We start from the raw sequence: 57,671 nt of genomic DNA, 5'->3' as shown, positions 1-57,671 counted from the left end.
TTCGCTTTTGGCCCTTGATAACGAATGACAGCGATAAAATCTTTGTTATTTAACGCGCCAGATTTAAAAACCTTTTACAGTCCCTCTTGATCATTAAAGACAAGGAGTGGAGCTTCGATTCGCCAATGCCAAGATTTAACAGACGAAACTTGAATAATAGCTGTACCTAAATCTCCCGACAAAACACGAATACCACCATCAGGCTGAAACGGTTTCCTCCATCCCATTAACACCTTATGGTTACCACTTTTATTGAGAGCAGGCTCACACACCAAACTACCATCAGGATAACGCTTTGATTCAATTGCATAAGCATTAAGATCTTTACCAAAAATTGTAGAGACATCTTCATGTACCAACCCTGCCTCAATGAGCTCGCGAATAACAAATCCCATCCCATCAGCGGCATGAAAGTGATTTATACCAGCCAAACCGTTAGGATAAATCCGTACTAAAAGAGGTACAACTGACGAAATTTCTGCAATATCATGCCATGTTAAGCGTACACCATAACCAGCAGCCATGGAAATTAAATGAATCGCATGATTGGTAGATCCTCCTGTCGCATTTAATCCTACAATAGCATTCACGAAAGAGCGCTCATCAATTATCATACCAATTGATCTGTAATCATCGCTAAGTGCTATCATTTCAAGTGCACGCTTGGTGCCTTCTTTTGTTAACGCATCACACAACGGTGTGTTTGTATTGATGAAAGAGCTTCCCGGAATCTGTAGCCCCATTATTTCCAGTACCATCTGATTGGTATTAGTAATCCCATAAAACGTACATGTTCCAAGTCTATGATAAGAACGGGCTTCTGATTCAAGCAATATTTGTCGATCTATCTTATTTTCCGCGTAAAGCTGAAGTATTTTTACTTTTTCATCATTGCCTTGACCACTTGTCATGGGACCAGTGGGAATAAGAATTCCTGATAAATGACCAAATGTTAGTGCTCCAATCACCAAACCAGGTACGATGTTATCACAGACCCCAAGGTACAGCACTGCATCAAACCTATCGTGTGATAAACCTATAGCTGTCGCCATTGCAATCACTTCACGTGAAAAAAAAGAGAAAGCTCAATCCCCGCATTCCCTTGTGTTATACCATCACACATCGCAGGAACGCCACCTACCACTTGTGCCATACTACCAACCATACGGGCAGCTTCTTTAATTAAGTGAGGAAAAGTCTTAAAAGGTTAATGTGCTGAAAGGATATCGTTATATACCGTGATAATAGCAACATTGCCAACGATATTATGCTTGAAACGCTCTTTGTCTATTTGACCACAAGCTGCAAAACCATAAGCCTGATTGGCACATCCCAAAAAACTTCTCTTGGGACGATTTTCTTGTGCCTTAGCAATACGATCTAAATAAATTTCTCGCGTTAGTAGAGAACGTTCATAAATCCTTCATGTAATCGTAGCAATTGTCTTGGAAAGTGCTATATTTTTACCCCATCATTTACGCTTCCCACCATTAACAAAGAGATTGCGTGTCACTTACATCTGTATCATGCTTTCACTTCACTTAATTTCATTTTCATCTGGAGACCAATAAACCTGAACAAGGTGATGAGCATTGCGTAAAACCGCGCGAACAGGCATTTCCATTTCAGACTCATCTCGACAAACGGCTTCAAAATAATCGCGTTTTTGTAAACCTTCAAAATGGAGAATAATGCAACGAGATTGTATTATCACTGGCAAAGTCAGCGTGAGTCTTGGCTCAAGAGCACTTTTCGCATGAAGCGGTAAAACAAGTGCCTGAGTCCGTAGATCAAGCGCTTGCTTCAGACGATCAGCATCAGGAAAAAAGGAAGCCGTATGTCCATCACTCCCCATTCCTAAAACAATAACATCAAATGGTCTAGGCAAACTATTAATGCGACTAGCAGCCGAAAAAGCAGCAAGTTCAGCAGTAATTGCTTTATGATAAAGTCCTACAAAATGTGCTTTAGCCGCAAAGTTTTGTAACAAATGACGGCGTACCATATGTTCATTTGAACGCTCATGATGAGCAGGTACAAAGTGTTCATCAACTAAAGTGATGATAATATTTTGCCAATCAATATCAGCTTTTGATAAATAATGAAAAAACAATTCTGGTGTTTTACCACCAGAAACTGCTAGGACTGCGCGCTTACGCTCAAGAACAGCCACACTAAGTTCTGCTGCAACATGATCAGCCAATGCTAAAGCTAAGGTAGTAGGGGTTTCAAAATTTAAACGATCAATATTTATTCCGTGCATACTTATTACTCTAAATTAGATTGTTCCATATACGCCCATCACGTTCCATCAAAATTGTCGAAGCAAATGGCCCCCATGAACCAGCTCTATATCCATAAACCGGCTGCTTTATTGCTTGCCATCCCTCAAGAATAAGATCAATCCGATGCCAAGCAGCCTCAACTTCATCACGACGCATAAACAGTGTTTGATCTCCACGAATAACATCCATCAATAGACGTTCATAAGCATCAGAATTACGTTGAGAAAATGCAGATGCAAAACTCATATCCAATGGAATATAACGAAATCGCACACCACCAGGACCTGGATCCTTAATCATCAACCATTGCTTTACACCTTCATCAGGCTGGAGACGAATAATAAGCTGGTTAGAAAAAAAATCATCTGAATTCGCATCAAAAATATTATGAGGGATGGGTTTAAAAACTATAACAATTTCAGATATCCGCGCGGACATGTGCTTACCAATTCGTAAATAAGAAGGTGTATCTGCCCAACGCCAATTATTAATCTTAACCTTAAGTGCCACAAATGTTTCGCTCTCACTAACTTTTTTCCCAAATCATCAAGATAAGATCTTACAGAAATACCATTCAAGACACCAGCAAGATACTGCCCATGTACAGTATATTGCTCTACATTATGAACATCAAGAGGCGTTAAAGAATGCAAAACTTTCAATTTTTCATCACGCACAGCGTTTGCACTGTTGGTAAATGGTACTTCCATAGCAACCAAACAGAGTAATTGCGGCATATGATTTTGTACTATATCACGTAGCGCACCTGCACTTTCACAATATTCTGCACGCCCCTCCAATTATAAAGATTCAGAAACCATTATCTGAACATGATCAATATAATTGGAATTCCATAACGGTTCATAAAGTGTATTAACAAACCGAAATGCCATTAAATTTTGGACTGTTTCCTTGTAAAGATAATTATCAATACGAAAGATTTGGTCTTCATCAAATACTCTTGCAAATATATCATTGAGTTCAACTGCTGTTTTTACATCGCCGCCAATAGGTTTTTCAATGATAATCCGTGTTTGCTGCGTCACCAAACTATTTTACCCTAATCCCATCGCGATATCACCAAAAAGTAGCGAACCAACCGCTAAATAAAAAGCCCGAATATCAACTGGATCTTTTGACAGCACAAGAGCGAGATTTTGCCATACCCAATTTGATGTAATATCAACAGAAACATAGGTTAGACGCGCAAGAAAACGCGTAATTTCAATTTGATTGAGATCTTTTGATTGAACATGTTTTTCTAGAGAAAACGAACAAAACTTTGATACTCTTCGGATTAATGAAGAACGTGAAACCCCAATAATACGCGTTGGCTCACTAAATTGCCCAATGCACTAACAATGATAGAGAGCAGGTATAAGTTTGCGTGATGCTAAATCGCCATTACCACCAAAATAATACAATCAAAGGGAGAGACTGGAGTAATTTTACTCACCATAAACGTTTATCTTCCTATTCAATTATAAAAGCTTAAACAACTTATAGAAACTCCCACCATTAAAGCAGATAGACATTAAACAAGCCATTAATTTTCTTCATTTTAAACGGTGTTCAGTTAAAAATGATCCATCAAGGAAAACCAATGCATTGCCAAAAATACAAGCGGATAACGCAAAACTCTCCCACCTGGAAAGGATGAAATCTTTAAGTCCTGAAAATACTCAAAACGCCGACGTTTTCCAGACAACCATTCAGCATATAATTTTCCTATAAAAGGGGCAAGAATAACTCCATGCCCAGAATAACCACCACAATAAGTTGTACCGGAGAAAAGTTGGCGAACATAAGGCATACGTTCAACCGTGATAGCAACCGTCGCCCCCCAACGATGAGTTAAATTTATAGATTGTAGATGAGGATAAATTTCAAAAATCTGCCGTCGTATACGTTCATCTAAATTTGTGGGGTACTGATTATCATAACTTTCTACTCCACCAAATAATAAACGATTATCAATGCTTTTGCGAAAATAGCGAACCATAAAACGGGAATCATCTACCGATTCGCCCCCCTGAAGAATAGGACTATCTTTTGATAATGGTTCAGTTGCTCCAATATAAGAGCGGATAGAAACAATATTTTTTTCAACAAAACGTTGAAGTCCCTCAAGCTTATACCCATTGGTTGCCAATAAAACATGCTCAGTCTTTATGTTGCTTCGTCCTGTTTTCACCATACAATAGCTACCATTGCGTTCTACAGTAGTTACTTGTGTCCTTTCATAAAGTTTAGCTCCAGCACTTTTTGCTTTCTTTGCCAACCAAACAATCAGCTTTAAGGGATTTATATGTCCAGTATCCGAATCATAAATACCACCATGATAAAAAGAAGAACCAAGCCGCTTAACTGTTTCCTCCCTGTCTATAAAAGTAAGACTGTGATAGCCATAACGCTGCATCGTTTCAACATGCCGTTGATAAGATGCTAATTCGCGTTTTTTATGGGTAACAGAAAGATGCCCTGCCATAAAGTCACACTGGCAATCGGGCATTGCACACCAAGATAGAATATCTCTTTTGGCTTCTTCAGCTAAATCAAACAGCACCTTACTTCGTTCAAAACCATATTTCTTTTCTAGTTCTTCCACCCATTGCCGTTGCCCTGTTCCCAATTGTCCACCATTACGCCCTGAAGCACCATCACCAAAACGCGAAGCTTCAAACAAGACAACATGCACTCCAGCCTTAGCTAAATGATAGGCTGCTGAAAGCCCCGTAAATCCACCTCCGATAATCACCACATCACACTGTATCTGTTCGTCAAAAAAAGGATAAGAGGGACGGTCTTCTAAAGAAGACTCATACCAAGAAATTCCTGGGGAAATCGGATTATAATCAATCATAGTGACAAACCTCAAACATTAAGCAAGAGATATTCGCGCTCCCACGGGCTAATCACTTCCATAAAAGTTTCGAATTCTTGTCGTTTGATTGCAGCATAAGTACTTACAAACACATCTCCTAGAATAGCACGTATTGCCGTATCTTGTTCAAATAAGTTAACCGCTTCAATGAGTCCACGTGGCAATTCAATGCTATCAGCATTCACATTACTTGTTGTTGGTTCATCAGGTTCAAGCTTTTGCTGTAATCCAATAAGGCCGCAAGCTAAAGAGGCTGCGAGAGCTAAATAAGGGTTAGCATCTGACGAAGGGAGTCTGTTCTCAACACGCCGTCCCTGTGGAGCGGAGCGAGGTACACGAAAAGCTGTGGTACGATTGTCATATCCCCATCGCAAATTAACAGGTGCTGAAATATCAGGCATGAGACGCCGGTAAGAGTTTACATAAGGAGCAAGCATTACAAGTCCTCCTGCCATATGTCGTTGCAGTCCACCGATAAAATGGCGAAAACAGATGCTTTCCTCACCACCCTTTTGTGTAAAAATGTTCATACCCGTTTTCTTATCAACAACCGATTGGTGAATATGCATAGCAGAACCCGGCTGCCCTTGAATAGGCTTGGCCATAAAAGTCGCGTACATATTATGCTTAAGCGCTGCTTCACGAATTGTGCGTTTAAACATAAAAACTTGATCAGCCAATTCAATCGGATCGCCATGACGTAAATTGATTTCAAACTGTCCTGCCCCTTCCTCATGAATGAGTGTATCAATTTCTAGCCCCTGCGCTTCTGAAAAATGATAAATATCATCAATCAGATCGTCAAATTCATTCACACCGGCAATCGAATAGCCCTGCCCCCCACCAATTGAACGTCCAGAACGACCAACTGGAGGAACTAAAGGATAATCAGGGTCAGGATTTTTTTGTACTAAATAAAATTCAATTTCTGGTGAAACAACCGCTTCTAGACCCATTTGCGTATAAAAATCAATCACTTTTCGCAAAACATTTCTTGGTGTATAATCCACAACTTGCCCATTTTGATACACAAGATCACAAATAACTTGTGCAGTAGGGGCATCTTCCCATGGCACAATGCTTAACGTGGAAAGATCAGGCTCAAGCCGTAGATCACCATCTGTTTTAGGATATTCAAAACCACGACCATCTTCAGGATAATCTCCTGAAATTGTTGTCATAAAAACAGCTGAAGGTAATGCCAACGATGTTTCCGATATAAATTTTTTAGAAAGCATCATCTTGCCACGTGCTACACCTGCTTGATCAGGCGTAATACATTCAATATCTTCTACATTACGAAAAGCAAGCCACCGCGAAACCTGTTCCCAATTATTTACACCACGTAAATTTTTTAGAAAACCAGAAACAGGTTTAGAGCTCTTCTTTTTCATTTGTTTATCATTTTTCACAGCCATAACACACCAACTAAAAAAACAGTCAAGCCTCACTCTTATGGCATCATCCCATACCTGAATGTTACGAAAAAACTTTATCAACTTAATTTTTAAAGAATGCCGCAACTTCCATCAAGGTAAAGAAGACCTTGCGATCATTATAAGCTGCTTATCATATCAAACATAGTGAAAAAATTGGTACGGTTGGTGGGATTTGAACCTACGACCTCTGGTGCCACAAACCAGCGCTCTAACCAACTGAGCTACAACCGCATAAAAATAAATCTATCATTACTGTTTACTATTTCATAAACACTTATTCTCTGTTTGTGTGACATAAGGAAGATCAAAAGAGTTTGCAAGCCCATTTAAAAAAATCTCGCATCTTTTATCAAAAAAAAGAGTTTTTTACAAAGGAAGAGCACGCTTTGCCCAATGCTCAACACTATGATCACGATAAGCTTTTATATTATCAGCCCCATCTTTCTGTATATACTGCAAAATCTCTTTTAGAATCGTTATAGCAAGATCAGGCCCTTCATAAACCATCCCACTGTATAATTGGATCAAATCTGCACCAGCTTTAACTTTTTCCAAAGCCGTTTGCGCATCCCTTACACCACCAACGCCGATGATTGCGATCTCCTTACCTAATTTTTGACGCATTTTTGCAAGTACAATAGTAGAACGTTCAAAGAGTGGACGCCCAGAAAGTCCCCCCTCCTCACTGCTTAGTGGACTATTTTTAATTCCTTGACGCGAAAGAGTGGTATTGGAAATAATAAGACCATCAAAATCAGAAAGCTTCATTTCTTCAGCGATACCATCCAATTCTTTTTCTGATAAATCGGGTGCAATTTTTAAAAAAATGGGCACCAGAAATCCGTGTTTTTCCTTTCGTTCATTGCGCACTTGCGAAATCGCATTCATCAAAAAATGCAAACTGTCACGAGCCTGTAAAGCGCGTAGGCCTGGCGTGTTAGGCGAGGAAATATTGATCGTGAAATAATTAGCAACATCATAAAAATGGGCAATACCAGCAGTATAATCACTAATCTTATCAACCGTATCTTTATTAGCACCAATATTAATTCCTACAATACCCGTCTTTTTATGCATGTGAAGTCTATCGTAAACAATTTTATGCCCATCATTATTAAAACCCATTCTATTAATAATCGCTTCATCTTCTCTTAAGCGAAAAAGTCGTGGCTTATGGTTTCCTGCTTGGGGCTTTGGCGTAACTGTACCAATTTCAGTAAAACCAAATCCTAAGCGAAAAACAGCATCAACAACCTCTGCATTCTTATCAAAACCTGCAGCAAGACCAATAAAATTTTCAAATTCAAGACCTGCAACAGTCACACACAAACGCTTATCGACAACCTTTTGATAACTGTTCAATCCACTTTTTAACCCAACAATGGCTAAACGATGTGCATATTCTGGATCCAACATAAATAAAGCAGAACGACCAATACAACGAAAGAAACTCATCAATCCTTCTCCAAAATAAAACTGATCCGCAGCACCTCACGTAAATCTTTTAACATAAAAGATTACCAATAAAGACAGCATATCATCTCAATAAAAACGCTCACTCTACTACAAGAAAGTTTATAATATAACTACAAGAAAGTTTATAATATTTTCGCCATTCACGTTTATGTTTATGTGCACTGAGCAGAAAAAGAATCTTTCTCACCCTTTCGCAATTGTTCAAACATTAAAAATTGAAATCATCTGTAAAAAAGAAAAACAAAGATCCTGTAAAATAGATTTATTTCTCAATATGGTGTCATAAAAAAATTTTGTAACGCTTTTATAAATTAAGAACGATTTCTTACTTTTAGTAAGAAAAGGAGATAGAGCCTTTTTGCTAGAAGCTTTCCATCACTTTGAACTCCATGGAGATACTCTTATTTTTAAAGTCAAACAGAACCATGCGTTAAATCTTCTAACATGCCATAATACTCTTTGGAAAAAATTTTAATCTTTGTAATATAGTATAATGCGTACCAAGAAAATAAAAACCGCTCTTTCCTTTTTCATCAAAAGCGGTAGTTAAAACCGTCGTATATCTTTTATGTAAAGGGGAAGACGCAATGCTTAAAGAATTCAAAGAATTTGCCCTAAAAGGGAATATGATTGACCTTGCTATCGGTGTAATTATAGGAGGTGCTTTTGGTAGCTTAGTCAATTCAATTGTCAATGATATTTTTATGCCAGTCATTGGACTTATTACAGGTGGGATCGATTTCTCTAACATGTTTATTCAGCTAGCCGGTGAAAAACAAGCTACATTAAGTGCTGCTAAAGCAGCGGGAGCAACTGTTAGCTACGGAAACTTTATAACTTTACTTATTAATTTTCTCATTATTTCTTGGGTCCTTTTCCTCTTTGTTAAAGGCATGAATAAAGTACGCAGAAAACAAGAAGAAGATGAAAGTTCAAAAAAAATGTCTCTAGAAGAACAGCTTCTATCAGAAATTAGAGATCTTTTGGCCAAGAAAAAATAATTTTATTCGTAACTCTACTCATGGAACACAGGGAAAAACATCTCCACGGTTGTTCCATGATTGGGTTTTGAAAATAACAAGAATTGACCACCACTTTCTTCTACCATTGCCTTGCACATTGGGAGTCCTAAACCAGTTCCAACAAAAGCGCTGTCACCAGATCGTCCATCTTTGCGCGCTACCTGACCATAAGGTTGCAATGCCTGCACGATCTCTTCATCACTCATTCCTATACCGTTATCACTCACTGAAATCTTCACGCGTTCTTTTTTTCCATAAGAAACGTGAACAATAATTTGCCCACCCGAGGGTGTAAAACGAATGGCATTGGAAAGAAGATTCCATATAATTTGCCGAAATGTCTGTTGTGATACACCAATAAATGGCACATGAACTGGAGCAGCAATACGCATTATAATGCCACTATGATTAGCCTGCGTTTCAAGAAAAGCCATACTAGCACGCAAACAAGCTATCACATCAAACGCTTTGGCTATAAGAGGCGTTTTGATCTGGTTATTTAAACCAGAATAATTTGCTTTTGAGCATTCCAGCAACTGATTAACCAGTGATAATATATGTTTTCCAGATGAGATAATATCACGTAAATACCCACGATAACGCTCATTGTCTATCGCACCAAAGCGACCATCCTTCATAATTTCTGCAAAACCGATGAGAGCATTCAAAGGTGTTCGTATTTCATGAACAATTCCAACCATTTTATTCTCTTCTGCTTTTGTATCTACTGGCAGAATTACTCCTGTCATATTATGCACTATAACAGCATAATTGTCTTGCCGTGCCAAAGGCATAATCGTTATAGAAACCGTTATATTTTTATGACTTTTCGTCACCAACTCAACTGTCTCACTACGATTAAAAAACTGATCTTTTCCTTTCACATGGATTAATTTAAAATACTTTTCAATCAAATATCGACTTTGCAAAGTAAATAATGATGGTAATGGCTGTGCCAATAATTCATTGATTTCATAGCCAGTTAATGCCAGAGCAGTACTACTGACCGCTTGAATAAAACCCTGTCCATCCAACCAAAAAATGCCATCAGTTGCTGTATCCAATAATGATAAAATGACTGCTGGTTCTTTTATAAGAATTTGTTTTATAGCATTTTCCGGCAAAGTCTGTGCACTTTGTAACATCTTTATTGTTTCTTTACCAAAATGCTCGCAATCTAGAGATGAATGCAATTCTCCGCGCAATCGTTGTGCAATTTCATGAAAAGCTGAAAGCTCTATCTCCGAAAGACTTGATATTTTTGCATCCGGATTTTCATCTTTTTTCTCTTGTTCTTTTTCTTGCATCTTCAAAACACCAAAGCCATGAAATATCCCTCAAGCTGCTGTTTTTCATCAAAAATTGGCACAGCAGATAATTGAACATCAAGCCACTCTGGATAATCATCAATAGGCTACTGAACGGCCCATTTGCTCCAAGGTAAAGCTACTTAATATTTGATACCGTTCATCATTAAATATACTGGCAAGTTCAACAAAATTAGATCTTAAAGTAGAAGATCATATAGGTCCAACAATTTCAGATAATTCTTGTGAAATATCCAAAAATCAACCACTTTTATCCATTTTCCAAGTAAACCGTTGTGGCAAAAATCCTGGCATAGAATGAAAAAATCCCTTTTTATTCTTCAACTGATCTGCTTTTAATGACATGCACAAAATCAAAAAACCGACTGACTTTATTTCTAAGTGAATAGCATCAACCTATGTAAACACACCTGCTATGTAAAATGGTTTGACTGATATATCATTATCAACTGTCTGTAGCAGAATTTTGACCGTTTCACCAATAAAAGAAAAATGAGAAGAAGCCTCCAATACTGTTGCATGTTCATCAATTATTGCAACGAATATCGTTGCACCATCCAAGCCAGCGATAAAAGAAATATCTTCTTCCCTAGAGGCTTGCAAAAAACGCTTTGCTTACACCAATAACATTAATAGCAACGACAAAAAATTTAGCCGTATGCTTTAAACCATTCAATGCAATAGGGCTTGCATATTGCACACTAGTATCTTGTACTGCTCTACTTGCTCAAAAAAACTGTTCTTGAACCATAGCCGCTACAGAAGAAGAACAAAAAATACGCCGCATTACCATTTGACAAAGGAATATTTCTACAATCAGAGAAAAGAACGAAGGCCATCTGTCCTCGCATGAGAGTTTATTTAATTTCTTCACATTTCAGATAATCTAAAAATGTCAAAGATATCTCTAAGCCTTCTTTGTATCACCCTATGCTACGCACCAGTAGCCTTAATACAAAATACCGCTTCTGTTTTGTCATTCCTCTTTAAACCTTTTTTAATATTTCATAATAAAAAACAAGAACAGGATAGCTCCCACTCTCATAATACAAATCAAGTATTAACCTTTAAAATAACAACCGTCATATATCTCTAAAATCGTCTTGATTATTATTGTACTCATTGAGCAAAATTTCACGTTTCCCAACATGATTAGCTGCTCCAACAATGCCTTTTTCTTCCATGCGCTCAACAAGAGAAGCTGCTTTATTATAACCGATCGCAAGCCGGCGCTGAATATAAGATGTCGAACATTTTCTATCACGCATGACAATCTTTACAGCTCGCATATAAAGTTCTTCACCATCCTCATCAAAATTTTCTGCCGTAGAAATTCCAGAAACTATATCAGCAGACTCCGCATCTTTATTATCATCTTCACTATCGGTTACTGTTGATAAATAATCAGGTTTTCCTTGTACTTTAAGATGTGCAACCACGGATTCAACCTCTTCGTCAGAAACAAAAGGCCCATGAATGCGTACAATGCGCCCACCCCCAGCCATATGAAGCATATCTCCCTGACCTAAAAGTGTTTCAGCTCCTTGCTCTCCCAAAATTGTACGACTATCTATTTTCGATGTTACCTGAAAAGAAATACGAGTAGGAAAATTCGCTTTAATCGTACCAGTGATCACATCAACAGAAGGACGCTGGGTAGCCATAATAAGATGAATACCTGCTGCACGCGCCATTTGCGCTAAACGTTGAATGGCGTTCTCAATTTCTTTACCAGCGACCATCATGAGATCGGCCATTTCATCAACAATCACAACAATATAGGGAAGCTGTGTTAAATCCATCGCTTCTTCATGATAAAGCATTTCTCCACTTTCCTTATCAAAACCCGATTGTACAGTACACATGATTGTTTCGCCTTTTTGTGCTGCGAGCGCAACTCGTGCATTAAAACCATCAATATTACGTACACCTAACTTAGCCATTTTGCGATAACGCTCTTCCATTTCACGAACTGCCCATTTTAAAGCTGTTACAGCTTTCTTTGGATCAGTCACTACAGGCGTTAAAAGATGTGGAATGCCATCATAAACAGAGAGTTCTAACATTTTAGGGTCAACCATGATCAAACGGCACTGTTTTGGGGTCATTCGATAAAGAATCGATAAAATCATTGTATTAATCGCAACGGATTTGCCCGATCCTGTTGTTCCTGCAACTAATAAATGAGGCATTTTCGCTAATTCTGCAATTACAGGTTCACCGTTAATCCCCTTCCCCAAAGCAAGAGCTAATTTAAACTGGCTTTCACGAAAAGAGTTTGATTGGATTAATTCCCGTAAATAAACGGTTTCACGAACCGCATTTGGCAACTCAATCCCTATAACATTACGTCCAGGAATCACAGCAACGCGTGTAGAAATAGCAGACATAGAACGAGCAATATCATCAGAGAGATTAATGACACGCGATGATTTTACTCCAGCTGCAGGTTCAAATTCATACATTGTTACCACTGGTCCTGGATGAACATGGATAATTTCACCCTTAATGCCAAAATCTTCCAAAACACTTTCCAAAAGTCCAGCACCGCGCTCTAGTGTTGCCTGCGAAATCATCGTGTCTTCATGAAAAACGGGTTCTTGTAATAAATTGATCGGAGGAAATTCATAAGTGCCATAGTCAAGAGATTGAATGTTTGACGTAAAAACAGAATCATAACTGCCTAATGGCGTGCTAGTGGATCCCAATACTTTACTTTTTGGTTTCATTGCAGAAAATTCTTCTGAATTCTTTGCAATACCTCCTGTTGTACAACCAGAAATATTGTTGGTATTTTGTTTTTTTACAGGAGCATCAATATTGCTTAATTCATCAGCAGAATCTTCAACAGCTAGTTCAGAACAACACTTTTGATTCCCTTTAACAGTACTATTCTTTGCATACATTAAATCAGAAATTTGCTCAATTCCCCGAATTCCTTCCGCTGGAGTTTCTGTTGTAATTGAATTGTAAAACTGTGGAAAGCGATATTCAAGAACACGATAAAGAGCAATAATTGACTCATCAAAGGCAGAATCCGTATCGGATGTAAGCACATTACTCGTGCAGTCAACTGATGTTAAAGCTCCGCCTGAAATTTTAGTATCAGCCTGTTCTAACATAAAGGATTCACACTCAAAAAATGCATCATCAGAAAGATGAAGAACAGGCTTCATTTTTTGCACTACATTTTCTACTTGTAATTTATGCTCCTCTGTATCCTCCTCAGGCAGTGCACCAACAGCTTGGCGTGATAACTGCTTCAAAACCGTTGAATGACAAACTGACGCTTTATTCTCTATCGACTGAGGATTAATAATTCTTTTTGTTGATGAAAAATTTGTTGTTTTCTTATTACTTTGTGTAACATTTATAGGATTTTTTTGTTCTTTCTTCGTAAAAATTTTAAATTGTTTCGCAAAAATGGGATCTGTTTCTATGCGACGACGCAAAATCTCAACTTCTGGTGTTCGCGTAAAACGCACATTCTGTCCGAGCATGAATGCCTTTTTCCATACTTCCGGATAAGGAAATATCTCAGCAATCTTAGTAGATAATTTCCCTTCTGATACACTTTGTACACTCTCATCAGAAAAAGAAGACGTAGAAATCGATTTTTTTTTCGAATTATGCATGATACCCAACAAGCTTATAATAATAAGAACGATTGCCCCTTCAAAAAGGATACGTAGAAACTTATAGTACGAAGGTTAATAACCTTTTGCTGACCGTCACTTTTTTAAACAAAAATAATACCATCATTCCCTTCAACGAGACTTTCTTGACAAACACTGGATAAATTGCAAAATTCATGATGTCATAGAGCTATAATCCTTTTGTTTTGAAGAAAACTTTACGATAAAAAATTGCCAATTATTCTCTTTCCCGCCTATTTCATAAAAAACCATGAGCACAATAATACAAACGTTAGTATAATAAGTGCTCTTTCAAATTTCTGTGCCTTGTTGTCATAAAACAAATCAATTCCTTTCTTTTATAAAATTATCCTTGTTATTCTTGTTTAAAAAGGTTCAAATAGGAAAAAATTAAATAACACGAAAATAGAAAAAATAGAGAGCGAATCATGTTTAATAAGAGGAAATTTTATATCAATGGTCTATGGGATGACCCAAGCACTCCCCACGATCTACATGTCATTGATCCATCAACAGAAGAGGCTTGTGCTGTCATTAGCCTTGGCAGCAGAAAAGATACCGACAAAGCAATTAACGCTGCTAAAGTAGCTTTTCAAAGTTGGAAAACAACCTTGCCTAGTGAGCGTGTTGGATTCGTTGAAAAAATTCTAGAGATTTATGAAAAACGCTCAGGTGATATGGCAAAAACCATTTCAATGGAAATGGGAGCACCGATTGATATGGCGCTCAATGCGCAGACAGCAACCGGCAGTTCCCATATTCGCAACTTTATTAAAGCTTACAAAGAATTTTCATTTCAAGACGTTTTAATAGAAGGAAATGAGCAGGCGATTCTTCATTATGACCCTATCGGCGTTGTAGGATTAATTACCCCATGGAATTGGCCCATGAATCAAGTAACTCTTAAAGTTATCCCTGCTCTCTTAGCTGGCTGTACTATGGTGTTAAAACCCTCTGAAATTGCTCCTCTTTCTGCTATGCTCTTTGCTGAAATTTTGGATGAGGCCGCACTCCCTGCTGGCGTTTTTAATTTAATCAACGGTGATGGTGCCAACGTTGGCTCGTACCTGTCTGCTCATCCAGATCTGGAGATGATCAGCTTTACCGGATCAACCAGAGCAGGAAAAGATATTTCTAAAAATGCTAGCAGCACTTTAAAACGGGTCTGTTTGGAACTTGGAGGTAAAGGAGCTAACATCATCTTTGCCGATGCTGATACAGACGCTATTCAACGTGGTGTACGACACTGCTTTTATAACAGTGGTCAGAGCTGTAATGCACCAACACGTATGCTTGTAGAACAAGCACTCTATGACAAAGCTATTCAAACAGCCAAAGATATTGCTGAACAAACAAAAGTAGGATCGAGCCATCAAGCAGGAAATCATATTGGCCCCGTAGTTTCAAAACAACAATACAATAAAATTCAAGATCTTATTCAATCTGGAATTGATGAAGGTGCAACTCTTGTCGCAGGTGGAACCGGTTTACCGATAGGATTGGAGCGCGGTTATTATGTACGCCCAACAGTCTTCGCCGATGTGAAACCTCATATGCGTATTTTTCGAGAAGAAATCTTTGGTCCAGTTCTTTCGATTCTTCCCTTTAAAACAGAAGATGAAGCCGTAGCTTTAGCCAATGACACAGAATATGGTCTTACAAATTATATACAATCACAAGATCGTGATAAATGTCGCCGTATCGCTGCGCAAATACGATCTGGTATGGTAGAAGTGAACGGACATGGATTACCCAGTGGTAGTTACTTTGGAGGTGTAAAATTTTCTGGACGTGCTCGTGAAGGTGGTCACTGGGGAATTAAAGAATTTCTTGATACCAAAGCAATTTCGTATTGGTAAAAGGATATTACAGCTTAATAGGAATTGTATGATAACACAGCGAATAACGGATGAAAATGCTCTTGGGCAACGACTCGATCAGTGGCTTGCTAAACAACATCACGATACGCTGTCACGTTCACGCTTGCAAACTCTCATTCGTGAAGGTTATCTTAAAGTTGATGGTCAATTAATAAAGGAGCCAAAAACAAAATTAAGACCCCATCAAATTATCGAATTAACAATGCCTATTCTTCGTGACGCAGAACCGGGAGGTGAGGCCATTGCATTGGACATTCTCTTTGAAGATGATCATGTTATTGTCATCAATAAACCGGCTGGTCTTGTTGTTCATCCCGGAAATGGTAATTGGACCGGAACATTGGTTAATGCCCTTATCTATCACTGTGGTAATAGTTTATCTGGTATCGGTGGTGTTAAGCGCCCCGGCATTGTCCATCGTCTCGATAAAAACACAAGTGGAGTCATGGTTGTTGCCAAAAATGACTTTGCTCATAAAAGCCTCAGTATCCAATTTTCTAACCACGGACGTACCAATGCATTAGATCGGCGCTATCATGCCTTGATTTGGGGATCTCCCAGTCGTAATGTTTGGACGATTGATGCATCCCTTGGCCGTTCTCCTCATAACCGAACAAAACAAACTGTCATCCATAATCAAAATCCGCATGCGCGCCATGCTGTTACACATTTTTCTCTCCTTGAAAAATATGGAACTCATGCAGATACAACTTCCTTGGCTAGTCTTCTGGAATGTCGTTTGGAAACTGGGCGCACACATCAAATTCGTGTTCATATGGCTCATATTGGACACCCTCTCATAGGTGATAGTGTTTATGGAAATGCTTTTAAAACAAAATCAAATACGCTTAGTCCCGTAATTAAAAATGCAATCGATCAATTTAACCGACAAGCACTCCATGCAGTTAGCCTTACTTTTGAACACCCTGCTACAGGCCAAATTATGTCTTTTTCTTCACCACTTCCTCAAGATATGGCTGAACTTATTAAGCATTTTAAAAAATAAGTTGAAACTTTTAACCTTTTCAGGATTTCACAATAAAATATCTCTTTTTGAACAAAATTGAAGATTATGCTAGTATAAAGTTAGAAAGATATTTATAATATCTGGAAATAGAATTTGCCTCATCAGGGAATTCATACAAAAGGAGGGTGCTCTATGGCCCATGTGAATCTGCTATCAGTAACGACAGGTGACGGAGGATTAAATCGTTACCTAGAGGAGGTACGTCGTTTTCCAATGCTTGAGCCAAAAGAAGAATATATGTTGGCTCAACGTTATCGTAAACATAATGATCTAAAAGCTGCACATAAATTGGTAACCAGTCACTTGCGTCTCGTAGCCAAAATTGCAATGGGCTATCGGGGTTATGGATTGCCTATTGGGGAGGTTATTTCAGAAGGCAATATTGGACTTATGCAAGCAGTTAAGCGTTTTGAGCCAGAACGTGGTTTTCGTCTTGCAACCTATGCAATATGGTGGATTAAAGCATCAATCCAAGAATATGTATTGCGATCTTGGAGCTTGGTGAAAATAGGAACAACTGCTAATCAAAAGCGCCTATTTTTCAATCTTCGTAAATTAAAAAGTAGGCTTCAAGCGCTTGACAGTGGTGATCTTAATGCGGAACACGTAAAAGAAATTGCAACAAAGTTGAATGTCACAGAAGATGAGGTTATTCTAATGAATCGCCGACTTGGTGGTGACACTTCACTCAATGCACCTCTTCGCACAAAAGAAGGTGAAAGCGGTGAATGGCAGGATTGGTTGATAGATGACTCCAACAATCAGGAACAGATTTTGATTGAACAAAGTGAATTGGAAAATCGTCGTTCTATGCTCATAAATGCTATGGATAATCTAAATGAACGTGAAAAGCGTATATTCAAAGCACGTCGTTTAAGCGATAAGCCTTTGACATTAGAAGAACTCTCAAGTGAATTTAGTATCAGTCGGGAACGTGTAAGACAAATCGAAATGCGTGCATTTGAAAAAGTACAAAATTATATCAGGGCATCTGTTTTATCCCAAAGTCAAGTGTAGAACCCTCGAAATTGAGTATAATCCTAATTGCTTGTGCCTTCTTAAAGGGGAGCAAGAGTGGTATGTGTTTGCTCTATATTTTTAACTTGAGATACACAGCCCTTTTGATTGAAGGAGGTCTCAGTGTAGTTTTTTTGTCTTCCAATACATTGGTACTTTATTTTTTCTGACCAAGAACTGTTCGCTTATCTGATTGCGTAAGCCATTGTCCAACAACTTCATTAAAAATAGATTTGCCTGTTGGCCCTTTTGCAAAGGTTAATTCGTTTATACGTCCATTTTTATCAATTAACACTAAACGCACCCAATCCAATTCCCGCATCAATTGTAAATTCCGGTCAAGAAATGGTTGGTTGCCGTTCAAAGCAACAAGAAAGAGATTATCGTTAATCTTTGCTGCGATAGTTCTTGTTAAAGCTTGTCCAATGGATTGTTCACTTGCTTTAAAAGTGAATGCTTGAACACTGCTTATAGCTTGACCTGAAAATTTATCAGAAGGAATGAAAACAAGATCCATAACATATGCGGCAGGAAAAGACACATCGGTATTACGACGTAAAATCAACCGTAATGATAACCCTTCATCTGGAATTGTTATATCACCTTGTATAGCCGATTCTTCTACAGCCCCCTTTACACGAGACTCCTTTATAAGTGTCCAGTGAGCACTCCCCGTTGCCACTTTTTCTGCATCATAATTTGTACGCGCTTGATAAAAAACAGCTTCACCTAGTTGTTCAAACGATTGTAAATTGCTAGCAACAACTGTTGAATTTCCTTTTTTGCTAGAAGAATCTGCCGTTTGATCTAAACCAACATCAACTTCTCTCCCATCCTCTAGTAAGCGTTTCGTTAATTTTCGGTTAACCGAAAGTGCCTTTGGTAAAGCATGAGAAACTTGAAGATTTCCCCCTAGCAACTGATGATCATCTAATACAAACATACGACCACCAACGAAGCAAATACCAATAGTTAAGATGACAAAACTAGCAACAACAGCAGCACCTATCACAATACGTCTTTGCATCGACGACCGGTTAGCGCGACGCAAAGCCTGAGAAAAAATATGCGAAACAATGTGAGGATTATCTCCTTTCGAAGAAGAAGCTAAAGGAGAAGTTTTTAATATATTGTCGTCAATATGCTGAGAAACTAAATAAGCTTCCATATTGACAGGCTCTGCATCTGGAATAACTGATACACAAGGCTTATCAAGTACTTTGTCTTCCTTTGAACTTGTAACAGGACCATGCCCTTCTTCTGTTTCTACCTCTGAAAGGGTATTATCTCGCTGCAAGGTAGAATTTTGTGTGTGTTTGTTAGCTTTAACTATATTTGTAGGATTCCATCCAATAACTGAAGAAAATAAATTCTTTTCAATTGCTAAATATTCTTCTTCAACAGTTGCAATCGCACTGTGTAAAATTCTTCTTTGTCCATCTGCTACTGCTTGTGGTACTTTTGCTGTTATAAGCTGATGCTCTAATGTTTCGATAGCCCGCTTATAAATCCGTTTACGCACTTGCAGTGTAATATTACTTTGCGCATTGATTGCCCTTTTTAAGACTCCAACGAAATCTACCATATCCTCTATAATCTTTCTCACACTGAGAAAAGAAATCCCAGCCATAAGGTCAAAAATGCCTTTATTTTAGCCTTCTAAATCGATTGTCATTTGTATTGATACAACTATCGTAATAGTTTAAAATGAATATGAAAAATAAACAATGCTATTTTTCACCTTCCTCTCATTCGCTCTTAACTCTCTCTCTTCGTAGAAAAGCATCGAGAAAAACCAAAAATCTACACAGCAATTTAAAAATAATGATTAATTTGCAAAAGGATCAGTAATAAGGATAGTATCTTCACGCTCAGGGCTAGTGGATAATAAAGCAATCCGTGTACCAATCCGTTCTTCAATATAGCGTATATATTTAATAGCCTGCACCGGTAAATCCTCCCAGCTTGACGCATGTGCTGTCGCGTCCTTCCAACCTTCTAATGTCTTATAAATAGGCTTTACACGGGCTTGGGTACCCATGGAAGAGGGTAAATAATCAATTCTTTTACCATCAAGCTCATAACCAATACAGATTTTAATTTCCTCCAAACCATCTAAAACATCAAGTTTTGTTAGTGCTATCCCCTGAACACCACAAATCGTTACCATCTGACGTACTAAAACTGCATCAAACCAACCACATCGACGTTTTCGACCAGTTACGACGCCAAATTCACACCCACGCATTCCAAGAAATTCGCCAATGTCATTTATTTGCTCTGTCGGAAATGGTCCTTCTCCAACACGCGTTGTATAAGCTTTTGCAATACCTAAAACATAATGAATTGAGCTAGGTCCCATACCTGAACCAGTACATGCCTGCCCAGCAATTGTATTGGATGATGTCACATAAGGATAAGTCCCAAAATCATTATCTAATAAAGCACCTTGTGCACCTTCAAAAAGAACATGCTTTCCCATCCGATAGCTTTCATCTAAAAGGCGCCAAGTACAATCCATAAAGGGTAGAATTTCATCCGCTACTTGCATCAACTCATCATAAAGTACTTCGGAATCAATCTCTGCGACACCCATCCCACGACGTAAAGCATTATGATGTCTCAAAAGTCGTTCGATCTTAGCCATAAGCGTTTCAGCTTCCGCTAAATCCATCACGCGAATAGCACGACGTCCCACTTTATCTTCATAAGCTGGCCCAATACCACGCTTTGTCGTACCAATTTTTAAACCAGATAAACCGCTTTCGCGAATTGCATCAAGATCGCGATGCAAAGAGAGAATTAACGGAGCATTTTCAGCAATACGTAAAATTTCCGGTGTAATTTTCACACCTTGATCACGTAGCTTTTTTAATTCTGTTACAAAATGGTGGGGATCAACAACAACACCATTACCGATAATTGATAACTTCCCACGAACTAAACCAGATGGTAAAAGTGATAATTTATAATTAACCCCATCAACAACCAATGTGTGGCCTGCATTATGCCCTCCCTGATATCTTACCACAATATCTGCACGTTCAGACAACCAATCTACAATTTTACCTTTGCCTTCATCTCCCCATTGTGTACCGACAACTACTACATTGGCCATAACTTTCTCCGTCGTGTTTTGTCAAATAAAACCAGCATTCAAAACAAATGCCTCTTTATAACGAAACCTTAGAGCAAGTGCGACTCTTCATTTCAGCTTTTTCTAATCTTTATAATTAAATTTTCAAATTCATGATAATAAAAGCAAAAATATCAAGATATAAAATATATCTTCATTTTCAATCAGTCATTTCTGCCGCAAAAAGTAAAAAATTTAGAGCTTTTGATTATTGCTTTAGCCAACACCTGAAAAATCATTCATATTCCCTCGTGATCTTTTGTGATCTGTGCGGCATTTGAAGGTTGTTTGTCTGATACAAGAATACGAAAGACCATCATAATTCTCCGTATTCTTTTTTCTAAGAAAACGCGTTATAAGAATTGCCAACAGTTGCTTAAAGTTGGGCCTTTTCAACCTGAAATGCCCATTCAAGCCATTGTGTTAAAATTTCAAGATCGGAAGCCTCAATTGTTATACCTGTCCAAATCCGAAGTCCTGGAGGAGCATCTCGATACGAACTAATATCATAAGCAACCCCTTCCTCGTCAAGACGATTCTCTACTGCTTTTATAAAAGATATTTGCCTTTCAGTATTCAAAGAAGTAATAACCGGATCAACAATATCTAGGCAAACAGATGTATTAGAACGTACTTGAGGATCTTTTGCCAAATATTCTAACCACGGTGTTTTGCGAACAAAAGCATCAAGTACAGCAAAATTTTTCTCAACGCGCGCCATTAATGCCTGCAAACCACCCTGTAACTTTGCCCACTTCAACCCATCAAGAAAATCTTCAACACACAGCAGAGAGGGGGTATTAATTGTTACCCCTCTAAAAATATTTTCGATCAATTTTCCATCTTTTGTCAAACAGAAAATTTGTGGCATGGGCCAAGACGGCACATAACTCTCAAGCCGCTCAACAGCACGGGGACTTAAAATCAACATACCATGGGCAGCCTCTCCTCCAAGAACTTTTTGCCATGAAAAAGTAACAACATCTAATTTTGAAAAATTAAGGTTTTGCGCAAAAGCTGCTGATGTTGCATCACAAATTGTCAACCCTGCTCTCTTATCTGGAATGAAATCGGCATTAGGAATACGCACACCTGAAGTCGTTCCATTCCATGTAAAAACAACATCACGATCAAAATCAATTTGTGTTAAGTCTGGTAATTCACCATAAGGAGCTTCAAAAAGACGTACATCAGAAAGCTTTAATTGCTCAACAACATCTGCAATCCACCCCGATCCAAAACTTTCCCAAGCCGCCATATCAACGCCACGCTCACCTAATAAGGACCACAGAGACATCTCAACAGCACCAGTATCTGAAGCAGGCACAATTCCTATACGATAATCAGAAGGCACTTCAAGAATCTCACGAGTTAAATCAATAACCTCAGCCAGTCTTAATTCTGCTTCTCTAGATCGATGCGAACGCCCAACTAATGCACTTTTAAGAACTTCAATAGTCCAGCCAGGTCGTTTACTACAAGGACCTGAAGAAAAATTAGGATTATTTGGCCGACAACTCGGTTTTTGAAATATTATCATTATTTCTCCCCTTTTAGATGGCTTGCCTTTTTTTAAAGAAAGGCTAATCATTATAAAGGCTGTGCCAGCAACCTCAGACAAAGATCAAAAATGTTTTCCCTTTATTTCATAAGCTTAAAACACGCGGAAATCTTGTAAAAAACATTTCTCTTAAGTCATGCTTCTAGCTCGATTCTTTAAAGAGATTTCCCCGTGTCACCACCACGATAAGACAGTATCCCGATAGCGATACACTAATGTGTCATAATATACCTATCAAGTTTATTTTATAAAAAGGGTAATTATATTGCCAGAGTACGGAAACAAACTTATAAAAAATCAATTATTTTTCTTTTCATGACTGGACAGAGAAAAATTTAATGTTATAACCGCACACATTTCGCGTGTTTTATAAAACGTGCCCAGATAGCTCAGTTGGTAGAGCAGCGGACTGAAAATCCGCGTGTCCGTGGTTCGAATCCGCGTCTGGGCACCATTTTGTGTTTTAATATACTGGAATGTATAGATTTTTCTTTGGATAACTATTTGCAGATCACCTCTTAAACCACTTTCTACGGTTTATACAATTTTACCTAAATTGTTCTTATTTGCTCCTTATTTTTCTTTGGTGTGAATGCTAAGATCTCTTTTTTTCTTCACCTCACTGCTCCACCTAGCTTATAGGGTTGGGAAAATTCTCCTTGAAGCACCTAGTTGCGAATCGTTTTGTTGATACGCTAAAAAGCTGTGCATACCCACATGCCGTTACATATCTCTCTCCATCATCAAATATTATCTAATTACCTTTTTCTTTTTTATGTTACGTAAATGGGTGAGGGTGCTGAGAAAAAAGCGCCTCCATAGTGCTAAGCAACTTGTGTCAAGATCTATTTTATGTCTTGCTCTATTTCCGCTAAAAAATCTTCAATAGCTTTATTGATCTATTCAATTTGTTCATCATCAGGGTCAACTTGCTAAGTCTTGAGACAAAAATTTTCTTATTTACTTACCAATTGCGAATTATAACGCATAAAATCACACCATTCACGCCCTGTGCATGTCATCTGGAATTGCATTCGCGTGATCTATTCAGGTTTGATCTGATTATCGAGAAAAAAGCAAAGGTGAATAGTTGATTGCGAGCATTTGGCTTCAAGTAATTCGTCCTCACCAATGAGCCTAATCAAGGGTTGCATCAACCATTTCCATTGTGGAAATGAGACCTAAATCGTAGTATATAACTTTAGTGGTGCAAGATTTAGTAGATCCTTCCAAAAACATTGCTGAGCAGATGCCAAGATATGTGAACATAGCAACATCCATTAACCTTAATCTCTTGAGTAAAACTGATACCAGAACCAGAAAGACAAGCCTTTGAAGTATATCAGGCTATTCAAAATTTATTTGTGTTGAGAGTTTCTATTGATAATATCGCCAATGTCCTTGATGTACTGGAAGACATTCTAACAATACAAAAAATTATTAACGAAATACTCATGCTTATATCAAAGCTCTTAGCGCCATTTCATCGTGGTTTTTATTGCAAACCATAAAAAATACTATGAGTGATATAACAAAAATATATCAATCATTTTTGTACCCTCCTCTGCTAGTCTTGTAAAAAATTTGTCGCCATCTAGAATTTGCTCCCTATGAAACAGCTGAGAAAATATTTATAAGCGTCGGAAACACACATAACAAGGCTTTGGAAGGTAAACGCATCTCATTCACGAGAATAGAAAAGCTTTGATAAGCTGAAGCTGATATTCAATATCCCTGAACTTTCTTGAAATTCTTCTAAAGAACAGTATAATAGTGAAAAGTACTGATCATTTTGGATGAGATATGCCCTCAAATCGGTAAAGAGACATCGTACAAAGCAATTGAGTAGTTTGAATACCAATATTAGCTGTTAGAATTGCCCTGTACAGCTAAGTATGAGGCAAGTAACCTCACTAATAAATTAAGGATTAAAGCATCTGTTCTTAATAAAACGTAAACAATAAATGTAAAAAATTTGCTGCTATGGCTATCAATTACGTACTGTAAAAATTTGGAGTAGCTGAATATTTTTATAACCTTTATGAACATCTAGAAAATTGTAGAGAATATGAGGAACAAGACGGTAGAAAATACCGCAATATACCTGATGGCATGGACTTTGAGACAAAAGCGTAAGTAAAAATGTAGATTTATAACATAATCGTAACTTTAAATTATTACCAATGATGAACCACTTATGAATGAGATTAATAAAGGAATAAAAAATATCGGAAGCTATAAAATATGTTTAAAAAATTGGAATTTTAAAAATATACAGCATAGAATTTTTTGGTTTTCAGTTTTTATAAATAGAGAGAAACATTTAATTCATTCAAACTATTTTAATATTTTCAACTATGGTGTTTAGAGTAATAATCGCTTTTCTAGAGGCTTTTTAAAATCCTTGACTTTTTTCAGAATTACATCATAACCTAAAACGTCAATACAAAATAGATTTATGTGTTACAATATATTGTTTGCGCAAATATTTGTATAATTTTCTGTACCTGATTATTATGGCGCTTTTTTATTAATTTTTCCAAATTTTTTCAACTAAATGTAGAAAATATTTTTTGGAAATGACTTTTGACTGTTCTTGTTCACTATTATCTTTAAAAGATACGGCTTAACAAACAATCTCCTGAGTCTTTCAAGTTAAATATTTGTTGTATATTCTTGATTATTTGTAAATGAATTCAAACTGGATCTTATTCTTTAAAGATTCTTCGCTTGTTCTAAATGTGAAATACATGAAAATAGATTATTATCATGCGCTTACCATAGACCATACTGTTACCACAATTTAAGCCAAAACTTCATGTTGTTTAAGCCTAACTTTCTCAATCGTAAAACTAGATTAACGCTGTAATCACCGCATAATAGTTTAAGACACATAATAAGGCTAAATGTGCAACGCCAAGATGATTTGCAAATTCTGTTATTGTTAATCCTAATTCATAAAGCAATTCATCTTTTAAAATAGTGCCAAGGTTAAAAGGATTATGCATCACAATAATACCTAAAAAAAATCAATGGTAACTTTGGTAACTAACAGGCTCAAATATTTGTTCAAAAAATGAAAGGTAACACGCCTAATTTATATTAATATGAATCAGTCTATAGCCTTTAGAATCAACGAATAAGCTCATATAAACGATACGATTTAATTGTTACTTGTCTAAGTACAGATACTTGAATCTATTAATTACCACAATATTTCTATTTTTTAGCGTGTGCGAGCTGTATTTCTTTTCAACCCCCTCTTTTGTAGAATAGCTTCAATTTTTGGTACTTAAAACTAACAATTGCTACGCATTCACCGCGTGGTGCACAACACGATATATCATGCAATTATACCAACCGTAAAAAATTAAAAGATAAAATTTAATTATCTGTCTTACAATCCCTATTGTGAAAGCTGCTTAGTTTCAAAGAAGCATGTTTCCCCCTTTCTGCTTCAAAGAAAAGAAAATATCTCAAACCGTATCCTTAATTATAATAACAACCTGCTCACTCAGAATAATCAGTACTTGCTACAATGTTTGAAATTTAATTGGGTGAATTGGATTAAAAATACATTTCGTTTATGTTTTTTCTTACCTAAACGACTAGCCAATTCTGTTTTTGTAATATCAGTTTCATCAAAAACTTCTAGCACTGCTAAATTAATGATATTCTATGCATCTATTGTTAAATCTAAAAGGTCTTTATACTACCGTAGAATGAGTACTAAGAAAGCCACAAATAGGATAACTTTATATAATGCTAGTCCTGAAGATTCAACAGCGTTTCCAATGTCTATCTCTATTTTTTCTTCAAATATTATTACTTTCGGTATATCTGAAAGGTTACTACAATCTTGCCAAGATTTAATTTTTTATGTAGAATCTTCTTATTTAATACTTAATTTTTATTAAATTAAAAACTATAGACATCAAAATATCCTGGTTGTGTCTTTATCTAATTTTATTCACGTTGCTGTGTTTTGCTGCGTCTAGTGACATGCTTTTTCATCACATGTAGTCTATTATTTTCACTAGCATTTTTAAATGTGAGGGATGAGTAAATAAAAGTGACGAAATGGGATTTTCAAACTTTCCTTTGACAGCCTTGAGAATAAGTATCATTTTCAGAGTTTTTTCAAAAAAACTACCGGAGCTATAATACCCTTTCTTGTAAGCTATAGTGGTTAAAAAAAATAAACCACCCAGACTATCAAAAGCCAAACAATGTATTCTTTTGCATTCTACCAATTGAATATGGAGAATATGGAATTGTATAAATATGACCCTAAATTAGCATATACACGTGCCACTTTCTGAAAGACTGATACCATCCTTTTCCAAAAAATATTATTATTACTTGGATGAGCAGGTATAATAACTTTATTTAATAAAGAATTCATATGATCATCACAAAATATATTTGTCGCAAAAACAGTAGGAATAATAGCAACAGATTCTTCTCTTTGAAAAACTACGTGCTCAGACGCTTTTACAACAGACAAAAAACCTAAAATAATAATGCACACAGCAAGGTAGTATCTTATATTCATAGCTTTATTTTTATCCTTATTCTTCTTTAAGAAAAACACGTAATGTTAAAATAATATTATATCATTTTTACATATATATCAAGAATTATATAATACAAAAAGAATAAAAATATTTCAATATTTATTTTATTAAACAAATATATAAAATAATATTCTTGGAATAAATTATATTATGGAGTGTTGGCTATAAAACTACAAAAATATGCCACTGATAAAAATACAATCATTATTTCTAATTGTTAATTTTTAATGTTAAAAAACTACAAATTCGTTGATAGAAAAATTTTAAATTTACGATTTGTGTTCAATAAAATACTTAAAGCTTCTACAGTAAATTTATTACAAATAAAAATCACAAAATATCTATGATAAACAGCAGAGATTATTTTTTACTTTTTTATTATATCTCATATAATACTCTATATAAACTTTATACTACCGATTTTTATACGGCCATTTATGTAGTCGTATAATAGGATTTTTTTATCTTAGTACATACCCTCTCATTTACAGCACAAAAAATAAAACAAAAAAACTCTATAGCATGTTTTCTCTTTTTGTCTTCATGTAAACCGCGATACACCACCTCAATTCAAAATAAGAACTACCCTTCCTTTGGGGTAATGAGAGGAGTAGATTTTTTAACTGTAAGTGCAACAAAAGATGCAATCAGCACTTTCAGGAAATCGCCAATCAAAAAACCTAATGAACTTATTAAAGCTGTTAGCAAAGGAACCTGGGTAATATAAGCCATCCATGGTATTCCAAAAAGGAAAACAATCCCAACTCCACCTACAGTATTTATCACAAACAATGTAATAAAATTCAGCCGACGCCAAAGTAACTCGACCATAAAACCAATAAAAAATGCAGCTACTGGATAACCAATCATATAGCCTCCACCAGCCCCTAAAAAAACACCGATTCCCCCACGCCCACCAGCTAATAGAGGCAAACCAATAGCGACAAGTACAAGAAAAAGGAGAGATGCTAAGGCTCCTCTTTTCGCTCCTAGTATAGACCCCGCTAACATTGGTCCCATTGACTGAGCAGTAATAGGAAGCCCAAGAAAAATAGGAAGGAAAATAGGAGGAAAAAGTCCTAAAATCGCGTAAATAGCAGCAAATAAAGCAATATAACTTAGATCTTTTGTATTCATTGAACTATCCCCTTATTATGAATAACTTTATCATCATTAGATATTTTATCATCAGAATCACAATCATAAGAACGTGCATCTAGTGCTTCAGCAACTTCTGAAGCCATCCTTATTGTTCGTATAATTAATGGCATTGCAAGAGCAGCAATATTTGTATCAAATCCGCGTGCCCTTTGTGCTTCACGCACTTCATTGAATTTTTCACTAACAACCGGAATAAATCTGATTGCCATAGATAACACCATACTAAATTTTGATGGATTTATACCAAAGCGTCGGAATGGTTGAAGCCATGTTTCAATTGCATTCACCATATCTGAAACTTTGGTTGTTAAAGATAAGAGTGATGCCAAAAAAACAAGAGAAAGAAGACGCAATATAACCTCAAAACCTGTAAACCAATTTTTAAAAATAACTTGAAAAACAAATATAAGAACTAAAAATAAGCCCATTGCTTTAAGTTGTTTTAATACATTTTTAAAAGGAATTTTCGCAACTCTATACAATAAAGCTACAAATAACAAAAAGAGCAAAAGGATAGATATCGATGATACCATAAATAGGCCAGTCGCACATACAGCAAGGAATAACAGCTTCCCTCCTGGCCTGAGCTTATGAATAAATGTATCTTGGTGAAAATATAAGCTGATCACGACATTCTTCTTATATATTCTTTGATCGCAACAAAAGGTACATCATCAACAACTATTTCTCCCTTTTCAAAGACTAGCACTCTATCAAACTTTTTAAGAAACTCCAAATCATGTGATACAACAATTGCCGTTTGTGATAATTCTTCTATAACGTGCGTAACACGGCGCTTATTTCGCAAATCAAGCAATGTTGTTGGCTCATCAAAAACAATATAGTCTGGCTTCATTGCTACTATACTGGAGATGGCAACGAGTTGCTTTTGCCCACCACTTAACAAATGAACTGCATGATTTCTGAAATTTTGAAGATCATAGCGCTGTAAAATTTCATCTACACGCTCCTTAATTTCACCTTTACTAAGTTTTAGATTTTTGAGACCAAAAGATAAATCTTCTTCCACTAATGGTAAAACAATTTGATTATCAGGATTTTGAAAAACAAATCCTACTTTACGCTTTACTGCCTTTGCATCGCGCTTTGTATCAAGCCCATCAACGCTTACAAAACCATGAGAAGGCAATTGTAGCCCATTGATAAGACGAACAAATGTACTTTTCCCAGAACCATTCGCACCAATAACAGCGATTCGTCTTTCAGTAAGCTGTACAGTAATATTTCTTAAAACACACAAATCTCCAAAAATTTGCGTTACTTTATCAAACTTTATAATCCCCAAGATTTATTCCAATCAATCTCTTTTATTACCTTTTCTACCGCCATCGCTTAGTTTATAACACAAGAGTAAAAACAAGCACCATACAGGAATAATAATAACTGCTAAACTCATATCAGGCATCTGCACAGGGATATATGTTTCAAGACAAGACGTCCTTACCCCTATCGTATCAAAACATCGAGCCATTAATCCATTTTTCCCAAAACCACTTACAAACATAATGCAAAATAATAAAGCAAGAAAGCAAAGGCAAAGATAGTTAGCGTAAGGATATAAACCAAACGCATAAATAAAAGCCTCTTTTCTATTCTTATGTGCTTTTCGAAATTTCAAATGAACAATAACAATAATAGCCCAAGTAATAACCGCTGCTGCAGTTGCAAGAGCCATGATCCGCATAAAACTGTTATCAGGGATAAGAGCATTAACAACGATAATCATCGCAGTACAAATCGATGAAAAAAGGATAGCAATATAAGGAACACGGGCAGAACTAAGTTTACTAAAAATATGTGGAGCATTTTTTTGTATAGCTAAACTATAAAGCATACGACCATTAGAATAAATACCACTGTTGTAAACCGAAATAGCAGCCATAATGACTATAAAGTTCAAAATATGACCAGCAGCTGGAATTCCTATTGTCTCAAAAATTGTAACAAAAGGACTACCATTGTTCCCGATCATATTCCACGGGCTTATCATCATAATAATACCAATAGAGCCAACATAAAAAATTACAATCCTCCACATAACTTTACGAATAGCGATTGGGATTGTCTTTCGTGGATTTGATATCTCTCCAGCAGCAATACCAATTAATTCTGTTCCTCCAAAAGAAAACATCACCACGCACGTAGCCAAAACAACTCCCGTTGCACCATAGGGGAAAAAACCGTCATGGGACCAAAGATTATGAATGCCTGTTTGATATCCATCTATTCCAGTGATAATAAGAAAAATTCCAAAAATAATCATACTAACAACAGCAGCAACTTTAATTAAAGCTAAGAAAAATTCAAATTCACCGTAAAAACGAACATTCAACAAATTGATCAATGTCACAAGCAAAAGAATGATGAAGGATGACTTCCAATGATCAACCAAAATCCAATGATCTAGATAAAATCCAATAACGGTAAGCTCAGTCATACTGACGAGAATATAAAGGAACCAATAATTCCAACCTGTTATGAAGCCAGCTAAACTCCCCCAATATTTATAGGCAAAGAAACTAAAAGCACCTGATGTTGGCTCTTCTACTGACATCTCACCAAGCATTCGCATGATGAAATAGATAATAAGTCCCCCAAAAAGATATGCCAGAACGGTTGAAGGACCAGCTAATTTGATGGACTCTGTTGACCCATAAAAAAGTCCTGTTCCAATAACCCCGCCTAAAGCAATCATTTGAACGTGACGGTTTTGAAGATTACGCTTCAATTCATTGTGCTTTTCCTCAAAAATCATTCCTCATTACCTTTGTTGAATTCAACATAAATTTTTATCAAGATAAAACAATCATGGTTTTTATGCATCTTTTTCAAAAAAATACAAAACGAACGTAAATTTATTTTCCTGTTATAATGCAACTCCTTATTTTGGTGTGCATTATGTGAATGTTCCGTTAAAATTATAGGAAGAAATATGCTCCGTCCTTTACTCAAATTAATGGCTTTCATTTTCGTTACACTAACAATTATAGTATTCGTCATTGATAGTGCACACTCTGTAAGTGCATCACATTGGATGACAACTCCTTTAAATAAAATGTTAGCAAACCTCCTGCAAACAGATATCTATCGTCTTAATCAGTCTATATGTAATACCATACCAGCTTCCCTATCCTCAATTTGCATTGCTCTTACTTATTTACCAGCATGGTCTATCTTGGGTGCCTTCGCAATAATATGTTGTGTGTTGAATCATAAAAAACAAAAGCATTTTCATAAAATATTATATACAGAAGAATATATTTGATCTTGATAAAACCCCTCTAGAATTTATAGTTCCATACGCAATTAATACACTTTAGCAAATTGGATTTTGTAAGATAGCCGAAAACTATTTTGTTAAGAGGAGCAGATTAAAAGCATCTTATTATGAACACAACTAGCTCATGATCGCTGTAAGTGACTGCGTATCGACCCATTTTTATCAATTAAAAGTAATTAGCGGCTAAATGTAATCTCTCATCCTACCTATAAAAAAGCCTGTATAGGAAAGCCAGAAGGTTTCGAAATAGCTAATTTGCCCATAACCACTAATGAAGTGTTCCAAAAAATTTTCTCTGTTTTTCAGCACCACGGAACCGCATATAGGAAATGCTCTTAATAATATCAGAGCTCCTTATAAGATTGGAATTTCTTGAAAAAATGAAGAAGATTCTGAACGTTATAAAAGCCATGCTCCATGTCTAACAGAATGCATTAAATAAAAGAATGAGCAATAACTAACTTATAATTATGATAAAAAATCCACATCATAGTAGCTTGTGCCCTATTATATCTTGAAAAAACTCAAGAGCTGATTACTAGAAAAAATTTGAAAGATTACCAAAATATCTAATATCTCTATTGATTAAAAGATGGCGAAATAATATCTTAGGGAACACCTTGTTCTTCTAAATCCGAAAATCTCCTCATTAAAATATTAAGTTTTTTAGATATCTCATTCAAACTTTTTCATCGATCAGTTACGATACAAGAAATCTCGTCAATAAGCTTTTCTTGATAAGCTAGCTTCGTTTTTAATTCTATCAGCCTATTTTCATCCGACATGGCTCTTGCTCCATCTTAAATAAAAAACGTATTTAATTCATTAATCCACCATTTTTATTCTAATTTCTATAAGAATGAAAAGTAATTTTTCTACTAATTCTATGATTTTATCTTCACCTCATAAAGGTTGATGATATCTTTTATTTCCTCCCATTGCCTACCTAATAAAATTCTTCACTTCCATAGAAACAGAAGATATTTTTATCTTTATGAGGAAATCCTGACACCATTTTCTACTCCAAAGATGCATTTTTCATACAATCTTCTAAGTTTAAGTGCGATCTCAAATTAGAAAGCATTTTATAGCATCAAGACCAAAAAATACTGTTCCACTCTTGTTCTTTGCGCCACCTCACCTTCTATCTCAATAATTATAGTACTTATAAATTATTGAAAAAAATGCATACTTGCTTTTACGTGAACTTTTGGCTATTACCCTCGAGCTAACTTTTGTCTAATTAATATACAAGCATACGCCGCATTAGCTCAGTTGGTAGAGCACATCATTCGTAATGATGGGGTCGCTGGTTCGAATCCGGCATGCGGCACCATTTTATGTATTCAATATATTGAAATATATAGATTTTTTCTTTAAAGAGCTGTTTTTAGACCACCTTTTAGACCACCTTATACAGTTTATATAATTTTACCTAATTTGTTCTTATTTGCTCCTTATTTTTCTTTGGAGTGAGTGCTAAAATCTCTTTTTTTCTCCACCTCACTGCTCTACCTAATTTATAGGGTTCAGGAAACAACCCTTGAAGCACCCAATTGCGAATCGTTGTTGTGGATACACTAAAAAGCTGTGCACACTCACGTGTCGTTACATATCTATCTCCATCATCAAATATCATCTCATTACCTTTCTATTTTTTATATTAATTAAATGGGCGGGAATGCTTGGAGGAGAGAGCACCCCCATAACTTTAAGCAGCTTTTGCTAATATCTTTTCTGTTTCTTGTTCTATCTCTACTAAAAAGGCTTCGACAGCTTTATTGATATATGCGATCTGTTTTTCATCACGGTGTACGCGTTTTGCTTTGATCCGTAAGGGCGCCGATTGGCCAGTAAAGCGTGGATCATAACTCACAAAATCACACCATTGACGTCCTGTACAAGCCATTTGGAATTGCATTTGTGCGAGATATTCAGGCTTGATCTGGTTATCGAGAAAAAAGCGTATATGCGTTTTTGATCTTGGACATTTGACCTCTATTAATCCATGATCCCCAATCAGACCATCAGGGCTTGCACCGGCCATCTCCATTGTGGGGTGTTGGATAAAACCGCACTTTGTAACATGAGTATCATAAATGAACTCATATTCTTTGATTGCATCCTCTTCATGGTCAATACCCCATCGCATGTCTTCAGTTTCATAATGGGGGCTTATTTCCTCTGTTAAGCGCTCTGTGATGAGTGTGATTTTGTAGTCATCATATTTGCTTGTCGGCAAACCTTTTGCTGTCTTACTGAGTACGTTGTAAATATTAGAAGCAGTGATTTTTCCCAACCGCACTTGAAACCACTCTGCTGTTCTTTGTTCCATCTCACACCGCCGTTTGTTGTTTTTGTTGTCTTGGTGCAGATTCAATATCTTGAATATGTATGCATTCGGCATCTTGTATAAGAAGATCGGTTTGCTCTTGTGGTTGCAAGGATTGTTGTGCGGCAGCCATTTGCATGCATTGCTTTTTCTTCAACCCCTCTAAAGCCATTTGTGCTTTCTCATAAGAGAGATCGATGAGGCTTTGTCCTTTTACAAAAGAGAGTACTTTTGCTTCATCTGTCTGTGTTTGTTCCATGAGTTTTTTGATTTGTACAAGCATTTCATGAGAAATTGGTTGCTCTTGTGTGTTGTTGTTTCCTTCATTAATCCGCACAGCTTCATCTTCTTCATAGATTCCAGAAAATCCGAAGGCATACCGTGCACATTGTATGGTTGCCTTATGGCGCAACATGCGAGCAGGGTATTTCTGCCAAGGATCTGTTTTTTGTTTGCATTCGTTGAGATATTCAGTGACTTCAATGGGGTCTTTAATCTCTTTCAAGCGTATGGCACATTTGATAGCAATGAGATTGCCGTTATTGTCGAGTTGATCTTGAAAGGTCATGCCGTCAAATTTAGGATTTGACTTTATGATCTTGATCCATCCATCAATAGAGACAACAGGGATGATGCCGCCGCCTCGTTTAGGAAGAGCATAAATCTCTTTAGTGAGTGGATTGAGGCCATAAGTATTAGCTACCGAAATAAAAGCAGCAAATTCTTCATCAGAGAAGTTATGGCTGATACAGGTTTTGATGATAGTCTTTCGAAATTCTTGTTCTGAGAAGCCATATTTTTGCGATATAAGGGCTAAAGGAGAATTTGTCATTTTGGTTTCCTTTATTTACGCATCACTCACCCGTGGCGTGAATCACGCTTTTGTTAAAAATGGTTGTTTGTGCTGTTAGAAGTTGGTCTTTTGAGACCGTGCTCACTTATCAGTGAGTTCGTATTTCTTTTCCATAGTTTTTCTCCTTTGTTAATGCATGCTTTGTCTTTTAAGTTCTTGAGACAGCACACCAATTCCTTTTGCTGTGATTTTTGCGCAAGGAATGAATTTTTCTATTCCACTTGCGGTTTGAAGTGTGATGGTTGGACAATCCATAAGTTTCTTTTGGATTTTGTCTTGGTACGGTAGCAAATTTCCACCTACTGATCGTCTGTAAACCCAACCTTTTTGCTGTAAGAATTGAATGAACTGTTTTGGTTGCATCTCGAGTATTTTAGCGGCTTCTGTAAGACCAAAGAGTCCATCATGGCGTTGTAAGCTTTCAAGAGCCATTGCTTTTGGCTTTAAATCTTCAATGATGGTGTCTTTTTGATCTATTTGCCCTTGTAGGTAATTCAAAAAGCCAATCATAGCTTTTGGACTTGAGTAATCGATTTGTGGAACCGCCACCTGCTTTTCTAATTCTTGCCAACGATCAATTATTTTTGCACGTAAAGTAGTGCTATAACCAGAAACAAGAATTAAGCATTCACGCTTGGGGAGATGATAGCAATTTTGAGGCTTGCCTTGTTTGTCTAAATAGGTGCCCTCAAATTTGAGGAGACCCCCTTCAGAGTATAATTCCCCTAACATTTGCTTAATGTCGCGTCTTACATTGTCATGTCTTTTACCGCATAACTCTGCAATCTCACGGCTAGACATAGTTTGAACCGTTTGGTTATTAAAATCGTTTTCTGCTGTTGTCATAAGATTATGCATGATGAACTCCTTTCAAGAAGCTCGTATTTTTTTCAGATGTTCTAATAAAGTCTTGCATCATCACTGCCTTAATTAACCAAAACACAAGGTTTGATATAATGCTGTGTTTTTGCTTCTGTGGTATTTTGTTTTGGCAATTTTCTTTGCTGCGTAAATTGTGAAGTGATGATTATCAATTTCATCTGTTTTTATTTCAGATTTTGGACAAATCTTTTTTCTGTTCCATTCTTCTTTTGTAAAAACAAAATCCACCCCCTCTTTCAGATCAAACTTTTCAACACAATCATTAAACCAAGTGGAAAAATCTTGTTTCAAATGTAAACGCCTATGCATTACATGGGCATTGACCATTGGGATGTAACCGGTTTTATCTTCTCCCTCGTTTTTGGGTGTGATGTATCGTTCAGTATCTTTACTTTTAGCATGACTGTTCATAGATTTGTTCTCGTTAATGATTGATGGAGAAAGGGGGCGCTTTTTCAAACGCCCTTAGAAATTTTAAAGCACATCACAAGGACGCAATCGGTGCTGCTGTTCATAGGTACCAAACATTTCATCTTCATATCGCTGCTGTTTTATATCGTCTAAAAAAAATCCGTATGCTGCACTGTGTTTAATAAAGTCATGAGGTATGATGTCGTCAAAACACTGTTGTTCACGTTCTTTAAGGTAAAAATCGGCAATATCTTCAGAGATATCTTCACAACGGTTCATAGCTGGTTCAATGCGAAAGATTTGGACAGCGTTATCAGCTTCGTCAATAAAGTCGATAATGTCATTTTCTTCGTAAAATGGTCCAGACTGAGCGAGATTTTGTACCTCATTTTCACATATGACTAAGAGAATTTCATCTGAATTTATAAAAATTGGTTTTCCCATAATTTCCCCTCCATTACGCCTCTTAGCAATTAATTCTGTTTAGTTTATAAAAATAAAATACGTTTTTCGTAATTAAATGTCAAGAAAAAAAATACGATAAACATATTTTTTATATTTATAATCCACATAATTATTTATTATCTTAAAGTTTAAATGGGGAATTTATGTTGGACCGTGAAAGAAATGAACAACTATCTGTAATGTTAAATAAATTAACTGAAAGTGAAAAAATAGCTTTTATAGATTTCGTGCTGCGAGCAAAGATTTTAAAAGATCCTCGACAATTTTTTTTTCAGAATCATTTGCCTGAGAATACAAATAAAGAAAATCATCAGAACAAAATCCGGAGACAGGCGAAGAATCCTTAAAAAACTCCATAATTTTAACAAGCTCATCAGCCTTAACGTCTCTCATTTCTTTATTAGGGTCAAGATTGACAATATTAGATATAGCTGGTCTGCGTACTCCAAGATGGGCTGCGAGTTTTGCTTGGCTGCCACGGCCCATTTTATCGAGTTCTCGCTTTATCCAAATTTTTAGCTCTCTTTGTTTAACCATAATTGAGTTATTTATCATTTTTAAAAACCTTACAATATTAAAAAACATAAAAATACGTTTATCGTATTGACTAAATGTTCCTTATATCGTATTTTGATGACTATGATAAAAACTTATACAGAAACAGCAAAACTTATAATTACATATCTTGGTGGATATCATAAGGTTGCGAATATCATTAATCGCAATGTTATTGTGGTTAGAAAATGGGCTTATCCTTTTGAAAAACGAGAAGGTAAGGGTGGGATCATTCCGGCTAAATATCAGGTGAAGCTTTTAAACTATGCTCGTCAACACAACATTGACTTGCGCCCTGAGGATTTCTTTTATCCTGAGCGTTTGCGAGGTTTGATGGAGATAGGGAAGTTACCTCCAAGGACCTCTTTTGTTAACGGTTCCCCTGTTCATGTGAAGACATGCCAACAGCGTAGCATGTCAAAACAACACAATTCACACACTTGAATAAATTGCACTAGAAAGAGTAGACATGGCAAATAATCAGCATCAGATCACTATAAGTAAAGTCCAGCTGATCGACCTTATTAATAAGATTGAACAGAGCGATATGTGTTATAATGCTCATTCGCTTAATGAACCATCTTGTCAAGTAACGTCATATTTTCCATCAACCAGTTTTATTCTCTATACGCTGCACAGTATCTTTGAGAATGATGATAGAAGTTATTTTACATTATATCCGTATGATGATTTTAACCAATGGTTTTTATCTGTGTTTACGCAAGCTTTTACTGCTTGGTTTGACAATTATTTTTCTAGAGATTTGCTATCTTTTGATCGCTTAAGTGAGCTGGTCTTTTTTATGGTTATAGTCAAAAATGAGCTTAATAGCCTAAGGGATCAACTCATCGAAAAAAGAAAAAAAGAAATCAAATTCATAAATCGCGCATTCAACATGTTTACTAAATGAGTTCATCCACTTTTTTAGAAATACCGAAAACATAATTTTCGTAAGAGATCCAATCATGACATGCTCTGTCATAGCGTTCATGTAAATATGTAACAGCCTTAGGGGGGATTATGAGTTCTTCACAAACTATTTTTTGCCTTGATCTAGGTACCAAGACAGGTTGGGCGATCTGTGGCACTTATGGTCACATAACGAGTGGAATAGCCAATTTTCAATCACGCCGTTTTGAAGGTGGGGGAATGCGTTATTTGCGGTTTAAGCAGTGGCTTTCAGAAATCACGATGGCAGCAGGTCAAATTGATGCGGTGTATTTTGAAGAGGTACGCCGTCATGTGGGCACTGATGCTGCTCATATTTATGGTGGCTTGTTAGCGACCTTAACAGCGTGGTGTGAGCATCACACAATTCCTTATGAAGGCATTCCTGTTGGCACAATTAAGAAAGCGACAACAGGGAAGGGGAATGCCTCAAAAGAAGAAATGATTAAGGCGATGTGTGACAAAGGGCACGCACCGCAAGATGATAATGAAGCAGATGCTTTAGCAATTTTATATTTAATGAAAGAAGGGGATGCGCATGTCTAATGCAATGCCATGGATAAGATTCCATTTGTATGACTGGATAAGTGGTACAGATGGAATGACGTTGGAGCAAAGGGGCGCTTATATGACGCTTCTCGTTCGCATGTACGATAAAAAAGCACCAATCAAAGAAGATTTTGAAACGCTTGCACGTGCTTGCAATTGCTCGCAGAAAAAATTTGCAACTCTTGTCGAATACTTAATGAGGAATGATAAACTTGTTGAGACCGATAATGGATTGTGGAATATGCGCGTTGAAGAAGAACTAAAAGATTTTTCTGATAAAAAAGAGCACATATCGCAAGTTCGTAGTGAGGCTGGCAAAAAGGGTGCGCAAACAAAAAACAATACAAAACAACATGTTAACAATTTTGCTGAAGCAAATGATAAGCAAAACGTTTTTTTTGCTGAAGCAAACGCTAAGCAAAATCAAGCTATAAAGAACCAGAATAAGAATATATATAAAAAAACTAAAACTATCGTTTTAGCAAAAAAAGAAATTTGTTCTGAGAATTCAGAAACTATCGATTTGGTTCACGAGCCAACAGAGGTTGATGCTGTTGAGAGCCAACCAGAACAAATCGCAACAGGTGCAGACAACCAACCATCCCTTCACGAGCAAGAGAACGTTCCCAAAAAAGCAAAGCGGGTGAGAGATGACCGTGGCTGTCGATTACCAGCTGATTTCGAACCCGATTACGATTTTGCAATTGCAGAGGGCTTACCTCCAGAGCGGATCAAAGTCGAGATCGCAAAATTTCGAGATTACTGGACTGCCAAATCTGGAAAGGATGCAACCAAGCGTGATTGGCCAGCGACATGGCGTAACTGGGTAAGAAATTCAAAAGATTATCAAAAAAATAAACAAGGTGGAAACAATGGAAATCACTCTCAAAGGCAAAAAAGCATTGGTGAACGCATCGCAGACAGCATCCTTGATATCAGATCTCGAGGCTACTTTGAATCAAATTCACGAGATGATAGCATCGGGCTTTCCCTTGGCTTTGAAGGATGGCCAGCAATTAACGAGACAGAAGGAAATGATTGCCTTAGATGCTTGTGATCAACTTCACGAATTGTTTTCAGTGAAAGCGAGTAAAGAGGACATAGCCAAGGCAATTCGGATGCTTTCGTGTGGTTTGAAAATTTCGCAACAGGCAGATCATGAAGGTATGGCTCTTACCTATGGAATGGTTTTGGAAAGTGTTTCTGCGTGGTCACTGATGAAAACGATTAAACGGATTTTATGCGATGAGGTAGAAGGTTTATCGGATACGTTTTTCCCAAGCACCCGTGAGTTAGTAAGATTATGTCGTGATTTGGAAAACATTCTTTTGACGAAAGCCAATCTTGTCCGCAAGGCTGTCTTGAACACCCGTGAAAAAAGACTGAAAGAAAAGGCATTGAGAGAAAATTCAAGACCACTCACGTTGGTTGAAAAGCAAAAGCTTGAAGAGGTTTTAAATGGGATTGGGGGAGCAGTGAAAAACATTGCAGGTTAGCAAAATAGTGAAAAGTGCTGATTTTTTTGGAATAGATATGCGTTTAAATCGACAAAAATGCACCGTACAGAGCGATTTAAAGTTTTTTTGATAAATTCTACATAAGAAGTTAAAACGCCACTGTACGGTCAAATTTGAGGTAAATAAATCCATATGGTAAAATTAAGGATTTAAGATATGAAAATCTTAAAACACATGTTCTTAACAAAACGTCAACAGCCCATGCAAAAAAAGTTTGTGGCAATAGCTATTGGTCACGTGCCATGGGGGCTTGGTTGTGCTGAGTATTTTTATAACCTTTATGAGCATGAGGATGGTTCTAGAGAATATGAGGAGTTTGAAGGCTGTCAGTACTATGACATGCCAGAGAAAACAGATTTCAGTACCAAAGCGCAGGTGAAAGCGTGGGTTTATGGGGGTGCGGTGCCTAAAAGCGTTTTGAATCTCGAACCTCTCATAGAAGAAATCAACAAAAATATTAAAAAATTATCGGAATATGCTTGACAATGTTGTAGACATGTGAATATATCGAATCAAGTGCTAGAAACACTAAACAACTAGCGGATAGATTGCCGATACAGTTTCTTCTCCGCATTTTAAGGACTTTGACTCATTATGCACTACAAGTGTACAATGATCTTGTCGGGTGTGGTCACACCATACAACACCCTTATGGGGAAAATGTGACGACGGACTAGTTGCCGTGTTTCTAACACCCGGCGCCCTTATAGGGCTGTTAATAGAAACCGTTTTACAACTAGGAGTTAGCCATGAATAATTTAGTAACAATAAATGATGCTGGCATTGCTGTCACAACCTCTTTGAAAATTGCTGAAGGTATAGGAAATAGCCATGCCACTGTTATCAAGCTTGTACGCAATAATTGCAAAGACTTTGAGGAATTTGGAAGGGTTGGATTTGAAATCGCACCCTTTGAAACTACAGGTGGAAAACAAAAGAGAGAGGTTGCTATCCTCAATGAACCACAAGCAACTCTACTCATGACCTATATGCGCAACAATGATATGGTGCGTGCATTTAAAAAAGCACTTGTTAAAGCTTTCTATGATTTAAAAAGCCAATCTGTTAGTTATGAATTATTGTCTTATGAGTATTAAAAAAACCTGCCGGTGTTGGAGAAATCTTAGGAGTGATGATGAGACGTTTGTTGGATGCAAACGGCCTTAAAGAAGAACTTGAACACTATAAAGCCTTAATCGATGAAGCAAAACGGGTTTTAGAAAGCTCTGTTGTGAAAGTTGCTTAGTTTAAAAGTGAGACCTCTAAGCGGGGTAGAGGTCAGACGAGATATTAATTTCAAAGTCCTGTTTGCTCTAAAGGTGCAATATGCGAAATCGGATTGTTATGCCGTGCTTGCCATAGATCATGCTTTTGTTGCAATTTAAGCCAGAATTCCGCATCATTTAAACCGGCCATCTCCAAGCGTAAGGCTAGGTTAATGCTAATTGCTGCATTACAGTTTAAAACACGTGATAAAGTTAAACGTGCAACACCAAGACGATTTGCTGCTTCTGTTACCGTTAATCCTAGTGTATCCAGTAACTCTTCTCTTAAAATGCCACCGGGGTGTGGAGGATTGTACATCATAATAACACCTCAAAAATTAATGATAATCTTGATAATCAACAAGTTCAATATCTGTTCCAATGAAACGAAAGGTAACACGCCAATTGGCATTTACACGCATCGACCAATAGCCTTTTAAATCGCCAGTAAGTGCATGCAGACGATATGATTTAATTGTTACTTGTTCAGGAGTAGATATCGTATCTAAAATTACCAAAATATTTGCTAATTTTTTAGCATGCGCGGATTTTATGCCTTTGCAAGATCCTCTTTCAAAGAATAATTTCAACCCTTTATGCTTAAAACTAACGATTGCCATATATTTCCCCTTTGGTACTTGATACGATACACCATGCGTTTATGTCAATCAATTATTTACTATTTTGTCATGCAAAAACATAAATCTATACGTTAATATATTATTATATCTCTTTGAAAAACAAAGAAATTCGTGCTACAATATCTGTTGTTTAAAATGCAAATCTTATGGATATATAAATATGCTCAATAAAGTGACTCTCATTGGTTATCTTGGTGCTGATCCCGAAAGCAAAACAGTGGCTTCTGGTGCTGAGGTTGTTAATTTTCGTATGGCCACTTCTGAAAGTTATAAAGATAAAAATACCGATCAGAAAATAGAAAAAACCGAATGGCATTCAGTGGTGGTTTTCAATCCACATTTGGCAAAGGTTGCTCTTCAATATCTCAACAAAGGCTCAAAGGTTTATATAGAAGGCAAATTACAAACACGTAAATGGCAAGATAAAAAAGGCATCGATCGTTATACTACAGAAGTGATTTTGCCACAGTTTAAAGGTGAATTGTATTTACTTGATGCAAAGAAAAATCAATCGGCATCCCCTACCCCTTCACCCAGCACGTCTCAAAATTATGCTGTTGCTTCAGGTGCTGCTGATTATAGTACAGCAGTCAATGATGCTATTCCATTCTGATTGAAAAAATATGACAAAGAGAAAAAAACGTGCAAAACGTGGCCGTCCACGGATTAAGGGATGTATGAGAGAGAAAAATGGCCGTATTTCACGTGCAAAAGCACCGCGTGATCCGGTTGATAAATTGGCCATAGAAATACGTGCCAAGCGCTTTGGTTTGACCATAGAAGACGCTAAAAATCCGCTTTCCGGTACTTATATCGGACGGCTTTATTTGCAAGGTGTGATTGAACAAGATCAATATGATGCTGCGCAAAAATATCTCGAAGTGAGAAACAATTACCTATGTGCAAAAGGATTGCCTAATGCAATTTATGATGAAATGCCTACAACTTCTGATGACGGGGCAAGAGAGAAATGGGTACAAATGGCAGAACAACATCTTTTAGCTGTAAAAGGTGTTGTTCAAGAAGCTCAGTGTTTACACCGTCAATATAACCTTCATGCCGCATTACAATATCTTGTTATAGAAGATCAATCACTACCACACCTTGTGCTTTCATTGCGTATTGCTCTTAATGTGCTTTATAAACATTTTACGCAAAACCGGTAGTTTTCAAGCGGCATCTTGGATATTAATGGCAACCTCTTTTCCAAGAGCAATGAGAGTGGACTCTAAGGCATCTAATTTGCTTGAGTGGTTTAAATCCAACAATCGGTCAATTTGTATTGGATGAAGTTTTAAAAGACGTACGAGATCAGCTTTGCGTAAGTTTTTTTCAATCATAGCGTTATGTATTGCAATTTTTAAAGTCACCAATGAAGATACTTCAACAAAAGGATAGGCAATATCACGATGTCCAAAGGGAATAGGTTCACGATCTTGAAAACGCCCCGTAATAACTGTTAAAAGCGCGTTTTTAGCATGTTCCAAAGCTTCTTTTTCGTCGTTACCGTAGGTAATAAATTCCTGAAAATCTTTGGAGACAACAAGAAGAGTATCATTGTCATCTTTGATAAATTTAATTGCATATTTCATTTACATCTCCATATTCAGGCTTATCTTAGGTCAAGATCTTTAAGAATCTTCTGGACTAATCCTGTTCCTAATTCTTTTCGCGTACCATGCATAGGTAAAACAGATTTTTTAGAACCACGCTTTACAAGCAAATGACCACCTTTCCCTGAGGCGAAAGTACAACCATGTTTTATAAGATATCTTTTCAATTCTTGGCTATTCATTATAATAATATAACATCTAAAATGTTTCAATACAACATAAATGTTGTACTAAAGAGAAATAAAGGACATCTTTTAAAATACCAAATTTTGATCAAAAAAATAAAAAAACACAAGATCATGATTTTTCTGTTGACAGTATGTGAAAAATCGTATTTAATGACACCACTGCATTGGTCGTATTGTATCCAAAATTCAAAAATTTCCCCTAAAATTCATTAAAATATCAAGCCTTTAATATGGCTAGAAAGCCCGGTTTTCTTGAGAAAACGGGCTCTTTCTTTTTTCAAATAATAAAAGTTAATAATTGACCAATGATGTCATTAATTCTGTCATTAATTAATTTCCTCAAAAGGAGCGAAGATGAAGGCAATCATCACTAAGCCAATGTGTGTTGTTGGTGACAACAAAAGCACTGTTCGTTTTGAACCATCAACACCCAATAATCCATTTGTAGAGGTTTCCAATCAAGTCTACGCACGTCTCAAGCGCGCCAATGCTGCAAAACCTTTTATTGACGTCAAAACAACAGCAAAGCCTGACAAGGCAGTTGAACACATTAAGCAAATAGAACAAGAAGCCGCACAAACATCATCTGAAACAGCAACAGAAGAAACCTCACTCGAAAAACCAAAAGAATCTAAAGCTTCCAAGTCATCAACATCTACTCCTAAAAAGGTTTAGAAGTTGAAATTAATCATCCACCAAAAATGGTATCTTCAACAGGTGAATGATACTTTTACCAATCTTCAAGCCCCTCGCCTTAATTGGGCTCTACGCAATGCTGTAAACACCGCAGCAAAACAAGTCGAACGCTTTGCCGAAAAGAAGGTTTCTGATGTTACATCCGCCAAATCAAAGCGTATCAAGCAAGGCGTTTATATTAAAGGAAAAGCGACAGCAAAGTTTCTCGAGACAGATATCATTGGTTCTGGAACACCGATACCTCTTAAATTTTTTCAAGCAAAAGAAACAAAACGCGGCGTAACATACAAAATGTTTGGAAAAAAAGAAATCTTACCCCATGCTTTCATTTGCGGCGGTAAATTTCCTAAGCGTGTTACGTTAAAGATGGAGAACAATGTGTTTCAAAGAGCAGATGGAGATCAATTCCCCATTGCAAAACAAGAGGGACCTTCAATTGCTAAAGTTATGTCAAAGCCAGAAATTGCAAGTGCTATCGCACAATATGCCAGTGAACGATTAACCAAAAATATACAGATACAGCTTGCTCGTCAGGAATATGCTGCCAATAAGAAAGGCTAGATCATATTCTTAAGTTGTACCTATGTGCTACATAATGAGATTTTCTTTCTTGACAAGATTCACGGAAAAAGTATATCGTCAAACTAGGTGCCTGAAAACACCTTAAAACAACAAGCGGATTGGTTACCGAAATAATCAGTCTTCCGCACATTAAAGACTTTGACTCATTGTATGTTACACGCATATAATGTATTTGTCGGGTGTGGTTATGCTATACAATACCCTTTGCGGGGAAAGCATAACGACGGGCTTGTTGCCGTGTTTTCAGCACCCGGCACTCTTTGTTGAGTGTCAATGAAAACCTAATCAGCAAGGAGTTCGTTATGAACACTCTTATTAAAATTACGGAACAAACAATTGATCAGAAATCTGTTCAAACCGTCAGTGCACGCGAGTTATATACATTTTTGGAAGTCAATTCTAATTTTAGAGATTGGATAAAAAACCGTATTAAAGAGTATGGTTTCTTAGAAAATAAAGACTTTATAAGTTTCGCTAAAATTTTAGCGAAACCTAATACTTTTCAGGAAAATCAAGACTCTATGAGTTTTACTCAAAAAAGAGTAAAACCTAAAGGTGGTCGTCCAAGTATGGAATACCATCTCACACTTGATATGGCAAAAGAGCTCTCGATGGTTGAACGCAATGAAAAAGGACGTCAAGCTCGTCGTTACTTTATTGAGTGTGAAAAGAAACTAAAAAGCCAATCTGTTAGTTATGAATTATTGTCTTATGAGTGTTTTAAAAAACCTGCCGGTGTTGGAGAAATCTTAGGGGTGATGATGAGACGTTTGTTGGATGCGAACGGTCTTGAAGAAGAACTTGAACACTATAAAGCCTTAATCAAAGAAGCAAAACAGGTTTTAGAAAGGTCTGTAGTGAAAGCTGCTTAATTGAAAATATGATCTCATCTTCTTCACTTTCAGAGTGGAGAGGATGTTAATTTAAAGAAGATTACCAATTATGTATCTCCTATTTCCCAAAAAGTCAATAAAATCAATGCAAAAGGTACTTCCCGGCGGGTTGGATCTGTTGCGGGGCAGGACAGCGCGACCTATCGCTAGCGACAGAATTTTAAAAATGACTGTGCATTGTACACATAAGTCATTGAAAATAACTGATTTTAATGTGCAGACTGTACAATTTTAATGCACAGGCTGTACAGTGTGATCGGACTGTTGCAGCAAATTTGGGAAAGATAGTTAATTTATAGTTTCCATCATATACCAGATCGACGATTAGTCTGATACCTTTTATTGAAAGGAATATAACATACTTTTCCATTTTTATGGTGGAGAGCGGCCGTATTTTATGAGGAATTATTTATATTGTTGAAAATTACTCTGGACGATGCTATCTCTTATGTAGTAACATAGCTACATAAGAGAATTGGAATTGATCATGCCTGTTATTATTACAAGCCGCGATTTTAACCACGAAATTAGCAAAGCAAAACGAGCTGCTTGTAAAGATACAGTCTTTATTACTGATCGAGGCAAGCCTACACATGTTTTAATGTCGATGGAAGCTTATAAGGAAATAACGGAACAAGGTGTCGGTGATATTCTGAAGCGTTTGGCGATGCCCACCCGTTCAGATATTGACCTTGCAGATATTGATTTAGAGACGGAGAGAGTGCCTCTCCTTGATGAGAAACGAGAAGTTTTTTAATGTTTCTCCTTGATACGAATGTTATTTCTGAATTGCGCAAAGTAAGTACTGGACGAGCCAACGAGAATGTTTGTCACTGGCTATCACAGATGCATAGTGCGCATCTTTATCTTTCTGTTATGACAATTTTTGAACTAGAGCATGGTATATTACGTGTAGAGCGAAAGGATAAAATACAAGGGAAATTGTTGCGTCAGTGGCTCGATGGGTATGTCTTACCGTTTTTTGCCAATAAGATTTTGCCTATTGATTTGCCTGTTGTTCGCCAATGTGCAAAGCTTCATGTTCCTGATCCAAAACCCGCAAGTGACATGCTCATTGCTGCTACAGCCTTAGTTCATGGTTTCACAGTAGTGACGCACAATGTAAAAGATTTTGCAAACACGGGTGTTGCTATTATTGATCCATGGCAGTTTCTTTGAAAACATCGATTAAGCCAATATTTTGCGAGTCATTAGAAGAAGAAAAGGGCTCATCTCGTAGCTAAGATTAATAAAATACCGAGCAGAAAGCAATTTTACTAGTTGACAATATAACAAAAGTTTGTCTATTCTCGAATCAGGTGCCTAAGAAACACCGTGATAGTAAGCGGGTTGGTTACGAAACAATCTATCTCCGCACATTAAAGACTTTGACTCGTCATGCGCTTGCTGCGTATAATGATTCTGTCGGGTGTAGTTACACTATACAATACCCTCACGGGGAAGGTGTAACGACGGACTTACTACCGTGTTTCTTAGCACCCGATACTCTTCTGGAGTGTCAATAAGAAACGTCTAAGTAGTAAGGAGTTCAATCATGAACACTTTTATAGAGAACGCAGAAAGTGCCAGAAATGGTGCAGTGGTTCGGACTATGTCTAGCCGCGAGATTGCCGAATTATGCGATAAGCAGCATGCACATGTTATGCGTGATATTCGGCAAATGTTAGGAGAACTATACCCTGAAAGGGGTCAATCCAAATTTGGATCGACCTATTTAGATAAGCAGAGAAAGCCTCAAAACTGCTATAACCTTCCCAAGCGTGAATGTTTAATCCTTGTATCAGGCTACAGCACTACATTGCGAGCCAAGATAGTTGACCGCTGGCAAGAATTGGAAAGACAAATCTCTGCTCCACAGATTGACTACTCCAGTCCTGAAGTAATGCTTGGTGTTTTAACGCATTTAAAAGATGAAAATGAACGTAAAGCAATTTTACTAATTGACAATATAATAAAAGTGTGTCTATTCTTGAATCAGGTGCTTGAAAAACACCTTACAAACTACAAGCGGATTGATTGCCGAAATAATCAATCTTCTGGACATTTAAAGACTTTGACTCATTGTATGCTTGTAGCATATAAATGGCTTGTCGGGTGTGGTTACACTATACAATACTCTTACGGGGAAAGTGTAACGACGGACTTGTAGCCGTGTTTTTCAGCGCCCGGCGCTCTTTTAGAGCGTCAATGAAAAACGTCTAACTACAAGGAGTTCATCATGAACACTCTTATAGAAATTAAAGAAAGCACTGCTAATAGTGCTACCACTCAGACTATGTCTAGTCGTGAGATTGCCGAATTATGTGGCAAACGGCATGACCACGTTATGCGTGACATCAAGAAAATACTTGAAGAATTGTATTTTGAAGGAGGTCTCCCCAAATTTGGGGGCACCTATTTAGATAAGCAGGGCAAGCTCCAAAACTGCTATTACCTTCCCAAGCGTGAATGTTTAATCCTTGTATCAGGTTACAGCACTACATTACGGGCAAAGATAGTTGATCGCTGGCAAGAATTGGAAAAACAAGTATCAGCACCACAGATTGACTACTCGAAACCCGAAGCATTACTTGGTGTCTTGAATCACTTACAAAATCAAATTGAGCAGAAAGATCATGTTATTGCAGAATTAACTCCCAAGGCAAAAGCACTTGAAGGTTTAACCCGCTCTGATGGTCTGTTTGGTCTGACAGAGGCAGCAAAATTTTTGGAAGTGCGGCCAAAAGATTTAATTGATTACTTGCGTGGGAATTATAATTTTTTGTTTGACAAAATTTCAGCAGTATGTCTACTATCGAATCAGGTGCCTAAGAAACACCTTAAACCAATAGCGGATAGATTGCCGACACAATCTCTCCTCCGCACATTAAAGGCTTTGACTCGTTATGCACTACAAGTGTACAATGACCTTGTCGGGTGTGGTTATACTATACAATACCCTTGCGGGGAAAGTGTAACGACGGACTATTGGCCGTGTTTCTTAGCACCCGGCACTCTTCTTGAGTGTCAATAAGAAACCTTTAGCCAATAGGATTTTATCCATGAATACTTTTATGAAAATTACAGAAAGTGCCCGCAATGGTGCAGCAGTTCAGACTATGTCTAGTCGTGAGATTGCGGAATTATGCGGCAAGCAACATAAACATGTCATGCGTGATATTAAGCAAATGCTTGAAGAGCTATTCAATAAAGATACTGAGCCCAAATTTGGGCTGAGTGAATTTACAGGATTATACAAGGATTCAACGGGTCGTATGCTTCCTTGTTACCACCTTCCAAAACGCGAATGTCTGATTCTTGTATCAGGCTATAGCACTACATTGCGAGCTAAGATAGTTGACCGCTGGCAAGAATTGGAAAAACAGATAGCTGCACCACAGATTGACTACTCGAAACCCGAAGCATTACTTGGTGTCTTGAATCACTTACAAAATCAAATTGAGCAGAAAGATCATGTTATTGCAGAATTAACTCCCAAGGCAAAAGCACTTGAAGGTTTAACCCGCTCTGATGGTCTGTTTGGTCTTACAGAAGCAGCCAAGGTACTGGAGGTACGACCAAAAGATCTAACGAATTATTTGCGTGGGAATGATTGGGTTTATCGTCGTGCTCCGGGATCTCCGTTACTGCCTTATCAGGATAAGATCAAGAAAGGCCTCATGGATTGCCCTACGATCACGATTCAAAAATCTGATGGAACAGAAAAGATCCTGCCTTCAACCAAGATTACCGCAAAAGGCTTGGCATGTTTAAGAGAACAAATCCACGGAGGTATACAATGAATACTGATATCGACTCTTTATGTGATCTGTGGTTGGTGTTATTTAAGCTTTGCAATCGTGGTAGTGTTGAAGATGAGGAGTGTACTGCTATAGTCAATACCATGAACGTAGTAGAAAAGGCTCTGGTTTCAAAGATCAAGAAAGATGCGCATATTGTTAAGCTTTTAGTGGTTCTCACAGACTTTGGAGATTCAGAGTTTCCTCGAGGTATGGATTCTTTTTTGAAAGCATATAATCCAAATTTAGAAAGCCTTGTTAAGAAAGTGGCTTAACCTTATCATGAAGCTTATATCTTCCCATCTTCATGGGTGGGAAGAAAGTTAAGATGTACATTTAAATTTATCACTTGCTTTTTTTAGTGTTTCACTCATACGTGTGCGCCAGTCTTTGCCTTGTTTCTTAAAAAAGGCAATGACCTCGGGATCAAGACGTATGGTTATGGCTTGTTTAGGAGATTCAATCGAAGGACGTCCACGCTTACGGCGCTCTTTTGCTATGTACTTGAAAAAAGAATCCGGTAAAACCTCTTTTGCAGGTTTTAAGCGTGCAAGCTCTTCATCTGTAAGTGGTGGTGAATTCACTTCTTCCCAGTCTTCTTTTGTGTAACCACATTCTTTTTTAAAGGTTTTTTTGATAGTCATTGAAAACCTCTCTTTCTTTTTTATTTGCATGACGGAAACTGATAATGGATATAGCTTCAGTGCCAAGTTTTGCAAAGACAACAATTGTTGTACCATCAGCAAAATATCCGATAGCTTTCATACGGTTTGAGTATGTTGCATCAATGAAAGTATGTTCCCAGTCAAAGTAAATAACATCTGCAAAATCAAGCTTATGTTTATCAATGTTCAAAGCTATTAAGTTATTCAGAACAGGCAAATATTTCATGAATAAGAAATCTCGTAAAGGTCTCTCGGTTCGTGCTTTTGCCAAAAAGATGGGTGTGTCTGCAAATGCGGTTGTTTCTCGGATAAAGACAGGCAAATTTGATGCAGCTCTTTTTGAAGATGGTTCTGTCAATGAAGCGCTTGCAACAGCCATCTGGAATGAGAATCCAACAAAACGTCCAGCTCCATTTTTAGCACCTGATGGCCAACATCGTACAAAGATCAAACAAGCCTCTACAGATGGTGCCAATGAATATAAAATTAAACTGGAGAGAATGCAAGTTGCACTCGAAAGCGAAAAGATTGCCCTTGAACGCTTACGTGAAACAACTGTTGATCGAGAAGAAGTAAAGAGAGCAGCTCGTGAGTTTGGTAGAGCGCACCGTGATGCGATGTTGAATTTTGCGCATCGTTTTGGTGCGAGTATTGCCGCACAGGTTGGCTGTGATGCCGCCAGCCTGATAGGTGCCATTGATTATTATATGAGAAAAGCTTTGCTTGAAGCTGTTCATATTCCAGTTCCTTTTCATGATCCTCATTCTCCAGAGTTAGAGAACTTGCAAGAAACGAATAATGGATGAAAATGCAGTCGAAGAATTTTTCGCCAATGCCAATGATGCAAGACAACCGGACCCACCATATACGGTTTCGCAATGGGCGGACAAGAATAGGTACCTTAGCACGGTAGCAAGTGCTGAGCCTGGGCTTTGGAGAACGAAGCGTACCCCCTATTTGCGCGAAATCATGGATAACCTTTCCTCTTACGTGCCTATTGAAACAACCATTGTCATGAAAGGTGCGCAGGTTGGCATGTCAGAGGCAGGATTGAATTTCTGCGGTTATGCCATTCATTATAGTCCGGGACCTGCCCTTTATGTGATGCCGACCGTTGAGACAGCCAAGAAGCTTTCAAAGACGCGGCTTGATCCCATGATTATGGCAAGTCCCGTTTTAAGTGAACGCATAGCCCCTGCCCGTGCGCGTGATAGCGGTAATACAATGTTTTCGAAAGAATTTGCTGGTGGTGCATTGATGCTTACAGGAGCCAACAGTGCTGCTGGATTGCGTTCCATGCCTATTCGTTATCTGATTTTGGATGAGGTCGATGCTTATCCTCTTAGTGTCGATAACGAAGGTGATCCAGTGATGATTGCGGAAAAGCGTACCTCAACCTTTGTGCAACGAAAGATTTTTAAATTGTCCACCCCTACCCACCGTGACACAAGCCGTATTGCCAAGGATTTTGTGCTAGGAGACCAGCGATATTACAATGTCCCTTGTGATGCATGTGGTGTTCTACAGCCCATTGTTTGGTCACAAATTAAGTGGCCAAAAGGCGCCCCCGAAAAAGCTGTATTTGTTTGTGCCCATTGTGGTCATGAACATGCCGAGCACAGAAAAACAGATCTCATGAGTGAGGAAAGAGGTGCGTGCTGGGTGCCTACGAGTGAATCAAGCAGACCGAATTTGCGTTCTTATCATATTTCGGCACTCTATTCACCTTGGCTTACATGGGGGGAATGTGCAAGAGAGTTTTTAAATGCCAAGGATGATCCAGCCCTTCTACAGCCTTTTGTCAATACAGTACTTGGAGAACCATGGGAAGATAAAACGGGTGAAGTTATTGATCCTGAGAGCCTCTATGCAAAACGCGAAGAGTATCCTTTAGCACCAGAACAAGCCGTCGTGTTGACAGCAGGCATTGATGTGCAAAATGACCGCTTGGAACTTGAAGTGGTGGGATGGGGACGCAGTGAAGAAAGCTGGCATATTGATTATCAGGTCATCCTTGGTGATCCCTCTTCTTTTGAAGTATGGGACCAGCTAGATGAATATCTTACAAGACGCTGGCCACACCCAGGTTACAAAGATGGTATCAGGATAACGGCTGCTTGTATTGATACCGGTGGTGGACACACACAGGCGGTTTATAATTATGTGCGCCCGCGTGAGGGACGACGTATCTGGGGGATTAAGGGACAAGCGGGATGGCGTGCAGTATGGCCGCGCCGTCCAAGTAAAAACAACAAAGGACAGATTAATCTCTATATTGTTGGGGTTGATGCAGCAAAAGATATTATCACAGCACGGTTTAAAAAATCCGGTCCTGAAGCATCGGGTGCTGGTGCAACGCATTTTCACAAAAACCTTGATCGGGAATATTTTGACCAACTGACCGCTGAAAGAAAAGTCATCAAATATTTTAAAGGCTTTAAGCGCATTGAATGGCAAAAAAGCGAAAAGGCAAGAAATGAAGCCTTGGACTGTAGGGTTTATGCTTATGCTGCTTTACAAGGTCTTATTTCAGCAGGGATAAATCTTAATCGAGAAGTCGATATCTTAGAAGAGCGTCTGGAAAGACTTAAAATTGAAGGCTCTTTAGAGCAGCCAACACCAAGACATGCCCCCTCTCCTGCTCCAAAAAGATCTCAGATAACACAACCTCAAAGGAAACAATCCAGAACGGTGATGAATCCTTATATGCAAGGGGATTGGAGGTAATTTGTGGATGAAACTTTAGGACAATTTAACAGCAAATTTGCGAGACTTGAAAACTTAAAAAGGCGGCGTGAGCAAATTGAAGAAGCTCTTTATTCGGGAGCGCAATCAGTCCGCCATGGCGATAAGCAAGTAAGCAATCGTTCTGTTGAGGAACTGCGCAGAGCGCTTGAGATGCTGAACACACAAATAGCGGACCTTGAAGGACGCAAGCGTTCACGCGTTTTCTATTTTAATATATCACGAGGCTATTAATGGCTGGCTTTATCAATAAACTCACGGGCTTTTTTACAATTTCTCGTCAACACAATCCCCATTTTGAAGCTGCAAGTAAAAGCCGTCGCATGAGTGGTTTTGACCCCGCAAAAAAACATATCAATAAAGCAATTGAAAAATGCGGCGATACCATTGTTGCCCGTTCAAGATGGCTTTATGACAATGAATCTCTTTATGGGTCTGCAACAGAAGAATGGGTCTCTGCAGCTGTCAGTGATGGGATTAAACCTTATCCTCGTATTGAAGGTTTTCAAGAAGAGAAGAAAAAGCTTTTAGACTTATGGTGGCAATGGGTTGATGAGGCGGACTATGATGAAGATGCCAATTTTTATGGACTTCAAGCAACCATTGCACGAGAAGTCTTTTTAACCGGAGAATGCTTTGTAAGATTACATTATGTTGATCTCTACGGGCGCTCTGGTGTGCCTCTTCAATTGCAAGTTTATCCCACCGAAATGTTGGACCTTTCCTACAATGGACCGGCTGAGATTGAAGGCAATTACATTCGTATGGGGATTGAATTTAATGCCAGTGGTAAGCGTGTTGCTTATCATTTCTGGGAACATCACCCCTATGATGATTGTTCTGCAAGCACAGTCTTTGAGAGTCAAGAGCGCGTGCGTGTCCCTGCTGAAATGGTCATTCATATCAAAGAGCGCCGTATTGCCGGACAATTGCGCGGTTCTCCCAAAATAACGCGCTCTATGACAAAGATCTTTCAACTCGAATCCTATGACGACGCAGAACTTGATCGAAAAAGGACGGCGGCTCTTTTCGCGGCGTTTGTCAAGGACAATTCACCAAACGTCGAAAAATTACCCGATAATCGTGATAAAAACAACGTTGAAGAAGAATACAAAGCACCTGTCATTGCGCCCGGTGCATCTATTTATTTAGGAGAGAATAAAGAGGTTACATTCTCAAATCCTGTTGAGGTTGGTGGCTCTTATGAGGCTTTTCAATTTCGCAATATCTTGAAAATTTGTGCAGCACTTAATATGCCTTATGCCGTTGTGACAGGGGATGTTACGCGGGGGAATTTTTCCAATGTGCGAACCTCCATCATTCAGTTTAGACGGCACGTCAAACAATGGCGTGAACATATCATTGCCTTTCAGTTTAACCGCATTGTTTGGGAGCGTTTTGTTGAAATGACAGTGCTTTCTGGATGTGTCAATTTGCCAGGGTGGGAAGAAAATCCCTTGCCATGGCTTCAATGTGAAAGCTTTGCGCCCCCGCTTGAAATGATTGATCCAAACAAGGATATTTCAGCAGAAAAAGAAGAAATCCGTGCAGGCTTGAAGACACGACGTATGGCACTTGCCGAACGCGGCTTTGATATCGACAGCATTCATGCCGAACTTGAGGAAGAGCACACAGATGCTCGCGCGCGCGGCTTATCTTTTGATACGGATATAACAGCGCCCTCTGGTGACAATCAAACAATTGATACCACAGATTCAGATCATTCTGAGACTTATGAAAGCAATCAAGGCAGCGAGGCACATGCAAATGGCGAATAATCTTGATATGCCGTTTTTGGCATCACGGCTTTTTGGGGTTCCACACATGCTTGCCGCCACAAAGCTTGATATTATTCTCAATGCCCTTGCGCCACGTCTTTTTGAAGGGGAAAAGTTTCCCATAGGAGCCTTTTCGGAAAGGAATGGGGCTACTTTAAGACCCCCTGAAACTTATGTGGTGCAAAACAATATTGCCATAATACCGGTTCATGGCACGCTTGTGCGCCGCAGTGCATGGCTTGGGGCTTTATCGGGATTAACTTCTTATGAAGGTTTGGGGGCTTCTTTTCGTGAAGCCATTGCACAGCCTGATGTTTGCGCTGTTTTACTTGATATTGACAGTGGTGGTGGAGAAGCCGGCGGCGTGTTTGATTTAGTTGAAGAGTTTCAAACACTCTCAAAACAATATGCCAAGCCTATTTGGGCACATGCCAATGAATTTGCCTGTTCTGCAGCTTATGCCATTGCTTGTTCTGCTTCTCAAATCTGGGTTGCACGCACCGGTGTTGTGGGCTCGATTGGGGTTGTTTGCGCCCATCTTGACCAATCCCGTGCGGATGAGAAACACGGGCATAAATGGACTTTTGTTTTTGAAGGCGATCACAAAGTTCATGGCAATCCTCACGAACCATTGAGCGATACGGCACAGATAAAAATGCAAGCCGATTGCGCCCTGCTCTACGAGATGTTTGTCGATTTGGTTGCAAAAAACAGACGCTTAAGTGCTGATGCAATTCGTGACACAAAAGCAGAAACTTTTATAGGCAGCCAAGCTCTCAAGCTTGGATTAGCAGATGCGCAAGGCACACTTGCGCAAGCTTTGGAAGCCTTAACGGATTCCATATCACAAACCCCAACATCAACAACAAAAGAAGGACAAAACACATGGCACGCACACAATACCGCGCCCAAGAAGAGGACGATGAAAAGATTGTCGACACCATCAATGACGAGGAAGAAGACGATAGTGACGTCGACAAAAACGCCGAAATCTTTGACGAAGAAGAAGAAAACGAAGATGAGGATGAAGACAATGAGGATAATGAAAACAAGCGCGAAGACATGAAAGCCGTGCTTGAAAAGGAAAGAAAACGCGCACGCGCACTGACAAATCTTGAAAAGCAAGCAAAGCGCTTAGGCGTTTCTTTTGATGCCGCAAAAGCAATTAAGGACGGCATGAATGTTGAGAAGGCACGCCAATGTGTTTTGGCGGCTGCTAGCTCTCAAAGCGCATCTTTAAAACTATCGCCTTATGCTCCCCATAGTGATGGGGCGAGCAAGGCAAAGATTCATGCAAAATGGGAAGCAGCTTGGAGGGCAGTGAAATGACAAATATTATTTATGACGACGTACGCAATGGCGCTTATCTTGGACCCTACAACCCTGACATGTCAAACGAAGAAGTGGTGTTTGCATCAGGAGCAATTGTTGAGGCTGGCACTGTTATGGGAAAGGTGACAGCAACGGGAAAATACGTTCCCCTTAATCCAGCAGCCTCAGATGGCAGTAAAGTGCCGGCGGGTATTTCTTTTGCGACTGTTGATGTGACAGAGGCAGATCAACGCGCGGTGATTACAGCACGCTTATGCACTGTAAAAGCTTCTGAACTGCTATGGCCAGATGCCATCACGGATGAGCAAAAGAAAGCAGCCATTCAGTCTTTAGAAGACAACAACAAGATAATGTTGCGATAGGAGAATGCACCCATGGATATGAACTTTTTTAAACATGATGCTTTCTCAAGCATCACCATGATGAAAGCCATCGAAAACTATGAGTTTCAACCTGGTCTCATTAGTTCTCTTGATCTTTTTGAGGAAGTGGAAACAAGCACCACAGTGGTTGGTATTGAGAGACGTGACAATACATTGTCATTGATTCAGACAAGTGAACGTGGTGCCCCCTTGGTTGAAGGAGACAGAGATGGTCGTAATCTTCGATTTTTCAAAACAACACGGATTGCCAAAAGTGACACGGTGAAAGCAGAAGAAATCCAAAATCGTCGAGAATTTGGAACAGAGGATCAACTTGAGAGTGCGATGAAATATATCGCTAAAAAACAAAAAAAGCTTATTTCTGAAATTGAATTGACATGGGAAAATATGCAGCTTGGGGCTATTCAAGGTGTTGTTCTCGATGCTGATGGATCAGTGATTGTTGATTGGTATAAGGAATGGGAGATTATACCACCAAAGCCACTTGATTTTAAATTGAACAAAGATGAGACAAATGTTGCTGACCACGTTGATCAAGTCATTATGAAAATGATTGAGGCTTCAAAGGGTGCGTTTACGGATCGTTCACGAATTGTTGGTCTTTGCGGAAATGAATTCTTTTCCAAATTAAAAAACCACAAAACTATTCGTGAAACCTATTTAAATACAGCCTTGGCACAGACATTGAATAGTGCAGGGGGTGTTGCAACACCAAATGCTATTGGATCGGGCAGCTTTGGCAGTTTTGATTTTGCTGGGGTAACTTTTATTAATTACCGAAGCATTCACAATTACAACGTTAGCGCTAAAGCTGGGACAAAACGTGCA

Annotated in this window: 59 protein-coding genes, 3 tRNA genes and 4 pseudogenes (2 of these 66 only partly in view); 34 read left to right on the top strand and 32 right to left on the bottom strand. The window is 37.9% G+C overall.

Features of this window, described 5'->3' with window-relative positions:
* From edd to V4P57_RS01525, 7 genes and pseudogenes are all read right to left on the bottom strand, one after another.
* Positions 1–1,420: pseudogene (gene edd, locus V4P57_RS01555) on the bottom strand (phosphogluconate dehydratase); it reaches 367 nt to the left of the window's first position.
* 117 nt (positions 1,421–1,537) lie between these two features.
* Positions 1,538–2,263: a 6-phosphogluconolactonase gene (gene pgl / locus V4P57_RS01550; RefSeq protein WP_455466453.1), complete on the bottom strand. Its 726-nt coding sequence runs from the start codon at positions 2,261–2,263 to the stop codon at positions 1,538–1,540.
* Between the two features lie 10 nt (positions 2,264–2,273).
* A pseudogene (gene zwf, locus V4P57_RS01545) lies at positions 2,274–3,744 on the bottom strand (glucose-6-phosphate dehydrogenase).
* Between the two features lie 117 nt (positions 3,745–3,861).
* Positions 3,862–5,148, bottom strand: coding sequence for an NAD(P)/FAD-dependent oxidoreductase (locus V4P57_RS01540; protein WP_455466452.1), 1,287 nt, complete (start codon positions 5,146–5,148; stop codon positions 3,862–3,864).
* 11 nt (positions 5,149–5,159) lie between these two features.
* The gene (locus V4P57_RS01535) at positions 5,160–6,587 is read right to left on the bottom strand and encodes a glutamine synthetase family protein (RefSeq protein ID WP_455466451.1); all 1,428 of its coding nucleotides are present in this window, start codon (positions 6,585–6,587) and stop codon (positions 5,160–5,162) included.
* Between the two features lie 175 nt (positions 6,588–6,762).
* Positions 6,763–6,839: transfer RNA gene (locus V4P57_RS01530), tRNA-His, on the bottom strand.
* Positions 6,840–6,974: 135 nt separating this feature from the next.
* Positions 6,975–8,063 carry a quinone-dependent dihydroorotate dehydrogenase gene (locus V4P57_RS01525; protein WP_455466450.1) on the bottom strand — a complete coding sequence of 363 codons (1,089 nt, stop codon included), beginning with the start codon at positions 8,061–8,063 and terminating at the stop codon, positions 6,975–6,977.
* A 608-nt stretch (positions 8,064–8,671) separates the two neighbouring features.
* Here V4P57_RS01525 and mscL point away from each other — a divergent pair.
* Positions 8,672–9,085 carry a large conductance mechanosensitive channel protein MscL gene (mscL, locus tag V4P57_RS01520; RefSeq protein ID WP_455466449.1) on the top strand — a complete coding sequence of 138 codons (414 nt, stop codon included), beginning with the start codon at positions 8,672–8,674 and terminating at the stop codon, positions 9,083–9,085.
* A 14-nt stretch (positions 9,086–9,099) separates the two neighbouring features.
* Here the strand turns inward: mscL and V4P57_RS01515 are convergent, their stop codons facing one another.
* The 3 genes from V4P57_RS01515 to V4P57_RS01505 form a co-directional block, all read right to left on the bottom strand.
* Positions 9,100–10,413: an ATP-binding protein gene (locus V4P57_RS01515; protein WP_455466448.1), complete on the bottom strand. Its 1,314-nt coding sequence runs from the start codon at positions 10,411–10,413 to the stop codon at positions 9,100–9,102.
* 417 nt (positions 10,414–10,830) lie between these two features.
* Positions 10,831–11,037, bottom strand: a complete 207-nt coding sequence (locus tag V4P57_RS01510; RefSeq protein ID WP_455466447.1) for a hypothetical protein — start codon at positions 11,035–11,037, stop codon at positions 10,831–10,833.
* Between the two features lie 479 nt (positions 11,038–11,516).
* On the bottom strand, positions 11,517–14,069 hold the full coding sequence (locus V4P57_RS01505; protein WP_455466446.1) for a DNA translocase FtsK: 2,553 nt from the start codon (positions 14,067–14,069) through the stop codon (positions 11,517–11,519).
* Positions 14,070–14,518: 449 nt separating this feature from the next.
* Here V4P57_RS01505 and V4P57_RS01500 point away from each other — a divergent pair, with 449 nt between their 5' ends.
* The 3 genes from V4P57_RS01500 to rpoH all read left to right on the top strand — a co-directional run bounded on the left by V4P57_RS01500 (position 14,519) and on the right by rpoH (position 18,014).
* Positions 14,519–15,949 (top strand): aldehyde dehydrogenase family protein, encoded by a 1,431-nt coding sequence (locus V4P57_RS01500; RefSeq protein ID WP_455466445.1) that lies wholly within the window; start codon positions 14,519–14,521, stop codon positions 15,947–15,949.
* Positions 15,950–15,977: 28 nt separating this feature from the next.
* Positions 15,978–16,976 (top strand): RluA family pseudouridine synthase, encoded by a 999-nt coding sequence (locus V4P57_RS01495; RefSeq protein ID WP_455466444.1) that lies wholly within the window; start codon positions 15,978–15,980, stop codon positions 16,974–16,976.
* A gap of 153 nt (positions 16,977–17,129) precedes the next feature.
* Positions 17,130–18,014 carry an RNA polymerase sigma factor RpoH gene (gene rpoH / locus V4P57_RS01490; protein ID WP_455466443.1) on the top strand — a complete coding sequence of 295 codons (885 nt, stop codon included), beginning with the start codon at positions 17,130–17,132 and terminating at the stop codon, positions 18,012–18,014.
* Positions 18,015–18,171: 157 nt separating this feature from the next.
* On the opposite strand, the gene V4P57_RS01485 is transcribed toward rpoH, so the two are convergent.
* The 3 genes from V4P57_RS01485 to V4P57_RS01475 form a co-directional block, all read right to left on the bottom strand.
* Positions 18,172–19,599 (bottom strand): hypothetical protein, encoded by a 1,428-nt coding sequence (locus V4P57_RS01485; protein ID WP_455466941.1) that lies wholly within the window; start codon positions 19,597–19,599, stop codon positions 18,172–18,174.
* 243 nt (positions 19,600–19,842) lie between these two features.
* The gene (locus V4P57_RS01480) at positions 19,843–21,132 is read right to left on the bottom strand and encodes an adenylosuccinate synthase (protein ID WP_455466442.1); all 1,290 of its coding nucleotides are present in this window, start codon (positions 21,130–21,132) and stop codon (positions 19,843–19,845) included.
* Between the two features lie 394 nt (positions 21,133–21,526).
* The gene (locus V4P57_RS01475) at positions 21,527–22,690 is read right to left on the bottom strand and encodes a phosphoserine transaminase (protein ID WP_455466441.1); all 1,164 of its coding nucleotides are present in this window, start codon (positions 22,688–22,690) and stop codon (positions 21,527–21,529) included.
* Between the two features lie 399 nt (positions 22,691–23,089).
* On the opposite strand from V4P57_RS01475, the gene V4P57_RS01470 reads away from it, so the two are divergent.
* Positions 23,090–23,165: transfer RNA gene (locus V4P57_RS01470), tRNA-Phe, on the top strand.
* A 160-nt stretch (positions 23,166–23,325) separates the two neighbouring features.
* Here the strand turns inward: V4P57_RS01470 and V4P57_RS01465 are convergent.
* The 6 genes and pseudogenes from V4P57_RS01465 to V4P57_RS01440 form a co-directional block, all read right to left on the bottom strand.
* A pseudogene (locus V4P57_RS01465) lies at positions 23,326–23,465 on the bottom strand (helix-turn-helix transcriptional regulator).
* Between the two features lie 2,098 nt (positions 23,466–25,563).
* On the bottom strand, positions 25,564–25,719 hold the full coding sequence (locus V4P57_RS01460) for a hypothetical protein (protein WP_455466439.1): 156 nt from the start codon (positions 25,717–25,719) through the stop codon (positions 25,564–25,566).
* Between the two features lie 2,151 nt (positions 25,720–27,870).
* Complete coding sequence (locus V4P57_RS01455; RefSeq protein ID WP_455466438.1) at positions 27,871–28,425, bottom strand: biotin transporter BioY; 555 nt, start codon at positions 28,423–28,425, stop codon at positions 27,871–27,873.
* Positions 28,422–29,078 (bottom strand): energy-coupling factor transporter transmembrane component T family protein, encoded by a 657-nt coding sequence (locus V4P57_RS01450; RefSeq protein WP_455466437.1) that lies wholly within the window; start codon positions 29,076–29,078, stop codon positions 28,422–28,424. Before V4P57_RS01450 ends, V4P57_RS01455 begins: the two co-directional genes overlap by 4 nt.
* Positions 29,075–29,755, bottom strand: a complete 681-nt coding sequence (locus V4P57_RS01445; protein WP_455466436.1) for an energy-coupling factor ABC transporter ATP-binding protein — start codon at positions 29,753–29,755, stop codon at positions 29,075–29,077. Before V4P57_RS01445 ends, V4P57_RS01450 begins: the two co-directional genes overlap by 4 nt.
* A 12-nt stretch (positions 29,756–29,767) precedes the next feature.
* Positions 29,768–31,225: an amino acid permease gene (locus V4P57_RS01440; RefSeq protein ID WP_455466435.1), complete on the bottom strand. Its 1,458-nt coding sequence runs from the start codon at positions 31,223–31,225 to the stop codon at positions 29,768–29,770.
* Between the two features lie 177 nt (positions 31,226–31,402).
* Here V4P57_RS01440 and V4P57_RS01435 point away from each other — a divergent pair, with 177 nt between their 5' ends.
* Together V4P57_RS01435 and V4P57_RS01430 are read left to right on the top strand one after the other, a co-directional pair.
* On the top strand, positions 31,403–31,735 hold the full coding sequence (locus tag V4P57_RS01435) for a hypothetical protein (RefSeq protein WP_455466434.1): 333 nt from the start codon (positions 31,403–31,405) through the stop codon (positions 31,733–31,735).
* A gap of 1,275 nt (positions 31,736–33,010) precedes the next feature.
* Positions 33,011–33,086 (top strand) — tRNA-Thr (locus V4P57_RS01430).
* Between the two features lie 99 nt (positions 33,087–33,185).
* Here the strand turns inward: V4P57_RS01430 and V4P57_RS01425 are convergent.
* The 7 genes from V4P57_RS01425 to V4P57_RS01395 form a co-directional block, all read right to left on the bottom strand.
* On the bottom strand, positions 33,186–33,389 hold the full coding sequence (locus V4P57_RS01425) for a helix-turn-helix transcriptional regulator (RefSeq protein WP_455466433.1): 204 nt from the start codon (positions 33,387–33,389) through the stop codon (positions 33,186–33,188).
* Between the two features lie 72 nt (positions 33,390–33,461).
* Positions 33,462–34,085, bottom strand: coding sequence for a lambda exonuclease family protein (locus V4P57_RS01420; RefSeq protein ID WP_455466432.1), 624 nt, complete (start codon positions 34,083–34,085; stop codon positions 33,462–33,464).
* Between the two features lies 1 nt (position 34,086).
* The gene (bet, locus tag V4P57_RS01415) at positions 34,087–34,914 is read right to left on the bottom strand and encodes a phage recombination protein Bet (protein WP_455466431.1); all 828 of its coding nucleotides are present in this window, start codon (positions 34,912–34,914) and stop codon (positions 34,087–34,089) included.
* A gap of 150 nt (positions 34,915–35,064) precedes the next feature.
* The gene (locus V4P57_RS01410) at positions 35,065–35,793 is read right to left on the bottom strand and encodes a Rha family transcriptional regulator (protein ID WP_455466430.1); all 729 of its coding nucleotides are present in this window, start codon (positions 35,791–35,793) and stop codon (positions 35,065–35,067) included.
* Between the two features lie 72 nt (positions 35,794–35,865).
* Entirely contained in the window at positions 35,866–36,228 is a 363-nt protein-coding gene (locus V4P57_RS01405; protein WP_455466429.1) for an antA/AntB antirepressor family protein, read from the bottom strand.
* 63 nt (positions 36,229–36,291) lie between these two features.
* Complete coding sequence (locus V4P57_RS01400; RefSeq protein ID WP_455466428.1) at positions 36,292–36,672, bottom strand: hypothetical protein; 381 nt, start codon at positions 36,670–36,672, stop codon at positions 36,292–36,294.
* A gap of 237 nt (positions 36,673–36,909) precedes the next feature.
* The gene (locus V4P57_RS01395; RefSeq protein ID WP_455466427.1) at positions 36,910–37,248 is read right to left on the bottom strand and encodes an XRE family transcriptional regulator; all 339 of its coding nucleotides are present in this window, start codon (positions 37,246–37,248) and stop codon (positions 36,910–36,912) included.
* A gap of 84 nt (positions 37,249–37,332) precedes the next feature.
* On the opposite strand from V4P57_RS01395, the gene V4P57_RS01390 reads away from it, so the two are divergent.
* The 7 genes and pseudogenes from V4P57_RS01390 (at position 37,333) to V4P57_RS01360 (ending at position 41,508) form a co-directional block, all read left to right on the top strand.
* The gene (locus V4P57_RS01390; protein WP_455466426.1) at positions 37,333–37,692 is read left to right on the top strand and encodes a hypothetical protein; all 360 of its coding nucleotides are present in this window, start codon (positions 37,333–37,335) and stop codon (positions 37,690–37,692) included.
* Between the two features lie 25 nt (positions 37,693–37,717).
* The gene (locus V4P57_RS01385; protein WP_455466425.1) at positions 37,718–38,158 is read left to right on the top strand and encodes a hypothetical protein; all 441 of its coding nucleotides are present in this window, start codon (positions 37,718–37,720) and stop codon (positions 38,156–38,158) included.
* 110 nt (positions 38,159–38,268) lie between these two features.
* Complete coding sequence (locus V4P57_RS01380) at positions 38,269–38,742, top strand: crossover junction endodeoxyribonuclease RuvC (RefSeq protein WP_455466424.1); 474 nt, start codon at positions 38,269–38,271, stop codon at positions 38,740–38,742.
* Positions 38,735–39,802: a YdaU family protein gene (locus V4P57_RS01375; RefSeq protein ID WP_455466423.1), complete on the top strand. Its 1,068-nt coding sequence runs from the start codon at positions 38,735–38,737 to the stop codon at positions 39,800–39,802. Before V4P57_RS01380 ends, V4P57_RS01375 begins: the two co-directional genes overlap by 8 nt.
* Positions 39,780–40,241, top strand: a complete 462-nt coding sequence (locus V4P57_RS01370; RefSeq protein WP_455466422.1) for a hypothetical protein — start codon at positions 39,780–39,782, stop codon at positions 40,239–40,241. The genes V4P57_RS01375 and V4P57_RS01370 overlap by 23 nt, the downstream gene beginning before the upstream one ends.
* Before the next feature lie 177 nt (positions 40,242–40,418).
* Positions 40,419–40,745: a hypothetical protein gene (locus tag V4P57_RS01365; RefSeq protein WP_455466421.1), complete on the top strand. Its 327-nt coding sequence runs from the start codon at positions 40,419–40,421 to the stop codon at positions 40,743–40,745.
* A 266-nt stretch (positions 40,746–41,011) separates the two neighbouring features.
* A pseudogene (locus tag V4P57_RS01360) lies at positions 41,012–41,508 on the top strand (Rha family transcriptional regulator).
* Positions 41,509–41,558: 50 nt separating this feature from the next.
* Here V4P57_RS01360 and V4P57_RS01355 read toward each other — a convergent pair.
* Together V4P57_RS01355 and V4P57_RS01350 are read right to left on the bottom strand one after the other, a co-directional pair.
* Positions 41,559–41,849: a HigA family addiction module antitoxin gene (locus tag V4P57_RS01355; protein ID WP_455466420.1), complete on the bottom strand. Its 291-nt coding sequence runs from the start codon at positions 41,847–41,849 to the stop codon at positions 41,559–41,561.
* Between the two features lie 16 nt (positions 41,850–41,865).
* Positions 41,866–42,147 carry a type II toxin-antitoxin system RelE/ParE family toxin gene (locus V4P57_RS01350; protein WP_455466419.1) on the bottom strand — a complete coding sequence of 94 codons (282 nt, stop codon included), beginning with the start codon at positions 42,145–42,147 and terminating at the stop codon, positions 41,866–41,868.
* A gap of 181 nt (positions 42,148–42,328) precedes the next feature.
* Here V4P57_RS01350 and ssb point away from each other — a divergent pair, with 181 nt between their 5' ends.
* Together ssb and V4P57_RS01340 are read left to right on the top strand one after the other, a co-directional pair.
* On the top strand, positions 42,329–42,781 hold the full coding sequence (gene ssb / locus V4P57_RS01345; RefSeq protein WP_455466418.1) for a single-stranded DNA-binding protein: 453 nt from the start codon (positions 42,329–42,331) through the stop codon (positions 42,779–42,781).
* A 10-nt stretch (positions 42,782–42,791) separates the two neighbouring features.
* Complete coding sequence (locus tag V4P57_RS01340) at positions 42,792–43,334, top strand: hypothetical protein (protein WP_455466417.1); 543 nt, start codon at positions 42,792–42,794, stop codon at positions 43,332–43,334.
* 3 nt (positions 43,335–43,337) lie between these two features.
* On the opposite strand, the gene V4P57_RS01335 is transcribed toward V4P57_RS01340, so the two are convergent.
* Together V4P57_RS01335 and V4P57_RS01330 are read right to left on the bottom strand one after the other, a co-directional pair.
* Positions 43,338–43,760 (bottom strand): type II toxin-antitoxin system HicB family antitoxin, encoded by a 423-nt coding sequence (locus tag V4P57_RS01335; protein WP_455466416.1) that lies wholly within the window; start codon positions 43,758–43,760, stop codon positions 43,338–43,340.
* A 20-nt stretch (positions 43,761–43,780) separates the two neighbouring features.
* The gene (locus V4P57_RS01330) at positions 43,781–43,963 is read right to left on the bottom strand and encodes a type II toxin-antitoxin system HicA family toxin (protein WP_455466415.1); all 183 of its coding nucleotides are present in this window, start codon (positions 43,961–43,963) and stop codon (positions 43,781–43,783) included.
* 360 nt (positions 43,964–44,323) lie between these two features.
* On the opposite strand from V4P57_RS01330, the gene V4P57_RS01325 reads away from it, so the two are divergent.
* The 10 genes from V4P57_RS01325 (at position 44,324) to V4P57_RS01280 (ending at position 50,215) form a co-directional block, all read left to right on the top strand.
* Positions 44,324–44,644: a hypothetical protein gene (locus tag V4P57_RS01325; protein WP_455466414.1), complete on the top strand. Its 321-nt coding sequence runs from the start codon at positions 44,324–44,326 to the stop codon at positions 44,642–44,644.
* A 3-nt stretch (positions 44,645–44,647) separates the two neighbouring features.
* Entirely contained in the window at positions 44,648–45,226 is a 579-nt protein-coding gene (locus V4P57_RS01320) for a hypothetical protein (protein WP_455466413.1), read from the top strand.
* A 323-nt stretch (positions 45,227–45,549) separates the two neighbouring features.
* Entirely contained in the window at positions 45,550–46,119 is a 570-nt protein-coding gene (locus V4P57_RS01315) for an antA/AntB antirepressor family protein (protein ID WP_455466412.1), read from the top strand.
* 508 nt (positions 46,120–46,627) lie between these two features.
* Positions 46,628–46,897, top strand: a complete 270-nt coding sequence (locus V4P57_RS01310; RefSeq protein ID WP_455466411.1) for a type II toxin-antitoxin system prevent-host-death family antitoxin — start codon at positions 46,628–46,630, stop codon at positions 46,895–46,897.
* Positions 46,897–47,319, top strand: a complete 423-nt coding sequence (locus V4P57_RS01305; protein WP_455466410.1) for a PIN domain-containing protein — start codon at positions 46,897–46,899, stop codon at positions 47,317–47,319. Before V4P57_RS01310 ends, V4P57_RS01305 begins: the two co-directional genes overlap by 1 nt.
* 140 nt (positions 47,320–47,459) lie before the next feature.
* Positions 47,460–47,666, top strand: coding sequence for a hypothetical protein (locus tag V4P57_RS01300; RefSeq protein ID WP_455466409.1), 207 nt, complete (start codon positions 47,460–47,462; stop codon positions 47,664–47,666).
* A 29-nt stretch (positions 47,667–47,695) separates the two neighbouring features.
* The gene (locus V4P57_RS01295; RefSeq protein WP_455466408.1) at positions 47,696–48,310 is read left to right on the top strand and encodes a Rha family transcriptional regulator; all 615 of its coding nucleotides are present in this window, start codon (positions 47,696–47,698) and stop codon (positions 48,308–48,310) included.
* 69 nt (positions 48,311–48,379) lie between these two features.
* Entirely contained in the window at positions 48,380–49,174 is a 795-nt protein-coding gene (locus V4P57_RS01290; RefSeq protein WP_455466407.1) for a Rha family transcriptional regulator, read from the top strand.
* 28 nt (positions 49,175–49,202) lie between these two features.
* Positions 49,203–49,943: a phage antirepressor KilAC domain-containing protein gene (locus tag V4P57_RS01285; RefSeq protein ID WP_455466406.1), complete on the top strand. Its 741-nt coding sequence runs from the start codon at positions 49,203–49,205 to the stop codon at positions 49,941–49,943.
* Positions 49,940–50,215 (top strand): hypothetical protein, encoded by a 276-nt coding sequence (locus V4P57_RS01280; protein WP_455466405.1) that lies wholly within the window; start codon positions 49,940–49,942, stop codon positions 50,213–50,215. Before V4P57_RS01285 ends, V4P57_RS01280 begins: the two co-directional genes overlap by 4 nt.
* A 48-nt stretch (positions 50,216–50,263) precedes the next feature.
* Here the strand turns inward: V4P57_RS01280 and V4P57_RS01275 are convergent, their stop codons facing one another.
* Positions 50,264–50,584 (bottom strand): BrnA antitoxin family protein, encoded by a 321-nt coding sequence (locus tag V4P57_RS01275; protein ID WP_455466404.1) that lies wholly within the window; start codon positions 50,582–50,584, stop codon positions 50,264–50,266.
* Complete coding sequence (locus V4P57_RS01270; RefSeq protein ID WP_455466403.1) at positions 50,562–50,831, bottom strand: BrnT family toxin; 270 nt, start codon at positions 50,829–50,831, stop codon at positions 50,562–50,564. The genes V4P57_RS01275 and V4P57_RS01270 overlap by 23 nt, the downstream gene beginning before the upstream one ends.
* Here V4P57_RS01270 and V4P57_RS01265 point away from each other — a divergent pair.
* The 8 genes in view from V4P57_RS01265 to V4P57_RS01230 are tightly spaced (at most 12 nt apart) and all read left to right on the top strand, a layout consistent with a single transcriptional unit that may run on beyond the window.
* Positions 50,830–51,411, top strand: a complete 582-nt coding sequence (locus V4P57_RS01265) for a hypothetical protein (protein WP_455466402.1) — start codon at positions 50,830–50,832, stop codon at positions 51,409–51,411. The genes V4P57_RS01270 and V4P57_RS01265 overlap by 2 nt on opposite strands.
* The gene (locus V4P57_RS01260) at positions 51,404–53,332 is read left to right on the top strand and encodes a phage terminase large subunit family protein (protein WP_455466401.1); all 1,929 of its coding nucleotides are present in this window, start codon (positions 51,404–51,406) and stop codon (positions 53,330–53,332) included. Before V4P57_RS01265 ends, V4P57_RS01260 begins: the two co-directional genes overlap by 8 nt.
* Before the next feature lie 3 nt (positions 53,333–53,335).
* Positions 53,336–53,584, top strand: a complete 249-nt coding sequence (locus V4P57_RS01255; protein ID WP_455466400.1) for a phage head-tail joining protein — start codon at positions 53,336–53,338, stop codon at positions 53,582–53,584.
* Positions 53,584–55,128 (top strand): phage portal protein, encoded by a 1,545-nt coding sequence (locus V4P57_RS01250; protein ID WP_455466399.1) that lies wholly within the window; start codon positions 53,584–53,586, stop codon positions 55,126–55,128. Before V4P57_RS01255 ends, V4P57_RS01250 begins: the two co-directional genes overlap by 1 nt.
* The gene (locus V4P57_RS01245; RefSeq protein WP_455466398.1) at positions 55,118–56,194 is read left to right on the top strand and encodes a S49 family peptidase; all 1,077 of its coding nucleotides are present in this window, start codon (positions 55,118–55,120) and stop codon (positions 56,192–56,194) included. Before V4P57_RS01250 ends, V4P57_RS01245 begins: the two co-directional genes overlap by 11 nt.
* A complete protein-coding gene (locus V4P57_RS01240) occupies positions 56,191–56,457 on the top strand; it encodes a hypothetical protein (RefSeq protein ID WP_455466397.1) in 267 nt (88 codons plus the stop codon). The genes V4P57_RS01245 and V4P57_RS01240 overlap by 4 nt, the downstream gene beginning before the upstream one ends.
* Complete coding sequence (locus V4P57_RS01235) at positions 56,454–56,822, top strand: head decoration protein (protein WP_455466396.1); 369 nt, start codon at positions 56,454–56,456, stop codon at positions 56,820–56,822. Before V4P57_RS01240 ends, V4P57_RS01235 begins: the two co-directional genes overlap by 4 nt.
* A 12-nt stretch (positions 56,823–56,834) precedes the next feature.
* Positions 56,835–57,671 carry the 5' portion of a major capsid protein gene (locus V4P57_RS01230; RefSeq protein WP_455466395.1) on the top strand. 240 nt of this gene lie beyond the right edge of the window, so 837 of the gene's 1,077 nt are visible here — the first part of the coding sequence; its start codon is at positions 56,835–56,837; the stop codon falls past the right edge of the window.

Source organism: Bartonella sp. B39, assembly GCF_053795145.1.
The sequence above is the reverse complement of the archived record's forward strand: the minus strand, read 5'-3'. Positions and strand labels throughout refer to the sequence as shown.

Coding starts and splice junctions, on each gene's coding strand:
- V4P57_RS01340 (WP_455466417.1), top strand. CDS start 42,792: ATGACAAAGAGAAAAAAACGTGCAAAACGTGGCCGTCCACGGATTAAG.
- V4P57_RS01285 (WP_455466406.1), top strand. CDS start 49,203: ATGAATACTTTTATGAAAATTACAGAAAGTGCCCGCAATGGTGCAGCA.
- V4P57_RS01245 (WP_455466398.1), top strand. CDS start 55,118: ATGGCGAATAATCTTGATATGCCGTTTTTGGCATCACGGCTTTTTGGG.
- V4P57_RS01375 (WP_455466423.1), top strand. CDS start 38,735: ATGTCTAATGCAATGCCATGGATAAGATTCCATTTGTATGACTGGATA.
- V4P57_RS01435 (WP_455466434.1), top strand. CDS start 31,403: ATGCTCCGTCCTTTACTCAAATTAATGGCTTTCATTTTCGTTACACTA.
- V4P57_RS01270 (WP_455466403.1), bottom strand. CDS start 50,831: ATGAAATATTTGCCTGTTCTGAATAACTTAATAGCTTTGAACATTGAT.
- V4P57_RS01260 (WP_455466401.1), top strand. CDS start 51,404: ATGGATGAAAATGCAGTCGAAGAATTTTTCGCCAATGCCAATGATGCA.
- V4P57_RS01335 (WP_455466416.1), bottom strand. CDS start 43,760: ATGAAATATGCAATTAAATTTATCAAAGATGACAATGATACTCTTCTT.
- V4P57_RS01455 (WP_455466438.1), bottom strand. CDS start 28,425: ATGAATACAAAAGATCTAAGTTATATTGCTTTATTTGCTGCTATTTAC.
- V4P57_RS01380 (WP_455466424.1), top strand. CDS start 38,269: ATGAGTTCTTCACAAACTATTTTTTGCCTTGATCTAGGTACCAAGACA.
- V4P57_RS01480 (WP_455466442.1), bottom strand. CDS start 21,132: ATGGCCAATGTAGTAGTTGTCGGTACACAATGGGGAGATGAAGGCAAA.
- V4P57_RS01325 (WP_455466414.1), top strand. CDS start 44,324: ATGAAGGCAATCATCACTAAGCCAATGTGTGTTGTTGGTGACAACAAA.
- V4P57_RS01540 (WP_455466452.1), bottom strand. CDS start 5,148: ATGATTGATTATAATCCGATTTCCCCAGGAATTTCTTGGTATGAGTCT.
- bet (WP_455466431.1), bottom strand. CDS start 34,914: ATGACAAATTCTCCTTTAGCCCTTATATCGCAAAAATATGGCTTCTCA.
- V4P57_RS01400 (WP_455466428.1), bottom strand. CDS start 36,672: ATGGGAAAACCAATTTTTATAAATTCAGATGAAATTCTCTTAGTCATA.
- V4P57_RS01315 (WP_455466412.1), top strand. CDS start 45,550: ATGAACACTCTTATTAAAATTACGGAACAAACAATTGATCAGAAATCT.
- rpoH (WP_455466443.1), top strand. CDS start 17,130: ATGGCCCATGTGAATCTGCTATCAGTAACGACAGGTGACGGAGGATTA.
- V4P57_RS01350 (WP_455466419.1), bottom strand. CDS start 42,147: ATGGCAATCGTTAGTTTTAAGCATAAAGGGTTGAAATTATTCTTTGAA.
- V4P57_RS01395 (WP_455466427.1), bottom strand. CDS start 37,248: ATGATAAATAACTCAATTATGGTTAAACAAAGAGAGCTAAAAATTTGG.
- V4P57_RS01305 (WP_455466410.1), top strand. CDS start 46,897: ATGTTTCTCCTTGATACGAATGTTATTTCTGAATTGCGCAAAGTAAGT.
- V4P57_RS01525 (WP_455466450.1), bottom strand. CDS start 8,063: ATGAGTTTCTTTCGTTGTATTGGTCGTTCTGCTTTATTTATGTTGGAT.
- V4P57_RS01535 (WP_455466451.1), bottom strand. CDS start 6,587: ATGGCTGTGAAAAATGATAAACAAATGAAAAAGAAGAGCTCTAAACCT.
- V4P57_RS01310 (WP_455466411.1), top strand. CDS start 46,628: ATGCCTGTTATTATTACAAGCCGCGATTTTAACCACGAAATTAGCAAA.
- V4P57_RS01265 (WP_455466402.1), top strand. CDS start 50,830: ATGAATAAGAAATCTCGTAAAGGTCTCTCGGTTCGTGCTTTTGCCAAA.
- V4P57_RS01425 (WP_455466433.1), bottom strand. CDS start 33,389: ATGATATTTGATGATGGAGATAGATATGTAACGACACGTGAGTGTGCA.
- V4P57_RS01515 (WP_455466448.1), bottom strand. CDS start 10,413: ATGCAAGAAAAAGAACAAGAGAAAAAAGATGAAAATCCGGATGCAAAA.
- V4P57_RS01275 (WP_455466404.1), bottom strand. CDS start 50,584: ATGACTATCAAAAAAACCTTTAAAAAAGAATGTGGTTACACAAAAGAA.
- V4P57_RS01240 (WP_455466397.1), top strand. CDS start 56,191: ATGAAAGCCGTGCTTGAAAAGGAAAGAAAACGCGCACGCGCACTGACA.
- V4P57_RS01500 (WP_455466445.1), top strand. CDS start 14,519: ATGTTTAATAAGAGGAAATTTTATATCAATGGTCTATGGGATGACCCA.
- V4P57_RS01410 (WP_455466430.1), bottom strand. CDS start 35,793: ATGCATAATCTTATGACAACAGCAGAAAACGATTTTAATAACCAAACG.
- pgl (WP_455466453.1), bottom strand. CDS start 2,263: ATGCACGGAATAAATATTGATCGTTTAAATTTTGAAACCCCTACTACC.
- V4P57_RS01330 (WP_455466415.1), bottom strand. CDS start 43,963: ATGAATAGCCAAGAATTGAAAAGATATCTTATAAAACATGGTTGTACT.
- V4P57_RS01405 (WP_455466429.1), bottom strand. CDS start 36,228: ATGAACAGTCATGCTAAAAGTAAAGATACTGAACGATACATCACACCC.
- V4P57_RS01460 (WP_455466439.1), bottom strand. CDS start 25,719: ATGCATAATCCTTTTAACCTTGGCACTATTTTAAAAGATGAATTGCTT.
- V4P57_RS01475 (WP_455466441.1), bottom strand. CDS start 22,690: ATGATAATATTTCAAAAACCGAGTTGTCGGCCAAATAATCCTAATTTT.
- V4P57_RS01290 (WP_455466407.1), top strand. CDS start 48,380: ATGAACACTCTTATAGAAATTAAAGAAAGCACTGCTAATAGTGCTACC.
- V4P57_RS01250 (WP_455466399.1), top strand. CDS start 53,584: ATGGCTGGCTTTATCAATAAACTCACGGGCTTTTTTACAATTTCTCGT.
- V4P57_RS01295 (WP_455466408.1), top strand. CDS start 47,696: ATGAACACTTTTATAGAGAACGCAGAAAGTGCCAGAAATGGTGCAGTG.
- V4P57_RS01385 (WP_455466425.1), top strand. CDS start 37,718: ATGGCAAATAATCAGCATCAGATCACTATAAGTAAAGTCCAGCTGATC.
- mscL (WP_455466449.1), top strand. CDS start 8,672: ATGCTTAAAGAATTCAAAGAATTTGCCCTAAAAGGGAATATGATTGAC.
- V4P57_RS01495 (WP_455466444.1), top strand. CDS start 15,978: ATGATAACACAGCGAATAACGGATGAAAATGCTCTTGGGCAACGACTC.
- V4P57_RS01355 (WP_455466420.1), bottom strand. CDS start 41,849: ATGATGTACAATCCTCCACACCCCGGTGGCATTTTAAGAGAAGAGTTA.
- V4P57_RS01370 (WP_455466422.1), top strand. CDS start 39,780: ATGATTGCCTTAGATGCTTGTGATCAACTTCACGAATTGTTTTCAGTG.
- V4P57_RS01505 (WP_455466446.1), bottom strand. CDS start 14,069: ATGCATAATTCGAAAAAAAAATCGATTTCTACGTCTTCTTTTTCTGAT.
- V4P57_RS01390 (WP_455466426.1), top strand. CDS start 37,333: ATGATAAAAACTTATACAGAAACAGCAAAACTTATAATTACATATCTT.
- V4P57_RS01420 (WP_455466432.1), bottom strand. CDS start 34,085: ATGGAACAAAGAACAGCAGAGTGGTTTCAAGTGCGGTTGGGAAAAATC.
- ssb (WP_455466418.1), top strand. CDS start 42,329: ATGCTCAATAAAGTGACTCTCATTGGTTATCTTGGTGCTGATCCCGAA.
- V4P57_RS01280 (WP_455466405.1), top strand. CDS start 49,940: ATGAATACTGATATCGACTCTTTATGTGATCTGTGGTTGGTGTTATTT.
- V4P57_RS01235 (WP_455466396.1), top strand. CDS start 56,454: ATGACAAATATTATTTATGACGACGTACGCAATGGCGCTTATCTTGGA.
- V4P57_RS01485 (WP_455466941.1), bottom strand. CDS start 19,599: ATGGTAGATTTCGTTGGAGTCTTAAAAAGGGCAATCAATGCGCAAAGT.
- V4P57_RS01365 (WP_455466421.1), top strand. CDS start 40,419: ATGAAAATCTTAAAACACATGTTCTTAACAAAACGTCAACAGCCCATG.
- V4P57_RS01440 (WP_455466435.1), bottom strand. CDS start 31,225: ATGATTTTTGAGGAAAAGCACAATGAATTGAAGCGTAATCTTCAAAAC.